The organism is Vibrio sp. CB1-5 (assembly GCF_059412285.1).
In genome coordinates, this window is the sequence record NZ_JBJHPB010000003.1 from 115,344 (window position 1) to 173,014 (window position 57,671).

Below are 57,671 nucleotides of genomic sequence, written 5' to 3' on the forward strand. Positions count from 1 at the left end.
GTCAGCATTCTCATGAATATGATCGACTGAACGATATGGGAATAACGCGTTCTCAGGACGAATGCGACCTGCAGATAGGCTTCCCGTTGAAGAGATAAATAGCCAATGGTTGCTGGCAGAGACGACACTGATAAAAAACGGTGCCATCTGATCGACGTTAGAAATCTGATAAAAACGTTCGTCGTTGATAGTGATAAATTTTCCGTGTACTTCAAACGCTTGATTAGCTTGTAATTGTTCCGTCATATTGGTCACTTCTGATTTTTGTAAGCGCTTTCTTAAAAGCGCAAAATTTTTGGGATTCTTTAAATTACATGTTGTGGCAACGAACAAAGTGTTGCTCAGAGATCTGTGTCGTCTCAGGCATCTCTTTGGTGCAAATATCGGTCGCGTTCGGGCAGCGTGTCGCGAATGGACAGCCTACGCTTGATGGTTTCCAAAGCGGGATCTCACCTTTCTTCACAGCGAGGTCACGGCGACCAGCCTTACCCACCTCTGGTACCGCTGACAGTAGCAGTTTCGAATATGGGTGCTGAGGGTTCTGAGTCACGCTGTCGCTCTCGCCCCACTCCACCATATGGCCGACATACATCACCGCTGTTTTCTCAGCAAAGTAACGTGCTGTCGCGATATCGTGAGTGATATACATGAACGAAATACCATGCTTATCTTTTAGATCCGCCATCAGGTTCAAGATACCAAGACGTACGGACACATCGAGCATTGAAATCGGCTCATCCGCCAAGATCACTTCTGGATCAACGGCAATGGCACGCGCAATCGCAACACGCTGTCTTTGACCGCCGCTTAGCTCGTGAGGGAATTTCTCTGCGGTTTCTTTTACTGGCGTTAGACCCACCAGCTCAAGCAAGTCATACACCAATTGTGGGATAGCTTTTTTATCTGCACGGTTGTGAATCATCAGCGGACGTGCAATGTGGTGATAAATCGTGTGCACTGGGTTGAGTGAGCCAAATGGGTCTTGGAAAATCATCTGCACCTGACGTGCGTATTCCAACTGACCATTTTTTTCAATGTACTCATTGATAGGCTCACCCTTAAAGTGAATATCGCCAGCCGTCTTGTCGTAAATTTGGGTTAGGATTCGGGCACCAGTACTCTTACCTGACCCTGATTCACCTACGATCGCCAGTGCTTCACCTTTACGAAGTTCAAACGACACATCGTTGACCGCTCGCATTAGGTTTGATTTAGCCGATTGGCCTAGAGGGAAATCTTTAACCAAGTTTTTTACCGATAGGATGACTTCGTTACTTTGCATCATTACTTCCTTAAACCAAATGACAAGAGACTTGACGGCCGTTCGCTAGCGTTGAAAGCGCCGGTTCTACTTTCTGACACTTATCAAAACACTCACCACAGCGAGCTTGGAAATTACAACCTGTTGGAATATCCAAGAGGTTCACTGGGTTGCCTGGAATACCAAACAGTCTTTCTTTAGGACCATGAATCGTCGGGAAAGACGCCACTAAACCTTTAGTGTATGGATGCTCCGGAGCACCAAATACTTGCTGAGCTTCACCTAGTTCAATCAGGTTTCCGGCGTACATAACACCAATACGGTCTGCAATCTCACCCATTAGGCTCAAATCGTGACTGATGAACAGAATCGAGAAGCCAAATTTGGTTTTTAAGTCGTACAGTTCGTTAAGAATTTCACGCTCAACTACAACGTCCAGCGCCGTTGTTGGCTCATCCATGATGATGAGCTTTGGCTCAAGCGCTAACGCTACCGCAATGACCACACGCTGACGCATACCACCACTTAATTGGTGTGGGAAGCTCCCCATACGGTCACCGTGAATACCAACGATAGACAGCAGCTCCACCGCCTTTTCATGAGCTTGCTTATACGGAATTTTCTTGTGTGCCAAGATAACGTCTGTCAGCTGCTCACCAATGGTAATCACTGGGTTTAACGAGTTCATTGCACTTTGAAATACCACAGACACGTCGTTCCAACGGAACTGGCGCAACTTACGGTCGTTCATTTTTAGTACATCTTCACCCTTGTATAGGATCTCACCTTCTGAGATAAGCGCTGGCGCTTTGTGCAAACGAGAGATAGCAAACGCAAGCGTACTTTTGCCACAACCTGATTCACCCGCAATGCCTAACGTTTCACCTTCATTGATGGTCAAACTCACATTGTTTACCGCACGAGCGACACCGTTTGGCGATACGTAATCGACACAAAGGTTATTGATTTCAAGTAAAGCGCTCATCGTAGGCCTCTCTTTTTATCTGCTTCTTTTTTCAGTTTGTGCCACAGCTTGATGTGTGGGCCAGTACGAAGTTTCGGGTTACTCACTTGGTCAATCGACATGTTAATCAGTGCCAGTGCACCACCAGTAATCGCCAGTGCCATTGCTGGAACCATCATTTCCCACCATGCGCCGGTGTAGAGTGAAGACGAAGTTTGTGCCCAGTAAAGCATTGAGCCCCAGCTCACTTCCGTTGCATCACCTAGACCTAGAATACCAAGACCGGCTTCTGCACCCATTGCGTAGATAACGGTACCAAGGAAGCCACCAAATACGATTGAGATAAGGTTTGGCAGAATCTCTACCAGGATAATGCGAATTTTTGATTCACCCATTACTTCAGCAGAAATAATGAACTCTTTGTTACGGATTGCCATTGTTTGAGAACGTATCACCCTCGCGCCCCACGGCCAGGAGGTGATACCGAGCAACACGGTAATAACGAGGGACCCCACCTGCCCTAAGAATGCTGCGAGTACAATCAATAATGGTAACTGCGGGAATACCAAAAATACGTTAGTTAAGAAGTTCAAGCGTTCATCAATCTTGCCACCAAAGTAGCCAGACGATACGCCTACTAGCACAGCAATACTCATCGCAATCACACCAGCAGTCAGCGCCACTGTGAGTGATTTACGCGCTCCGTAAAGAACTTGGCTGTAGACATCACGACCACTACGAGTAGAACCAAGCACATGCTCTGCGTTCGGTGCCACATGGGGGCGAGCAACGCGGCGCTCTGGATCGTGTGTTGCCAATGCTGGAGCAAAAACCGCACCAGCTAGAACGATAGTCAGAAGAAAACCACCAATGATAGCCGGCGGGTTGCCGTAGAAAAAGGCGTACACCTTACCCAGTTTTGATTTGATATTCTTCCACGAGAAAGCAGATTCTCTCACCGCTAATTTGCTCTCGCGGTCATATTTATGAGCGTCAATTAACTTATCCATAATACAGCCTAGTTGGAAATTCGTGGGTCAAGCCAAACGTAAAGAAGATCGGCAATAAAGTTAGCAGTCAGAACTGCGGTCACTAAGATAAGCAGAATGGCCTGGATAAGCGGGTAGTCACGAGCAACAATGCCTTTTAGTAGGATGTTACCAAGACCTTGGTAGTTAAATACCACTTCCGTCATAATCGAGCCTGCGAACGAGAAACCAATCGCCATCGCAATCGCGGTTGCAACTGGCAAGATAGCGTTACGACCTGCGTAGCGGTACATCACTCGGAAGCTGCTAAGACCTTTGGCTTCCGCCATAGTGACGTAATCCTCACCTAACACGTTAATCATCGCGTTACGCATGTTGAACACCCAAGTCGCAATACCAACCACAACCATTGAACCCACAGGTAACACAGCATGCTTGGCAACGCTTGCAATGAACTCCCAAGTCCAACCCGGTTCTAGAGAAGGATCGTAAGTGTATGCGAGCGGTAGCAGCTCCATTTTCAAACCGAAGAAGTAGAACAAAAGCAGAGCGGTTACGATGTATGGGAAGTTACTGATGAAAGCCAATACTGGCGGCACGACCTGACCAAAGAGCCCTTCTCGGCGGTAAGATGCATAAGTACCGATGCTCACACCAATGATCAGAGCCACAATCAGTGAGCCCAGCGCTAGGAACATAGTCCAAGGCAGCGCCATAGCAATAACCTCAGATACGTTGATTGGGAACATCAACACTGAAGGACCAAGATCAAGAGTGAACACACTTTTGATGTAGTGAATGTATTGAACAAATACGTTGCCATCAACGAAGCCGTACATTTCACGAACCGCATCCATTTGCGCAGGATCCATACGGCCCTGAGCGGCAGCAAACAGTGCGTCGACTGGGTCACCTGGCATCAGACGTGGCAACATAAAGTTGAATGAGATTGCGATTAAAAACGCAGTAAAATAAAAGCCAAAGCGGCGAGCTAAAAACGACATAGCAATACCTTTTAATGTGGGGCCTCAGGCGAGACCCCAAATGTTACGAGTTACTTAAGGTGCAAGTTATTTAGGATAATGACTCGCTTACCACCATCGTAAAATACAGGTTGAATGTATGGGTTTTCTTCACTTGGCCAACCAACAATTTTCTTAGTGTTGTACTGGAACCAAGTCGCGTTAGAGAACAGCGGGATAAACGGTAGGTTTTGCGCTGTAAACTCTTGCAATTCAGAGATGATCTCTTGCTGCTTCACTTTGTCACCCGTCTTACCGAAGCTGTTAATTAGTGCATCGATTTCTGGGCTATTTACACCGTGGCCAGCATGCCAAATCTTACCTACATACGCAGATGAGAAGTAAGCTTGATACGCTAGGATTGGGTTAGTCGATACCATCGACCAGTTGATAGACATCTTGTAGTTGCTGTCTTTTAGGTTCTTATCGTAAACCGCCCAGTCGACCGTTTTAACGTTCGCTTTTACGCCAACTTCGTCGAAGAACTCAGTCGCCATTTGAACTACTTGGATCCAGTCTGTCCAACCGTTAACCACTTCAATGTCAAATGTGAACTTGTCGCCATTTGGCATATCACGGTAACCGTCACCATCTACGTCTTTCAGACCCGCTTCATCAAGCAGCTTTTTCGCTTCTTCTGGGCTGTATGTCGTTAGGTTACGATACTTTTCGGTGACACCTTGGTCGATGTTTGCTTTGTAAAGCTCAGCAATACCGCCCGCATTGTAGTTCACTGTTGGGTAACCGTAAGCCGCAATATCAACGATCATTTCACGGTCAAGTGACATAGAAAGAGCCTGACGAACACGGATGTCATCAAATGGTGCTTCTTTTGTGTTCACATATAGGTGAATCGCATCGTTCGCAGGGTACCAGAAGTGGTGGTTCTCAGGGTTTTGCTGTACAAATGTGCTTTCGATATCAGCGATAAAGTTAGAACCCCAGTCGATTTCACCTTTGATAAGTGCTGGTTGAATTTGCGAGTTATCGTTGTATGAACGGAACGTCATACAATCTAGGTAAGGACGGTTATCCAGGTAGTAATTCTCGTTGCGGCAAAGCTCCATTTGTTGAGGCTTCAGATACTTCACCGTTGTCATTGGACCGCTACCAATTGGATTTGGGTTAGTAAAGGTGGTTAGGTCTTCTGCCTTGCTCCAAACTTTCTTAGGAACAATATGGTAGTCCGCAAGGTTCCATAGGAACGTAGAGTCTGCTTCTGCTAGGTTTAGCTTAACTGTACGAGCATCAACAACGTCGATACCTTGTAGGTTACCGCCAGACCAAATACCTTTAAGGTCGAATGCTGGCGCTTTCTTAGTCATTTCGAAACTAAATGCCACGTCTTCAGCCGTTAGCGGACTGCCGTCTGACCATTTAAGGCCATCACGCAGTTTAATAGTGATGGTTTTTAGATCGTCTGAGTAGTCTGCCGACTCAGCCAAACGCCAGTGCGTCTCACCAGTCATGTTGTTGAAAACCATCAACGGCTCAAACATCGTGCCGTTATAAATGTCTTTCACTGTGTATGGGTTAAAGTTATCAACGAAGCCAGTGTTGATGATTGGCACCGTTAGTGTGCCCCCTTGTTTAATCTCTTCCGCTTGTGCAGTCACTGCACTACCAGCAAACAATGCACCACAAATCACTGAGGCGATAAATGTTTTCTTTTGCATCACTTTGTCCTTTAGTTTTGTTTTTGGGTCGAGCGATTTTCAATTTAAGTGGAACTGAATCAGTTCGGGGGTAACACTTCATGAAAGCGCTTTCTCAAGATGCTAAGCAATCCATTGCTCGATAACAAAAACGTTCCCCAAAAAGCCCGCGCCGATCACAATAAATAAAACCCTTATAAAACAATGGCTTAAAATAAAACATCAATAATACACCGAACGCGAGACAAAGATATTATTCTTAAAATTCAATGAATTAGCGCACATCAAGCTGTTAAAATAGTCTCTTTCGAGAAATGTGATCTCAGCAACTTTGTAACTCAGATTAACATGCGGCTCACGACATTATCGCTAGCAAACGCCATGCATAAGTGAGTGAATTTTAAACTCATAATGATTCATTATTATTTTAATAACAGCAACTTATGGTACTAAAACAAACTATTAATCCGTTATGTGATCTGCTCACTATCACCATTTTTCCAAACTGATATCATTCAAAAGAAACCGCTTACTTTTTGGTGATCAATGTGACAACGATTAATTCAGTACGTTTTTGGAACGGAAACAAGTCTGCGTATCGTCAACAATTTGAGCTTGATGTGCTCAATCTACTGCTCTCTGTGACCGCAGAAAGCCATGGCGACGTCAGTATCATTGACGATCGCACCGACTTACCTTCAGCTAAAGATGAAGGCGCTGTTCTCGATAACGGTAGCGATGTACTCGTCACAGTAAAAGGCAATGCTAAATTTGCTGGCAAACGCTTTATCGAGCTTGCGCTGTCAGTCACCAAGCAGCTTTTGGGGCAGCGTATTTTATTTGCACGTGATGATAAGCTCAATGAATTCTCATCTGTAGAAACTATTAAAAATAAAAGCGTTGGCGTACCCGAAACATGGGTTGATGCCGAACTATTTCGACGCAACGGCTTTACTGTTGTAGAACGCGGCAACTTTGATGGCTTATTTCAGCGCTTAACCGAAGGCGAGTTCGACTTTGTTTGTTTTGGCGCTAATGAAGCACTTGAAGTATTTGAGAGTCGCGTCGCCAGCCAATATCCAGTAAGCCTAGTGGGTGGGGTGATGATCGAATATCCCTTCCCTTTAGTGTTCTACGTGAATGCAGACAACCCGGAGCTTGCTAAACGTCTCCAGCTTGGCTGTGAAATTGTACTTGAAACGGGCGACTATGAAGCGCTCTATCAGCGATACTTTTCAGACATCGAGAGCACCTTGAAGATTGAGCAGCGAGAACGGCTTGAATTGAACAACCCATTTATCTAATTCTTAGTAATCTAAGCTCCCAAAAACGATAGAAAATAACAGAAACTGGAACCCCATTATGCCTTTCACAAGCATTGAATTAGCAAGGCAAGCCCTTGCGCCTGTCAGCCGCCAAGCCGCCGCTGAAGGCATTGTTTTATTGGAAAACATCGACAACACGCTACCCCTGCATACAGGCAGTCGTGTCTCGCTTTTTGGCCGTTGCCAAATCGATACCGTACGCAGCGGTACAGGCTCAGGTGGAGCGGTAAACGTCCCGTACTCCGTCAATGCGCTTGAAGGGCTAAACGCTCACCCAAGTATTGAAGTGAACCACAAGTTGGTGAGCGTCTATCAAAACTGGCTAGAGCAGCACCCATTTGATGATGGTGGTGGCGGTTGGGCGGCTGAACCTTGGTTCCAACAAGAAATGCCGCTAGACGATGAAACAGTGAAACAAGCCAGTCAGAAAAGCGACCATGCGCTTGTGTTTATCGGCCGCACGGCAGGTGAAGACCAAGATAATGCAGATGAGGCAGGCAGCTATCGACTCACAGATACTGAGCATCGAATGCTTTGCCAAGTTTGTGAGCAGTTCGACTCCGTGGTTGTGATCCTCAATGTGACTAACATTGTTGACATGTCTTGGATGGAGTCTGTTACCAAACCAGAATCCATAAAAGCCGTTCTATACAGCTGGGCTGCGGGCATGGAAGGCGGTCACGCCCTTGCCGATGTTCTTTCTGGCGACCTGTCACCAAGCGGAAAGCTGGCAGACACTATCGCTTATCAGCTAAGTGATTACCCGTCTCATGCTAACTTTGGCAACAAAGACAAAAACCTCTACCAAGAAGATATTTACTCAGGTTATCGCTACTTCGCCACTTTCAAGCCAGAAGCGGTTCGTTATGCGTTTGGTGAAGGTTTGAGCTACACCCAGTTTGAGCGCAAACTCATTTCTCATTCTATCGAAGGCCGCGGCAACACGCGTGCCATGCACTTCCACATAGAAGTCACCAACACTGGCAAACAATACAGTGGCAAAGAAGTTGTGCAGTTGTATGTGGAAGCGCCGCAAGGCGAACTAGGCAAACCTGCCCGTAGTCTTGCAGGTTTTGGTAAAACCCGCATGCTTGCGCCAAACGAGTCTGAACTGGTTCGTATCGTCGTACCACTCGAGGTGCTGGCTTCTTATGATGACTCTGGTGTTACTGGTCATAAGTCTTGCTATGTGCTTGAAGCTGGCCGTTATGATTTCTATCTCGGCGGCAGTGTTAGAGAAGCAACAGTCGTTGATGCCCCATTCAACGTAGATACACTACAGGTCATTGAGCAGCTCTCTGAATCAGCTGCGCCTGTTGAGTCATTCCAGCGTATAAAGCCTGCCCAAACTTCACAAGGTGGTCGTTTCTGTATTGAGCACGAATCGGTACCAACTCGAAGCGTCGATATGCTAGCGCGCATTGAATCTCGCCTACCAGAGAGCATTGAGCTTACCGGTGATAAAGGGATTAAATTGCAGAACGTGGCAAACGGCGAAGCCTCTCTGAGCGAATTTGTTGCTCAGTTTAGTCCATCTATGCTGGCAACTATCGTTCGTGGCGAGGGTATGTGTAGTCCCAAAGTGACTCCAGGTACCGCAGCGGCATTTGGTGGTGTGAGTGATGCTTTGTTTGATCTAGGTATTCCTGTTGCCGCCGCAGCGGATGGCCCGTCGGGTATTCGCATGGACAGTGGCCATAAAGCGACACAGGTGCCTATTGGTACACTACTTGGTTGTACGTGGAACACTGAGCTCAATGAGCATTTGTTCTATCTAGTCGGGGGAGAGCTGCAAAGTTACCAAATTGATACGTTGCTTGGTCCGGGGATCAATATTCACCGCCATCCCCTTAACGGTCGCAACTTCGAATATTTCTCGGAAGATCCTCTACTGACCGGATACATGGCCGCTGCGCAAGTGGGTGGCCTGAAGAGCGCTGGAGTATCAGGCACGATTAAGCACTTTGCGGCCAACGATCAGGAAACCTCACGCTTCTTTGTCGATGCCGTTATGTCTGAACGTGCTCTCCGTGAAGTACACATTAAGCCATTTGAGCTTGCGGTGAAAAAAGGTGGCGCGACCACAATAATGACCTCTTACAACCCAATCAATGGGCACTGGGGCGCATCACATTATGATCTTAATACCACTATTCTTCGCGGCGAATGGGGATTCGATGGCATTGTCATGTCTGACTGGTGGGCGAAAATGAACCACCCGGTCACTGGTGGTGAAGAGTCTAAAACCTATACTTCCTACATGGTTCGTGCTCAGAACGACTTGTATATGGTGGTCGACAATGATGGTGCCGAACGTAACACAATGGATGATGACACACTTAGCGCATTGGAGGCGGGTCAGCTGACGCTTGGTGAATTACAGCGCAGCGCCATGAACATCTGCCGATTTATTTTGAATACACCGGCGATGCAGCGTCCGCTAGTTCGCTATAACCCTATTAAGCCGTTCAACGCGCGTGAAGAGCAACCAATGGGTTCTGCTCTTGCCATTGAGGAACCAGTGGTCCTTGATACAGAGGTTGATTCTAATGTCACCCTTCACGTCACAAAAGCTGGCCAATACCAAGTCAGTATGAACGCCAGTTATGATCGTAATGAGCTCGCTCAATCATCCTGTAGCTTGCACCTCAATGGCGACTACAGTATGTCACTGTCTACGAATGGTACAGAAGGCAACGCTGTCGACGTTGAAGGCCTCATAGTCGAGCTGCAAACAGGCTGGTATGAGTTGGACGTGTCATTTGTGAAGCCAGGACTCACCTTACATCACCTAAACTTCAAGCAGGTTTAGGCCTTAAGATCGACAATGGTTAGTTGCAAATAAACAAGGGTAGACGATAGCGTCTGCCCATTTTAATTGTTTTTATCAACTCAATCTTTATTACGCTGCTGCCTGACGCTGGCTCACCACCCAAACTCGAACATGGTCGTAAGTCAGATTGTAGACAAACGCATATACGGTCACGAAGATCGTCACGCCGATATCCATAATAAAGGCTTGCCATAAATTCACACCAAGCATCACTGCCATCACAGGCACCGTTGCCAATAACAGCCCTGCTTCGAACAGTAGCACGTGAACCACACGAACCATCACGGTTCGTTGTACTCGTTCACCTTTGACAAAATAATCGAAAATCAAATTGAAAAGATAATTCCAACACATTGCCATTGTCGCTATGACTATCATTGTTCCTGACAGCTTCGAAACATCATGGTCGGTAAATATTGCTAACCCCGCGATTGATAGGCTCACGGCTAATACTTCAAACAATACTGAATGAAAGACTCTCTCAAGCACTCCCATTGTTAACTCCTCACTGGTTTTTATTTAGTTTGTTGATAATTCGCCTCTGATTATCCTCATCCAGCAATAGATAGAAAGTTAACAACCATCACACTTCGTGATACCTTGAGTGAAATTTTGTGACTAAGGATTGACGATGTACAGTTTCGAACAACTCAAGGTTTTTGTCGCAGTCTGTGAGTACGGCTCATTTTCGGCTGCTGCGCGCAAACTCAATCGCGCCCAATCTGGCGTAAGCCAAGCAATCTCAAATCTTGAAATTGCCATCAATCAAACCTTATTCAGCCGTGAGAAAAACACGCCAGAGTTGACGAAGAGTGGTGAAGCTTTGTTGCCTATTGCTCGGTCTATTCTTCATCAGCAGCAGTATTTCGATCAGAAAGTAGATTCATTGGCTAATGACTATGAACACGAACTTGTCATCGCCGTGGACGAAAGCCTGATGAGCGCCGCTCTATTGTCGATTCTTGCACCGCTCGCTACCCAGTACCCCATCACTAACTTCGAGATCATTACAGCTTCTACTTTTGATGTGGAAAAATTGGTGAGAGAAGAGGTGGCGCAGATAGGCATTGTCTATGCCGATGGAGAACTACGTGTCGATATGGATTTTTTTGTCATGGGGCAAGCCCGTTTTCTGACCGTTGTCGCACCCGATCACGCCCTCGCGACGCTTCCCATCGTTAAAGACTCGGATCTCAAAGCGTATCGCCAATGTGTGCATCGTAGCTCTGACAAACAAGAACTGTGGTTTACCTATGGAATAAGTACCAATGTTTGGTACGCGAATACTCATCAGAATTTAGTCGATATGGTATTGCAGGGTATCGGCTGGTCAAACTTACCAGAAATGTTGGTCAAACAACCCATACAGGAACAACGCATGGTTGCCCTTCCTGTCGCACATGAAAAAAGTGGCTGGGTGACTACCGTGGGCTGCTTAGTCTCTCGGCGTCATGCCAACGGGCCGGTGCTTAGCGAGCTGGTCAATGTTTTACAAAAGCACCAGTTTGTCAATGACCACTGGCAATAGCACAAGATGACAGCGTCACCACTAGTTATGTAAAAACTGTGACCGTAGATCGAAGTGAAGGTTACTGAAGTATCTATAATTTACAAAGTGTTATACCCAAACTTATTTCAATAAAAGGTCCAAACTATGCAAATACCCTCCCAATCAAAACAACAACGAAAAAACTTGGGGATTTTAGTTGAGCTTTTGGCCTTTATCCGTCCTTATCGAATGAAAGTGTTCACCGCACTGCTGGCTCTCATTGTCACGGCTGGATTAACCCTCTCAGTTGGCCACGGCGTACGCATTCTCATTGATCAAGGCTTTACTCAGCAGTCACTGGCCGATCTACAGAGCGCGATACAATTCATTCTCCTCATTACTTTGTGTATCTCTATCGGCACGTTCTTCCGTTTCTACTTAGTCTCTTCTGTTGGTGAGCGTGTCAGCGCCGACATTCGACAAGCGGTGTTTGACCACATCATTACTCTGCACCCTAGCTATTTTGAAACCAATGGCAGCGGCGACATCATGTCCCGCATTACAACAGACACCACTTTGCTGCAAAGCATCATTGGGTCTTCCTTTTCCATGGCGATGCGCAGCGCATTAATGTGCGTCGGTGCTATCGTTATGCTTTTTGCTACCAATATTAAACTGACGCTAATCGTGCTCGCATCGGTGCCATTTATTCTAGTACCGATCCTATTTTACGGTAGACGCGTCAGGGCGCTATCGAGACAGAGCCAAGACTCAATGGCAGATGTAGGTAGCTATGCTGGCGAAGCCATTGAGCACATCAAGACGGTGCAAAGCTATAGTTTCGAAGCGGAAGAACGCGCTTCATTTTCTCGCGAAGTTGAGCGAGCTTATGATATTGGCCGCCGCCGAGTTAAACAGCGCGCAATCTTAATCTCGGGCGTGATTGTCATTGTATTTAGCGCTATCGCAGGCATGCTCTGGGTGGGCGGCAGTGATGTGATTAACGGTGTGATGTCGGCAGGCGATCTTGGTGCGTTTGTGTTTTACGCCATTATGGTGGCTTCATCCCTTGCCACCATTTCAGAAGTCATGGGCGAGTTGCAACGTGCAGCGGGAGCCACGGAAAGATTGGTCGAGATTTTACAAGTCGAAAGCCATATTACCGCCCCAACAAGCGACATACTTTCACCAAACAAACTAAAACCAGAAGTCGCGTTTCACAACGTGATATTCCACTACCCATCTAGACCTACACTGGCAGCAGTGGAGTCACTGGATTTGGTCGCCGAAGAAGGCAAGGTTTTGGCATTGGTGGGGCCTTCTGGCGCCGGAAAAACCACCTTGTTTGAGCTAATGCAGCGGTTTTACGATCCTGAAGCAGGGCAAATCACCTTAGGTGGCATCGATATTCGACGCTTTGATCCTCATGAACTTCGCAAGCAAATGGCATTGGTTCCTCAGCAGCCCGCTCTTTTCAGTAATGATGTGTTCCACAATATTCGCTACGGCAATCCGAACGCCGGTGATGCTGAAGTGATTGAAGCGGCAAAGAAAGCCCATGCTCACGAATTTATTATGAATTTGCCCGAGGGTTATCAAAGCTTTTTAGGAGAGCGCGGTGTACGCCTTTCTGGCGGCCAGCGACAGCGCATTGCCATTGCGAGAGCGATACTTAAAGATCCTAAGATTTTATTACTCGATGAAGCCACCAGCGCCCTAGACAGTGAAAGCGAACACCATGTCCAACAAGCGCTAGAAGAACTCATGCAAGGTAGAACAACCATCATCATCGCCCATCGCCTTTCTACCATCCAACACGCCGATCAAATCGCTGTGTTGGATCACGGCCGTTTGGTAGACAAAGGTAATCATCATGCGTTGCTGAAAACTTGTGAGCTTTATCGACGCTTGGTTGACTTACAGTTTAAACATCTGGCGAGTTAGTTACGTTCTTTGACCATGTATCTCGTGACAATCCATAGATGGCATGGTCAACCACAGGTCCATTTAAGTTCTCGGCGCGGGTGATAACCCCTTCTAAAGAAAAGCCCAGCCTCTCACAGACAGCACGACTTGGTTTATTCTGGGTCGCTGCTGATATCTGAACTTTTTCCATCTCTAACTCAACAAAAGCCATCTCCACCAGTGTTGCCACTGCCCGTGTTACGATCCCCTTCCCTTGTTTTCTCTGGCGTAGCGCCTGTTTTTCACCTACCAGCTATTGATTCGAATTCGCTCCGACCTCGAGCGTAAATATTCGATGGTAAACAGCAATAAAGCCGACAGCACCACTAACAGCGTCGCAACCGCCAATATCGTTGGGTTAATCTGCTCTCTGAGTCCAGAGAACATCTGCCTAGGTATCGTCTTTTGCTCAGGACCTGCCAAAAACAACGCGACCACGACTTCATCAAACGAGGTTACAAACGCAAATAAAGCGCCTGAAATGACACCAGGTCTGATTAGCGGCATGATAATCTTAACAAAGGTATATACTGGCTTAGCGCCCATACCTAGCGAAGCCTGTACAAGGGAGTAGTCAAACCCTGCTAATGCAGCATTAACGGTAATGATCACAAAGGGTGTACCTAATGCTGCATGTGCAATCACTACTCCCCAAAAAGTACCTGCAAGATTCAACTGGGTGTAAAAGAAAAACATACCAGCTGCAGTGATGATCAAAGGTACGATCATTGGAGACAGCAAAATTGCCATGATAATACGTTGCATTGGCATGGCAGAGTTACTCAAACCAATAGCAGCCAACGTCCCTAATACCGTCGCGAGCACCGTTGCACAAATACCAATTAGAAAGCTGTTTTTAATGGCAAGTAGCCAGTTGTCATCGTGCCAAATTTCTGCATACCACTCTAGGGAGTATGCCTCCTTTTCAAACGCCAACATGCCAGGCGTAAAGCTAAAATAGGGCTCTGCATTAAACGATAACGGAATAATCACCAATATCGGCATCATCAAAAAAAGCAATGTCAGGTACGCACTGGCCGACAGAGACAACGAGCCTAACTTCTGCAAAGGTGTAAAGTAACTTGGAAATCTCTTCATACCATTACCCTAACTTAATGTTGTTCACGCCCACCCAACGGTCATATAACCAATAGAGAGCCAAAATTAATACCAGCAGTAAGCTACCTAGGGCGGCGGCTAGTTCCCAGTTGTTGGAAGACTGCATATGGAACGCGATGATGTTACTGATCATTTGCCCATCGGTCCCGCCAACTAACGCAGGTGTGATGTAATAACCAATCGAGATAATAAACACCAACAACGCACCTGCACTTAAGCCTGGCAAGGTCATTGGAAAATAGATTTTAAAGAAGGCTGGCATCGGTTTTGAACCCAGTGATAGCGCGGCTCGATAGTAGCTTGGGTCAATATTTTTCATAACGCTATATAAAGGCAAAATCATAAATGGCAGGAGAATGTGCGTCATAGAAATGATGGTCGAGAACTCGGTATACAGTAGATCCAATGGTTGGTCGATAATACCAATAGCTTTAAGAGTGCTGTTCACAACCCCATTCGTTTGCAGCAAAGCAATCCAGGAAGTCGTACGTACCAACAACGAGGTCCAAAAAGGCAGTAACACAAACACCAAAAGCTTGTTCGCTTTGCTCGCAGAAGCCGTCGATAAATAGTAGGACAACGGAAAAGCAATAATCGCAGTCAATAAGGTAATGTAGAGCGCGATTTTTAAACTCTTCCAGTAGAGCTTGATGTAGATTTTGGTGTCTCTCGCTTCGATGTCGCCTTGCAGCGTTTTCTTAAGATCCAGCGCCGTTAAGTAATAACGCTCGGTCCACTTATTACCTGATAGCTTGATCGCTACCCACACTTCTGGAGAGCGCCATTTCTTGTGTTTGTCTAACAGGACATTTGCCCCTTCTGTATTCAGCTCATCGGCCGGCATTCTTTTGATTTTTCGGGCAGTCGATTTAATTAAGCTAGATGAACCCGGTAACGAGCGATTGATCTCTTCCGCCAGCTTTCCTGAGCGGCGCTCTTTCGCAAGCCCATACAGCTCAACAGTAAAGACTTGAACAATGTCGTCAGATGGCATAGCTCCTGAGGATTCATCCCATGACTTCATCGCCTCAAGAGTATTTGGCACCAACTGAGCGACAGTTGGATGATAGACACTGCGATACAACATCGTAGTAATCGGGGCCAAAAATGAAATAAACACAAACAGAAGCAACGGCAGAGTGAACAAAAACAGCATCAATTGTTTGCTGCGATGTTTCTTCTTACTCTGTGCTAGCTCAGTCAAAGTTAGCGTATTGTCACTCACCATACCGTTTTCATCCTTGAAGGTGTGTCAGATATCAAAGGGATGCCATCACCGATGGCACCCCTCTTCTTAGCAGCAGTTAACTGCAATTATTGAAGTAACCACTCGTTGAATTTCTCACCCAATGTCTCGCCGTAATCAGCCCAGAAATCACCCGATGCTTTCACGCCTTCGTCTAAGTGAGAGGATGGCAGCTTAGGAATTACAGCAGGATCAACATACTGATACGCCGACTTACGAGTTGGGCCATACGCTACCTCAGGCATGCCACTCAGTGGTTTAGAACCTGTCGCAAAGCGAATGAACTCTTCCGCTAATGCTTTCTTCTTGGTCCCTTTCACAATGGCCCAAACATCTAAGTCATACACATGCGAGTCCCACACCATTTCAAAAGGCTTACCTTCACGCTGAATCGCATCAAAGAAACGCCCATTCGCTGATTGCACCATCACAGCGCCACCATCATTAAGCAACTGAGGAGCTTGCGACCAACTGTCGAACCACACAATGTCATCCTTGATGGTGTCGAGCTTGGCAAAGGCACGCTTTTGTCCTTCATCGGTACTTAACACGTCATAAACGTCTTCTTTGGCGACACCATCTGCCAATAACGCCCACTCCAAGTTCACTTGAGGGCGTTTCCTAAAGGCGCGTTTACCTGGGTAGGTTTTGGTATCGAACAGATCTTGAATAGAGCTTGGTTTTCCACCTTGAATGGTGTCATGGTTATAGGCAAACAGTACTGTCCAAACGATGTTACCAACACCACACTCATTGGCTAAAGCTTCTGAGCTAAAGTCATCTTTCGCAGGCGTACCATCATCACCCGGCGGTAGTGTGTCCATTGGGAAAACTTCAAGTAGGCCTTCAGAACACGCGCGCTCTAGGTCAATAACTTCCACATCAATGACGTCCCAGAGCACGTTGCCACTTTCGACTTGTGCCTTGAGCTCGGCAATACCACCAGAGTAGTTTTCTGATAACACTTTGTGTCCGGTACTCGCAGTAAATGGGTCCAGCATATGTTTTTTCTGGGCATCGCCATACGCACCACCAAACGACACTGCCGTCAGTTGATCCGCAACTGCTGCATTGCTCAATCCAAACGCAAGAGCAATAGGAAGCCACTTTTTCATGTTTGTCATCATATTTCCTTTCTTTCCTTGACTAAGGGTGGTCAAGCGCTAACCCATCTGAAATGGACCACGTTAGGCTGGCTTTATCACCGGCCTTGAAGGTCGGTGCTTGTTGATCATTGAGAAGCTTCACCATGACATCTCTTCCGTCTTGCAACTTGAAGAAATAGCGGATGAAATCCCCCACATATAAACGGGTAACAAATGTGGCGAAAACCTGATTCGTGTTGGTCTCATCCTTGTCACCAATAAAGAAGTTTTCCGGGCGAACGGCCAACATGCAGCGCTCACCAATATCTGGACAATTGATAGCTGTTGCCACCACTTGAGTACCATCCGTCAATTCAACATAGGCATGCTCCCCTTCGACTTTTAGGAGAGTGCCAGGAAGATGATTGTTCTCCCCTAGGAAGTCGGCAACAAACGCATTAGCAGGACGCTCATATAAGGTTGAAGGGTCTGCACACTGCTGCACAACGCCATCCTCAAAAACGGCGATCCTGTCTGACATCGTCAAAGCTTCGGTTTGATCGTGCGTGACATAAATGGCAGTAAACCCCAACTGTTCGTGAAGGCGTTTTATCTCAAACTGCATTTGCTCACGTAGATTCTTATCTAGCGCGCCTAGAGGTTCATCCATTAACACAATCGACGGTTCAAAGATCAAAGACCTCGCGAGGGCCACTCGTTGTTTCTGACCTCCAGAGAGCTGCCCTGGATAACGATCACCAAAATGCTCTAGCTCCACGAGCTTTAGAAACTCATGTACTTTTTGCTTTATTTGCTCTTTGGACAGTTTGCGGACTTGTAACGGATAAGCGAGATTTTCAACCACTGTCATATGAGGGAACAGAGCATAATGTTGGAAAACCATGCCAATATTGCGATGGTAAGGCGCGACGTTAGTAATCAGCTCACCATTGACTTCAATACCGCCGCTGGTAACGTCTTCAAAACCAGCTAACATCATCAAACAGGTGGTTTTACCTGAGCCTGATGGCCCTAATAGCGTGACAAATTCCCCTTTAGCAATATCGAGGCTAAAATCTTTCACTACAAAATTGTGCCGGTCATAGCTCTTTTTTACATTCTTAAATTGTACGTAACGACTATCCATGTTTAGTGCCTATCCCTCCGCTCCAAACTCAACCTCAGAAAATTGAGCGCTACTCAAAAAACTAGTTACAATTAACAAGTGAGCAATATTTACTTTAAAAAAGTGTGACTTACACTTTATTTCTTAGGGAAAAGGGGAAGGCGTAAAGTGTGGGATTCTAGATATATCTCGCCTATTATCGGAATCAAATCACACCCACCCGACAAAACTAGAGATATATATCAAAATTAAACATCAAGGCAACATAAAATACTTATTTATAATTCAATCGTTAGACTAAGATCTACAGCTCGTTCTACAAGAACAAACCATACAATATCAACGTGCTACATAAATATTTATGGAAGCGGCTAGCAGCAAAAAGCCAAAGCTTAGCTTTGGCTTTAGTTTAAGCTTTTCTATAACATTCGGTTACCAATGCACATCCAAATCCTGATCAATGCCATTTTGTATGGCCTGCCATTGTTCCATTAGCGAACTGGCTTTTTCAGCGCTGATCGGTTTTTCGAGTGACGCGTTTTTATGGTCATTTACCGAAAGCATATACGATTGTGCACTTAGGTCAGCCTGGATGTTGTGATAGTCCTTGATGCATTGAGCTGTCGTTTGGTTAGGTCCCCAGGCAAGAACCAGTTTGCTACCGTTTATATCCATTGTGATGGCTAGTGAGCTGCAGTCCATGTCATTCTCCTTATCGCTTTTAGAGCTGTTACACCAAAAGCATAGTAGAGCTATTGAAATGGGGCGATATTAATACTCATTCCGTGATCGCCACCGGCATCAACTGACTTTGCATGTACCAAGCTTGCAGTACACTGGATGGTTTCTTGCTCGTGCCTTTATTTTACTGGCTCGCTTCTAGGTTCTTAGCCATTTTTTCAGCGGTGGTATTGAAGCTATCTAGCTCTTCTTTGCTTAGCCCCCGGGCCATCGTTGCGAGTACCTGTTTATCAATAGCTGCCAAACTGGCCATGACCTTCTGCCCTGCTTCTGTAAGCTCCAAGAAATGACTTCGCTTGTCACTTGGGTTTGGTGCTTTAACCAATAGAGACTGCGCTATCAGCGTATTGATCAACCTTGTAACCTGCGCCTTGTCCCTGTCTAAATAATGCGCAATATCGATAGACGTACAGGGTGATTTTTTGGTGATGATCTTCATGACTCGCATATGCATGGGAGCAATATCGTAGTCGAGGCTCTCTATCTGCTCCGCCATCTGACGCTTAAGCGAGTGAACTAAACGAAAGACAGATTCCAAAGACGTGTTTTCAGGCATGATCGATCCTTTCCAAAATATAGTTGACACTATCAACTACTGAGTTTATAGTTGACATTATCAACTTAAATCGAAATTATTTCAAGACTGGAGAAACGAAATGACGACACAAGCAACACTGAGTCCATTAGAGTCAAACGCCTCTCTAGAGACCAACAAGAAAACACCTATCCTTCTTAAAATACTCGTCATGGTAAGTATCATGAGTCTAATTGGAGGAACACTCACCGCAGTTATGACATACATGAATGTCGGACTAGGTAACACATTCATTCAGCAATGGCTATCTTCATTTGCTCTTGCCGCCACAGTAATGACGCCCGTAGGCATGGGAATGATGGCACTGATGACCAAAGTCGTAAGCACACTCCTTCCAGAAAAAAGCGACCATGTTCGCAACTTAGTGACAGGCCTAATTATGGCCGTGTTTATGGAGTCTCTTATGGCGTTTATAACCGCAGCAAACACTGTTGGATTTTCTGATGCTTCCGATTTTACCGTTGGATGGTTTAACGGCTTTATCGCCGCGCTCCCAATCGGCTTAGCAATCATGGTCGTTATGTCGATGACCATAAAACCTAAAATAGAAAAGTTTCTTAAAAGCTAATCCAGTAATCTTTTTTGGAGAACCCTATGAGCAGCAAACACAACCAATACCGTATTACCATTGAAGAAGTAAGCACCAAAGCAGACCGCGAGCTTCAAACGCTAACATTCGAGATTGAAGATCGAGAAGACATGTTCGAAATCATTGAGAGAATGAAGCAAGGCAGCGGGCTAGATGAACAGTCAGCAACTCGCCTAGGGCTTAGCATTCGTCTACTTGGGCCAATGATGATGCAAGATAGAAAGCACCCATTGTTCACAGACTTGATGCCTCATTTCAAAGAGTTCATGCAAAACCTTAAGAAGACAATCAAAGATCAAATTAAGAGTCACTAAACCTATCTAGCCTCGCATCCACGAGGCTTTTCATTTTTCTCTTCCCTCACCCGACATACCTCGAGTTTTTACAAACAGTAACGTCATTTCTATCAAAAAGTGAATGACTTAACGGTGAACACGACACTTAACTGCTAGGGTTTAAGCTCACCCACAGATGAATCTAGGCGATGTATGTCAAAGACAGCGAAATTAGAAAACGAAGACAAGTTGTTCAAAAAGGCACTTGAGGTAGGGTGTAAAATGGCGGCCATGCAGGGTTACCCGATTCATGATCCTTCTGCGAGTCAATCAATGAAAGCCAGGGCGCTGTATCTCTTTTTAGTCGAAGTTCGCCAAATCGTTCCACTACCGGAAGATAAAGTAGATGGACAAAACATCAAAAAACGGCTGGCACTTTGGCTCCATAGCGCGCTGCCGGATAACGATCCTCTCAAATAACAATCACGCGTCGTAACACCACATCTGAGCATAACCAACGGAAAACGGATACAGGAAGGTTGTCATCGACAAAAACGGGGAAATCCAAGATGACTACCGTATCGCCTATTTGAACGATCACTTAGTGCAAGCGCGTGAAGCCGTAGACGATGGCACTGGTACTCTAGAAAGAAAGCGTAAGAAGAGTTTTTATTGGTATCAAGGAGTTATTTCGAGTAACGGGCAGTCACTGTCAGACTAGTTCCCACTCTTTTTTGAATTGGTAAAGAAATCATCAGTCGCGCCCAAACATTCAATAAAACTCTAGTTTCGGCGCGTCTTCAGTGTTAAATTTGTGAAAAAATTAACAGGGAGTTCACGATGAATTCGAAAATCGCAGTGGTAATGGGCTTAGCGTTGGCGACTGTGCTAGCGGGCTGTGCCCCATCAAACGAATATCGTAATAACCAAGAAATTGGTACTAAGATGGAAGACGACGCGAAGCGCGAAAAAGAAATTTGTACGGCGCTTGGAGATATTAACTGCGCACAGCAGCTTTAGTCCAAATGAATCAATAGTAAAAAGGGAGCTGCGGCTCCCTTTTTAGTTAATTTCTTAGCTTAATTTTTCTTGGAATCAACTCTACACCGGGGTTGTAGCGTTTGGCGGACGCATTGAGTGCTAGCTCGAGCGCACTATCGCAGATAAGTTCAAACTGCTGCGGAAGCGAATTGACGCGTAGTGGGAGAAAATCGAGTAGACGATTGTCACCAAAGGTTCCAATCTTCACTCTGCCCATCAGTTCAGGTTTATCAATCAAAACATCGAGTACACCTTCAAGTAGGGTGTAAGAAGTGGTTACCAATGCATCTGGTATATTGCCCTGCTCTATCCACTCCATAAAGACTCGCTTGCCTTCATCACTATTAAAGTGGTCACCATAGGCAACAACAGATTTCAGCTGCTTTTCTTTTATCGCAGTTTCAAATCCCAATTGACGCTCTCGAGAGATGTTTAGTTCTGGCAGGGCACCAATCAAGCCAACTGTATTAACCTTGTTATCTAACACTGATTGAGTCAACTCGTAAGCTGCCCCATGATCTTCACTAATCACGCAGCTAAAGTGCTCATCATCCAAGCTTCGGTCAATCGCAATGACTGGCGTACCGCGCTGCTGAATAGGCAGATAGTAGTCGCTGGCATCGGTAATGGCACTTGCGACAAACAATGCATCAATACGACGAGAAATCAACGCATCGACCACCAGTTTCTCGGTTTGTGGGTCGTCATCGGAGCAGCCAATCAATATTTGAAATCCAGCCTTGCGAGAGTTCTGTTCAAGCAACTTAGCAATACGGGCGTAACTGGTGTTCTCTAGGTCTGGAATGATCAAACCAAAAGAACGACTCTGTCCCGCACGCAGTGATGATGCTGCGTGATCTGGTCGGTAGTTGTGTTCCTCTACCACGGCCATAACTTTGCGCTGAGTCTTTTCTGAAATTCTGTATTTTTGCGCTTTGCCATTGATAACGTAACTAGCGGTGGTTTTCGATACCCCTGCCAGTTTAGCGATCTCGTCGAGTGTCATGTTTCGATCCTTTTCTGTGCGATGGATCATATAAATGAATCCCAAGCTAACTGATGAATTGAATTATATGCTGAATCGGTTCAGTATCAAAGCTGAAAGGATTCAGCAAAGTTCACAGTTTTAAAACTTAGTCCATACTGATAATGGAAAGACAGTGAACATAGGCAATTGAACATAGGCTAAAGTGGCGCCAAGTCTGATGCTATGAATCACGCATCATTACGAGCAATAACGTAATAAAGTCCACCAAAACAACAGCAAAGGACTTGCTGACTTTTTTTTGAGATTTTTGCTGAATCGATTCAGTTGCGCTTAAAGCAGTAAGCATCAAGCCAACATGAATCGGTTCTTTAATAGAATTAAACAGGTGAGCAACTATGCTTCAACTCGACACGAACACGATTACACTGAATCAATCCTCCGACAATAAACTAAGCGCTATCAAAGCGATCGCCGCAGACCTTACCGCTAAGGGTTTGGTGCAAAACGGTTACGTTGACGGCATGCTAAATCGCGAAGGTCAAAACTCAACGTTTCTTGGCAATGGCATTGCAATCCCACACGGCACAACCGATACCCGTGATCTGGTTAAGCAAACGGGCGTTGCCGTTCATCACTTCCCTAACGGCGTAGATTGGGGCGATGGCAATGTGGCGTACGTCGCCATTGGTATCGCAGCTAAGTCTGACGAGCACTTAGGTATCCTAAAGCAGCTAACGAAGATCCTTTCGGCTGACGGTGTAGAACAAAAGCTAAAGCAGGCTAAGAGCGAGAAAGACATCATTGCCCTGCTTAACGGTGACGTGCAGCTTGAAGCGGACTTTGATGCATCACTAATCCAACTTAACTTCCCAGCAAGCGACATGGTTCAGATGGCAGCGGTTGCTGGTGGCCTACTTAAAAACACCGGTGGCGCAGGCGCTGAATTCGTTGCTGATCTCGTTACTAAGTCCCCTACTCACCTTGGTAAAGGTCTATGGCTAGTAAGCAGTGATAAGGCGGTCACACGAACTGGTATGGCGTTTGTTTCTACCATCAATCAGTGCGAACTAGACGGCAAGCCAGTGCAGGCGCTAATCGCTTTTGCCGCTTGCAACAATGCTCACCAACCAATGCTGGACAAAATTACTGAACTGGTATTCAAGCAAGAACAGGACAAGCTGATCTCACTTTCTACCGAACAAGTGCTTGGTTTCTTCACTGGCGAAGACGTTCAAGCGGCAGGCGCTGAAGAAGGCAACGTTGCTGTATTCAAGATCAAGAATGCTCACGGCCTTCATGCTCGTCCAGGTGCTATGTTAGTGGCTGAAGCGAAGAAATTCGAATCGTCTATCAAGGTGTCTAACCTAAATGGCGATGGCAAAGCGGTTAATGCGAAAAGCCTGATGAAAGTTATCGCTCTTGGCGTGAAACACGGTCATGAGCTTCAGTTTAGCGCTGAAGGTGCAGATGCTGCAGAAGCATTGGAAGCGATTGGTAAAGCTATCGCATCGGGTCTAGGTGAAGGCTAAGGAATCTGTTATGACCACTACAAATAAAGTCGTCACCATCACACTCAATCCAGCACTGGATCTCACTGGCAGTCTAGAGACTTTGAACAAAGGTTCCGTCAGCCTAGTGAACCAAGGATCGTTGCACGCAGCAGGGAAAGGCGTAAACGTAGCCAAAGTGCTTAGCGACTTAGGCGCTAAAGTCACAGTGACTGGCTTTCTTGGTACCGATAACCAAGAGCTGTTCTGCCAGCTGTTTGCTGAGATGGGCGCGCAAGACAAATTTGTTCGCGTAGCAGGCTCTACTCGCATCAACGTCAAACTGGTTGAGCAAAGCGGCGACGTTAGTGACATCAATTTCCCTGGTGTTGAAGTTAACGCGGAGGCTATCGCCGCATTTGAACAAACTCTCAACGAGCTCATGGCAGAGCACGATTACTTTGTCTTCGCGGGCAGTTTGCCACGCGGTATCACGCCGGAGCAATGTGCAAGTTGGATTGCGCATCTGCAGCAAAACGGTAAGCGCGTCCTATTCGACAGCAGCCGCGACGCATTAGCTAAAGGACTCGATTCAAAACCTTGGCTAATCAAGCCCAATGATGAAGAGTTGTCACAGTTTGTTGGTCGTCACCTCACCACGCAGGCGCAGTGTTTAGAGGCGGCCGAGTCACTTTCTGACAAGGGCATTGCCAACATCGTGGTTTCGATGGGTGCTGAAGGTGTGCTGTGGTTAGAAAACGGTGAATGGCTACAAGCAAAGCCACCAAGAATGTCAGTCGTAAGCACGGTTGGTGCTGGTGACACGCTCGTTGCAGGCCTATGTTGGGGTCATATGCAATCTAAGCCAAAAACAGAGTTACTTTCTTTTGCAACCGCCTTATCTGCGCTAGCAGTGAGCCAAGTAGGCGTCGGTGTTGCGAGTGTGGAAGAAGTTTTATCCCTACAACAAAAAATAGAGTTACAAAAGCTTAGCCACTAATTTACCTAAGCCTTTGGCTTAGATTCTTGTGGCAAATGGACACGAAGGTCGAACCTATGAAAATTTCAATTATTACCGCTTGCCCTAGTGGCGTAGCAAACAGCATTATCGCGGCAGGTCTTTTAGACCAAGCTGCAAAAGCACTCGGACACGAAGCGAATGTCGAGTGTCATTCTAGTGTGGTGGAAACACAAACTCTGACAGAGGCTCAAATTAACGAGTCTGACGTCATTGTTGTGGCCGCTAACGCACCAGTAGATACTCAGCGCTTCGTAGGCAAAAAAGTCTATCAAGCGAGCATCTCCGAATGCACATCGGATCCAAAAGCATTCCTTGCTGATGCTATCGAAAAAGCGACCAAACTAGAGCAAGGTGTGGCAGTTGCTAAGGCAGCAGACACATCAAGCAGCGCGAAAAAAATCGTGGCTATCACAGCCTGCCCTACTGGCGTGGCGCACACCTTCATGGCAGCAGAAGCGCTTGAAGACGAAGCTAAGCGCATGGGTCACACCATTAAAGTGGAGACTCGTGGCTCTGTCGGTGCGAAGAACCAACTGACGGCCCAAGAAATTGCCGATGCGGATCTAGTGATTATCGCAGCGGATATTGAAGTTCCACTGGATCGTTTTGACGGCAAACCGATGTACAAAACCAGTACTGGCCTTGCTCTTAAAAAGGCGGAACAAGAAATCAATAAAGCACTGGTTGACGCTTCTCCTTACAAGCATACCGCTGGTGCAAGCCAGTCTGGTGCAGCCGAAGAGAAGAAAGGCGTGTATAAGCACCTTATGACCGGTGTATCTCACATGCTTCCTGTCGTTGTTGCTGGTGGTCTTATCATTGCGCTATCGTTTGTATTCGGTATCGAAGCGTTTAAAGAAGAGGGGACGCTTGCAGCAGCACTTATGACCATTGGTGGCGGCAGTGCATTTGCTCTGATGATCCCAGTACTCGCTGGCTACATTGCGTTCTCTATTGCTGACCGCCCAGGTCTAGCTCCAGGCCTTATTGGCGGCATGTTGGCAAGCTCTACAGGCGCGGGCTTCCTCGGTGGTATTGTGGCTGGTTTCCTAGCAGGTTATTCAGCGAAACTGATTGCCGATAAAGTCAGTCTTCCACAATCAATGGAAGCGTTGAAACCTATCTTAATCATTCCGTTTGTGGCGAGCTTGTTCACAGGCCTTGTGATGATTTACATCGTTGGCGGTCCAGTATCTGGCATTATGGCGGGCTTAACTGACTTCCTAAACAACATGGGTAGCGCTAATGCGGTTCTACTAGGTGTACTTCTAGGCGCAATGATGTGTTTCGATTTGGGTGGTCCAGTAAACAAAGCCGCTTACACCTTTGGTGTTGGTCTTCTGGCTTCTCAAACATACGCTCCTATGGCTGCTATCATGGCAGCGGGTATGGTCCCTGCGCTTGGTATGGGTCTAGCAACATTCCTAGCGAAAGATAAGTTTGAAGCAGGTGAGCGTGAAGCAGGCAAAGCATCATTCGTACTCGGTATGTGCTTTATTTCTGAAGGTGCGATTCCATTTGCAGCGAAGGATCCTGTACGCGTTATCCCTTCATGCATGATTGGCGGTGCGTTAACAGGTGCACTATCTATGCTAATCGGTGCGAAACTAATGGCACCTCACGGCGGTCTATTCGTTCTGCTTATTCCTGGTGCAATCTCACCAGTACTGATGTACCTAGTAGCGATTGCGGCTGGTACTGCAGTAACAGGCTTTACCTATGCGTTCCTAAAACGTCGCTCTGATGAGAAAACGCTGGCTGCGGCTTAATGGAACAACAAATTTAAACGATGCCGCCCCCTATACAAGGCATTTTGAATAGCGCTGCACTCGCAGCGCTTTTTTTATCTTAAGCAAACACTCGTCTGCGTAGCCAACTCAGGCTTATCAGGCTCAACGACAGCAACCAAGACCAAGCACCTCCACCGCCTCCGTCACCGCCACCAGAGGTAACTGTTCCACCCTGAAAAATAACGCGGCCGTTCGCTTCTAAATATTCGATGCGATCTTGCTCAGTCACTGTCACAGTGGGTAGTTGCTGACCACTCAGCACACTATCAATCCAGCCTGCGTAATCCGCAATTTCAGTATATGCTGCGGTCACTGCTGAAGTCGCATCACCGCACTCGGCAGGGCCAAAACTGGTTATTCCGACTTGCTTGAACACGCCATTATCATTCCAGTAGATAGGCCCTCCAGAATCACCTTGGCATGTGCCTGCTTTCAGACCATTAACAATAGAAGTCGCACCACTAAAACAAATTTGCTTATCTGTTAGGAAGTTACCGTTGGTAAAGTTGTTAGCGCAGGTAGCATTGGAGACCCAAAATAGATCCGCACGTTGCAAAATATTGGTGCCAGCCACTCCCGATTCCACGTCACCATGCCCTAGCGCAACGAATGAGGCGAGCCGACTTCTATATTGACTCGACTCTGTAGATCTGGCGCGTGAAACCGCGCTTCCCCCCGACACAGAGTTCTCTAGACGAATAATTGCAATGTCATTGGGAAGCAGTTTGGTAATGTTGTTTTCAAAGCTCGGGTGGAAGAACACCGCTTCAGCGCGCTGTTTTTCGGCGTTAAGAAATTGGTTCTCGTTCTCCAGACCGACAACAGCACTGGTGAACAATACGGCGCCTTCGTCATAACTATTAAAACTCGATAAACAATGTCCTGCAGTCAGAACATGGCGGCTATCAAGTAGCGTGCCGGCACAATAGGCGCCTGAGGAATAACGTCCGTCGTACTCCAACGAATCAATAAAAAGGCTAACGAAAGATGGAAAGTCTAAGATCGACGCATTAGTGCCATTCACTATCATTGGGGCGATGTCAACCTTTGGGGCTCCCTCGCCTTCAGGAGAAACATTACTTTCGGCATGCACTAAACCCGCCACCAAACCTAGCGGCAGCACCAATCTTGTAAGCAACCCTAGTTTCACGTTTAGATTCATTCGGAATCTCCTTTTCTGAATAATCTGTGGGTGTTAACGTGATTTAGCTCTCAGTTTCAGTATAGGGTGTTACGAACGATATAGTAGGTTCGATTAGGCATGTCTTAACAATGAGTCAAAGAAGATCAAAAACGCCGAGCAAATAGCTCGGCGTTATCACCAAATATAACTTCTGAAAAATCTATCCAGCGACCAGCTTTCGTCTTGACCAACCGACATAAGCAAGCAGCGCTGAGAATATCCAAGGTAAGCTTCCGCCACCACCGTCACCATTCCCGTCTACCGTGTTGGGCTTTGGTGATACTTTTTCACCAAACTCAACGCGCTCTTGCTCTGTAGGGTGATAAGTTGGCACCTCGTGCCCGGCTAACACACTTTCAATCCAATCATAATGCTGTGCTACTTCAGTAAACACAGAAGTTACAGGGAGTTCAGGGTCACCACATGTTGAAGGGCCAAAGCTGGTGATACCAATTTGCACCAAATGTCCGTTATCATTCCAGTACACAGGTCCACCGGAATCTCCTTGGCAAGTGCCACCATTCAAGTTAGTTACGTCACTGTAACTGCCAGAAAAACAAATATAGTCATCACGTACGCCGTTCAAACCAAAAATTTGGCATTGGCTATTGCTAACATAGTTGAGTGCCACCTTAAGTAGCTGCGTAGAATCATCTTCGTGAGAACGAGTATCACCATGCCCTACAGCCACAAAGCTTGCTGGCTGGTAGCGATAATCTCTTTGAGAACCGTAACTGACAGGCTCGCCAAGTGAGGCAGGCGTTTCCAGTTTCAAAATCGCAATGTCATTGCGCCAAAGATAATCTTCCCCATCTCTGTAATCCGGGTGAAGATAGATTTCAGCAATGCGCAATCGCTCGGCACTGTTGGCATTATCAGTATTCTGTAGCTTGGTTACCGCAACAGTAAACAATTGGTTCCAGCGAGCGGCATTATCACTGCCGTAAAAACAGTGCGCAGCGGTTAATACATAGTCTTGATTGAGTAAAGTGCCACCACAAAGAGGCCCTTCAAGCAAGTAATCTGTATAGGCAACGGGATCCGAAAATAAAGACACAAATGAACGATAGTCATCGATATCGGCTACATTTCCATTAACGATGTATGGTGCAACCGACGTACTATTTTCAGCAGCAATTATTGGGTCTGCATTAGAATGAAGTGCGAAAAAGCTAGTCGATAAAACCGCAGCGGCAATTGCACCACGGGTAGAAAAACGTCGCAACACGAAACGGTACTCCTTGTCATGTGTGTCATGATGCTGCATATAGAGCAGCATTCTTTATCTAGGTGCAATAGTAACGTCCTTATTAATCACGTTTTTTTGCACTTCTCACAGCATGACAAAATTCATACAAAAAAGCACCACTGGATGACAGTGGTGCTTTTGGGTGACGCTCAGATTAAGAAATTAACCCTAGTAGTCAATCTACGCTGAAGCTCAATTAGCCTCGGTAATAACGCTGCGGCACAAACGGCATTTTCTCAACTGTCATAGCAAGCTTTTTACCTCGTACTTCTGCAAACACTTCTGTACCAATTGCCGAAAACTCAGTCCTCACGTAACCCATAGACACTGGTTTTCCAGCCGTTGGACCTGCTGTGCCGCTGGTTACGATACCAATTTCGTTGTCGTCAGCATCAAACAGCTTCGCACCTTCACGCACTGGCGCTTTAGTTTGACCAATCAAACCTATACGCTTACGAGCCACATCTTTGGTTTCAATTTGGTTCAGAATAATATCCGCGCCTGGGAAGCCACCCGCACGCTCACCGTCATTACGACGCACTTTCTGAATGCCCCACAGCAGACTTGCTTCTACAGGCGTGGTCGTTGTGTCTAGATCATGACCGTACAAGCACAGACCACACTCAAGGCGAAGCGAGTCACGCGCACCAAGACCAATCCATTCTACTTCTTCATATTCTGTTAGCGCTTGTGCAAGAGCTTCCGCATTCTCAGACGGTACTGAGATTTCGTAGCCATCTTCGCCCGTGTAACCAGAGCGGCTAACAATGCACTCAACGCCATTAATATCCAATTTACGAACATCCATAAACAGCATATCAGCCACTTCAGGCTGAATACGAGCCAAAACCTCAGCCGCTTTAGGACCTTGCAGTGCAAGCAGAGCGCGATCTTCGATCACTTCCATCTCAACACCTTCATCAAGGTGTGCTTGAAGGTGAGCAATATCTTGCTCTTTACATGCCGCATTGACGACAACAAACAGATGATCGCCTAGGTTTGCCACCATAAGATCATCCATGATGCCGCCTTGCTCATTAGTAAAGAACGCATAACGCTGCTTACCCGCTGGCAGGTCAATAATATCGACAGGAACCAATGTTTCGAGGATTTTAGCGGCGTTTGCACCGTGCAGACGAATTTGTCCCATGTGCGACACGTCAAACAATCCAGCAGCATCACGACAGTGAAGGTGCTCCTTCTTAACACCCAATGGGTATTGTACTGGCATATCGTAGCCAGCAAATGGCACCATCTTAGCGCCAACACTTACGTGTAATGCATGCAAAGGTGTTTTCAATAGATCTTGGGTTGCTTGTTCTTGAGCCATTGTAATCTCCATTGGGTTGGACCACATTTCAGTGAGTCCTGCTCCTGTTGTAAGGTGAGTGGTTCACTATCTTTATCTGCGCAAGTTTGCTGACTTACACACGCTCGATGGATTCAATCGGTATCCATAAAATGAGTAACCTGAATGGTGAAGAGTTCACCACCAGGAAACCATGTTTCCTATAGTGAACAAGAATGCGGGTATTTTTCTCATTTAACAAGATACAAACACCGCAAAATGTGACACTTAACATCCTATTCACAGAATTAAAGTCAATAAAAAAGCGCCATTTCGACGACCTTACCGTCAAAACCGCGCTAGTTCAGAGCATTTTCGCAACAAAGCAAACGTTTGCTTTCATTATACGAAACTCAATCAATTGATGATTATTTCGCCGTCACCCAAAGAATATGGGCGTCTTCTTCACTGGTTGAGATGAGCATGTGGCCCATGTTTGCATCGTAGTAAACACTGTCCCCTTCGCTCATGGTCATCGGTTCATAAAACTCGGAAAAGAAGGTGACTTGACCCGACAGAATCAGCAAAAACTCTTCACCATCATGCCTTACCCAATCACTATATTCTTCAAAAGCGCGCGCTCTCACTGTGCTTTTGAATGGCATCATCTTCTTGTTTGATAATTGCGTTGCCAAAAGCTCGTGTTCGTAGGTTGGTGTTGGGTGGGGTTTCCCCTCACCTCGCCTAGTAAAGTCACGACGACCCGCTGCGACCTTTTTCTTTGGTGGTTCAAAGAGTTGCGGCATGTCTATATGCAGACCTGATGCCAGTTTTTGCATCGCCTGAAAGGTTGGAGAGATCTGCTCGTTTTCAATCTTACTCAGTGTCGAGCGCGCAAGCCCTGTTCGCTGGCTCGCTTCCTCAAGCGTGAGTCCCATCTTAGAACGAATGTCCTTGATGCGTTCACCCAGTTTGAGAGGCTCTATATTTTCGTCCACTGACTCACGAGCCAGCGTTAAGGACGGATACTCATCATAGATGTCTTCTGACATGCGATCCTTCTTTTTCATGACTTCCTGTTTTGCAAATTCATTGTTGCATGAAGCGACTTCTATATTAAAGACCAAGTATAAAAATAAAGCGTGCTCTCGGTAACATTTTCGGAAACTGTGTTTCCTATAGGAAATTTCTGATTGATTGTTTGAGCCGACAGAGGTATGTTATCGGCTTGTTAGATGAAGAGATGCACTTACGCGCTGGTGAGTCAACGGAAGTCCTTTACTCGACAGCACGTTTACTGAATGATTTTTGTCCTACTTATTGGGACTAATTCGCGCCGCTGTTTTGAACAGTTTGCCTGTTCTTACAGTACTAAGACACGACGCAATCGACACCATGAAAAACACAAACGTCGATTGAACAATGGAAGGTTTACCGCCATGAATGCTCAGTACTCAAAAAGCTATCCAAATCACAGCCTAGAAAACTTCTTCTCAACCAACTTGTCTGCGACAGACGATGCTGTGTTCACCGGAATCCAAGCAGAGTTCGCTCGCCAGAATGACCAAATCGAGCTAATTGCTTCTGAAAACATCGTTTCCAAAGCAGTTATGCAAGCACAAGGCACTTGCCTAACCAATAAATACGCAGAAGGCTATCCAAACCGTCGCTATTACGGTGGTTGTGAGCATGTTGATACTGTAGAAGCTATTGCTATCGAACGTGCAAAGTCTCTTTTTAAGTGCGAATACGCAAACGTTCAACCGCACTCTGGTGCTCAAGCCAACGGCGCAGTAAAACTGGCGCTACTTCAACCTGGCGACACCATCATGGGCATGTCTCTTGATGCCGGTGGTCACCTTACTCACGGAGCGCGCCCTGCACTTTCTGGTAAATGGTTTAATGCCGTTCAATACGGTGTGGACAAAGAAACCCTAGAGATTAACTACGACGACGTACGTGCTCTAGCTGTTGAACACAAGCCAAAAATGATCATCGCTGGCGGCAGTGCGATTCCACGCGTTATCGACTTCGCTAAGTTCCGTGAAATCGCGGATGAAGTTGACGCAATCCTAATGGTCGATATGGCACACATCGCAGGTCTGATTGCGACAGGTGCGCACCCAAGTCCATTACCGCACGCACACGTTGTCACCACGACAACGCACAAAACACTGCGTGGCCCGCGTGGTGGCATGATTCTTACTAACCACGAAGACATCATTAAGAAAATAAACTCAGCGGTATTCCCGGGTCTTCAAGGCGGTCCGCTGATGCACGTGATTGCGGCAAAAGCAGTTGCGTTCGGTGAGGCGCTAGGCCCACAATTTTCAACTTATATCGATTCAGTGATCGCGAACGCAAAAGTACTTTCTGAAGTATTGCAAACTCGCGGTTGCGACATCGTGACTGGCGGCACTGATACTCATCTTATGCTGGTTGACCTACGTCCGAAAGGACTCAAAGGTAACAAAGCTGAAGAAGCCTTAGAGCGTGCCGGTATCACATGTAACAAAAACGGCATCCCGTTCGACACAGAAAAACCTATGATTACATCGGGTATTCGTTTAGGGACGCCAGCGGGAACCACCCGTGGTTTCGGCACTGAAGAATTTAAACTCATTGGTGAGTGGATTGGTGACGTGTTAGACGGCCTAGTAGAAAGCCCAGAGGGCAATCCAGAGGTCGAGAAACGCGTACGTAAAGAAGTGAAGGCGCTGTGCGCTCGCTTCCCGCTCTACACTTAAAGAACAAAACATCCTTAATTTTGGAGATAAAGCAATGGACAACACTTTGAAGTTTTCTGACAGCCACGAATGGGTACGCGACAACGGTGACGGTACTGTGACTATCGGTATTTCAGAGCACGCTCAAGAAATGCTAGGTGACGTAGTATTCGTTGACCTACCAGAAGTAGAAGACGAAATCGAAGCAGGTGAAAGCTTCTCTCTCGTTGAGTCTGTAAAAGCAGCATCTGACATCTACGCACCAGTAACAGGTGAAATCGTTGAAATCAACGAAGAGCTAGAAGACAGCCCAGAGCTTATCAACGAAGAGTCTTACGAAGGTGGCTGGATCGTTAAAGTGAAAATGTCTGATGCTTCTGAGCTAGACAATCTTAAGAGCGCTGAAGAATACCTAGCGTCTATCGAAGACGAATAAGCAACACTCACAATAAGCTGCCTGCGGTTGGGCAGCTTATTTTTTTAAAGATCTCGCAGAGGATCTTTGAGAAGGTAAAGGAACCATGACTGAATTACTCAACAGCCTAAGCACACAAAACGAATTTGTTGCTCGCCACAATGGGCCAAACAAATCTGACCAACAGAAAATGCTGGACGCGATTAACGTTCTAAACCTAGACACGCTTATCGACGAGACTGTCCCAGCGCAAATCCGCCTAGAACAACCAATGACGCTCGACGCTCCAATGAGCGAAGCGGACATGCTGGTAGAAATGAAAAAGTTCGCGGATTTGAATCAAGTAAAACGCACATTCATCGGTCAGGGTTACTACAACACCTTCACACCAAATGTGATTCTGCGAAACGTTCTAGAGAATCCAGGTTGGTACACGGCGTACACGCCATATCAGCCTGAGATCTCACAAGGTCGCCTTGAGTCGTTGCTTAACTACCAGCAAATGGTCATGGACCTTACGGGTATGGAGATTGCGAACGCATCTTTGCTTGACGAAGCGACGGCAGCAGCAGAAGCGATGACGCTTTGTAAGCGTGCTGGTAAGAGCAAGAGCAAAGTCTTTTTCGTGGCCGATGACGTTCACCCACAAACACTAGAAGTTGTGAAAACTCGTGCTGAGTTCATCGGCTTTGAAGTACAAGTAGGTTCCTTAGAATCTCTTCCAGAACAAGACGTATTTGGCGCGCTCGTTCAATACCCAGGCACAACAGGTGAAGTTCGCGACCTAACCGACATCATCGCTGCTGCGCAAGCGAACAAAACACTTGTTACCGTTGCAACTGACCTACTTGCTTCAGCACTGCTTAAGCCAGCTGGTGAGATGGGCGCAGACGTAGTTATCGGCTCCGCACAACGCTTTGGCGTACCAATGGGCTACGGTGGTCCACACGCAGCGTTCATGGCAACCAAAGATAAGCACAAGCGTACTATGCCAGGTCGTGTCATCGGTGTATCTATCGATACCAACGGTAATCAAGCACTGCGCATGGCAATGCAGACTCGTGAGCAGCACATCCGCCGCGAGAAAGCGACATCGAATATCTGTACTGCGCAAGCATTGCTAGCCAATATGGCAGCATTCTACGCGGTATACCATGGTGAAGAAGGTCTTAAGACTATCGCTCGCCGTACGCACCACATGACAGCAATTCTAGCGGCTGGTCTAACGAAAGCAGGCTATGAATTAGCTCACAACAGCTTCTTCGATACCATTGCCGTTAACACTGGTGACAACACAGACAAGCTGGTTCAAAAAGCGCTAGCCTCTGACATCAACCTTCGTCAGCTAGAAGGCCAAATTGGTATCAGCTTCGATGAAACAACGACTATCGAAGACATCAATGTTCTATTTGCTGTATTTGAAGTAAAAGAGAGCGTTGAAGCTCTATCTACAGAAATTGCTGGCAACGAGTTTGCAGCGATTCCTGAAAACTGTCGTCGTACCTCTCGCTACCTAACCCACCCTGTGTTTAACACTCACCACAGTGAAACACAGATGATGCGTTACCTAAAACAGCTAGAGAACAAAGACTTCTCACTGACGCACGGCATGATCCCACTAGGCAGCTGCACCATGAAGCTAAACGCAGCCGCAGAAATGATTCCGGTAACGTGGCCTGAGTTTGGCTCTATCCACCCATTCGCACCACTTGATCAAGCAGCAGGCTACACAGCCCTAGCGGATGACCTTAAGAAGAAGCTTTGTGAAATTACAGGCTACGATGAGTTCTCACTTCAGCCTAACTCAGGCGCATCGGGTGAGTACGCAGGTCTAATCGCGATCCAGCGCTACCACGAGAGCCGTGGTGAAGGTCATCGTAACGTGTGTCTGATCCCAAGCTCTGCGCACGGTACTAACCCTGCAACGGCGTCTATGGTGTCAATGAAAGTAGTTGTCGTTAAGTGTGACGACAACGGCAACATCGATACTGACGACCTAGCAGCGAAGATCGAGAAGCACCGTGATAATCTATCAAGCATCATGATCACCTACCCTTCTACGCACGGCGTATACGAAGAGCATGTGAAAGAAGTATGCGAGATGGTTCACGAAGCTGGCGGTCAGGTTTACCTAGATGGTGCGAACATGAACGCTCAGGTTGGTCTAACGAACCCAGGCTTCATCGGTTCAGACGTATCGCACCTAAACCTACACAAAACCTTCTGCATCCCGCACGGTGGTGGCGGTCCAGGTATGGGTCCTATCGGTGTTAAATCACATCTAGCACCATTCCTACCAGGTCACATCGAAAACGGTGTTGAAGGCGAAGACTACGCAGTGTCTGCAGCCGATCTTGGCAGCGCTTCAATTCTACCAATCTCGTGGGCATACATCGCGATGATGGGTGAAACTGGTCTAACGGATGCAACGAAAGTCGCTATCTTAAATGCAAACTACGTGATGGAGCGTCTACTTCCACACTATCCTGTTCTTTACCGTGGCACCAACGGCCGCGTAGCACACGAATGTATTATCGACATTCGTCCGCTGAAAGAAGAAACTGGCATCAGCGAAGAAGACATCGCTAAGCGTCTAATGGACTACGGCTTCCACGCGCCAACTATGTCGTTCCCTGTTGCGGGCACACTCATGGTTGAGCCTACCGAGTCAGAAGATCTTGAAGAGCTAGACCGTTTCTGCGAAGCGATGATCGCTATCCGCGAAGAAATGACACAAGTGAAAGACGGCGTATGGCCACTAGACAACAACCCACTAGTGAACGCACCACACACCCAAGTTGACCTTTCAAAAGAGGAATGGAACCGCCCATACTCTCGCGAACTAGGCTGCTTCCCGTCTGCTCACCAGAGAGCTTGGAAGTACTGGCCAACGGTGAACCGTGTCGACAACGTATACGGTGACCGTAATCTGATTTGTTCTTGTCCTTCGATTGAGAACTATGAAGATTAATGAAGTTGGTTAACTTCTAGAAATTGAAAAGCGAACCTTTGTGGTTCGCTTTTTGGTTTTGAGAGCAAGGAATAATAGAGTCATAACCCCAACCTACTTACAAACCACCCTTGGACAAAAATAGTTTACGTCCGTTCGTATTTAACATACCCCAAGTAGCCGTCATCCTCACGAAAGTGAGGATCTCCTACTGCGTGTAGGTAACTGAAAATATTTGACTAAGTCACGTAAGTTAGCTTCTCGACGCGCTGAGTGAGATCCCCTTTTTCAAGGGGATGACGGTAATCTTGCAGATGGCTTTAAGCACTATATGGTGCAGAAACGGTTTAGACCCACTTAACTAAACCGTTTCTATAAAGCTAGAAAGAACCCTCCAGCCATAATCTAGGGTTATCAACCCTACTAACGAAAACTAGGAATAATCGCTGGGATCCCAGGAAGCAAGCCCACCAACGCCATCACACTACTTAGCACAATAAACATGATTCCAGGCAGCACCCAACGGCTCATTTTACTGAGTTCACCGCTACGTTCTTTACACCCGACCAAGCCTAAGTTGTCCAACAGCATGGTGAGAGACCAACCAAATGCGGGGTTAACTAGCACCGATGAAAACACGACGATTGCTGCTGATTGTGTGGTTTTCCCTTCACGCGTCATTTCCATTCCTGCCTCTAGCAACGGGACAAATACCCCAACAATGAGCGCCACACACAGGACAGGTTGCCATATCGCTAGATCCATTGGGTACCCCCAAACCGCGGCGATGATACAGAACAGTGCCGTTAGCAATGCGCCTGCTGGTATAGGTCGTTTAGCAATTGCTGCTGGCACGATATAAGTGCCCCACGAAGAAGTAAAGTTAGTGCCACCGAGCAGAGAGCCGAACGTTTGACGAATTGATGCCGTGGTCATGGTATCGTCGATGTTCATGTGCACTTTTTCTGTACGCTCTGGATAGCTGATTTTCTGAAACACTTGATGGCCTAAAAAATCCGGTGACCACATCGCCACTGCCAAAATAGCAAACGGCAATACCACCATGAAGTGCTCAAGCGTTGGTAGGCCTAGCATCCAGCCAGTATCTTCTCCCCACCAATACATAGGGTTCATGTTGGGTAAACCAGGCTCGGTTTGAAAAGAGAACGGAGCACCCATAGCAAACGCTAATGTCCCACCTAGCAAGCAACTAAGCGGAACGGCAAGCCAGCGCTTACGAAAATGTTCCAACAAGGCATATAAAATAATGGTGCAGAAGATCACGACAAAAGCGATGTGGCTCATTCCGATTCCCTCAGCCCAAGCGAACAGCTTTTTAACTTGAGAAGCGGTTCCAACAAAACCTAAGTAGAGCAATAGCCCGCCACAGACCCCTTTACTGGTGAGGTTGGCCAACATACTGCCACCTTTACTGATGGCTAAGACTAAGCCAAAGGCGCCAATCAACAAACCAAACGCCATAGGATGCCCCCCGGCTGCTACAACAATGGGGATTAGGGGGATAAGCGGGCCGTGTGTACCGGCGAGGTTAGCAGTCGGTAAGAGAAAACCGGAGAAAAGAATTATAAAAACAGAAGCTATGAGTAGTTCATAACGCACGTTTTCTAAAACAAAGCCCTCATTAAGCCCTAGCGCGCCAGCAAACGTTGCGGCAATAGCTCCCACCATAACCACTTTACCAATGGTCGCCGCCATCGCAGGGATAGTGTCCTCGACCTCAAGTCGATAGTCTTTAAAAGGCAAATTGGGACGCCAGCGTTTAGGCGCCATGATTTGTAACTCGTGCTCTAAATACTGTTCTCGGGATGAAAATTCTGATCTTGGTTTATGTTGTTGTTCGTAGGTGAGCTCACCCTCATTGGCTTGAGGCTTATCTGTTCGTATATGTTTGGACTCTAAAATACTGCTCATTGTGATTCCTTTCGTTCACACTCTATGGTGTGTTGTACCAGCAAACGTTATGGTTCACTGCACAAAGGTTAAGCGAATCGTTTCTCACTCTTTTCTACTTTAAAGAGTTGGCTGACTCTTCGTCATGAAACCTTGAAATACAGTCGCTAGTACCATATACCAAACGAAAAAAAACAAATAGCCTCAGATAGTTAGACATTAGTCGTAGAGTACAACAGCTAGCATGATCTTTATGCAATTAGATGTCCCTAAATCAAGAAGTGACAATCCGCTCTGGCTATTGATGCCATATCTCTCTTTCCAAATACCTAGCTACCATTTCCTTTGTTTACTACTGGGATTAAAGGAGGGAGGTCCTGAGGGGGATTGGAGGTAGGTGTCGGGATGCAAGGCCTATCGCACAGTTTTTGTTGCGGAATGTTGTTCGACCATAAAAGCAAGCATGTCATCACTTAAGCAAGATTTGCTGACGTATTGGCGCTGTTTACCCATGTGAAGGATAAGCCCTAAATCACTTTGCTGCAGTTGGTCGATATCACTCCATGCAATGGTATTATTAACGTTACCACTTTTATAAGTTACGCCTTTGGCATCGGCCTTAAGTTCCACTTTACTTCCGGCAGTCGAGCCAATGTTCTGACGCCACACCCACCAGCCTCTTTTAAAGTAAACGCTTAAAGCCTCAACAAAACTCAACACAATAAAGAACCAACCTACATAGCCATTAGGCAGTAGCTCAAACTTAACCAATACCGAACCAAAGAGAAGAAATAGCGCGGCTTTGTAGTAAGATTTAGGGAACTCAGTTGGGTTACTGGTTTGCTCGTAACACTCAGCAAAAAACGCTTTGTTGAGTGTATATTCTGCGGTGAATTCTTGGTTGTTGGACATATGCGGCTTCTTTGAGGCTTCTTTGAGGCTTCTGTGAATGACTATCCGATGTTGCGACATCGTAACTCAACTATTGTATCTCTTCTATCGACGTTTCTTTAGCTGTTTCAATGCATTTTTGTAAATTAATAGTACCTAGAACAAAGAGAGTCACGCCTTTAATTAAGCGACTTAGTTGAAATACCAACACTCAAACATAGAATTTTCACCCCATTAGATCCATAATCCCCTCCCCTAAGGGTTACTCCCCCCAACCACCAAACAAAGTAAGTAGTACAACAGCAATGACAATAAAGTCTAAAGTCGTTATCGGCCTACATAACCCGAAGAGCCCAACCAATGTCGGCGCAGTAATGCGCGCGGCGGGGTGTTATGAAGCTAGCGAAGTGCGTTATAACGGCACGCGTTATAACCGAGCCGTTAAGTTTCAAACCGATACCCAAAACATTCAAAAACAAATTGCTTTGGTAGAGAAGGAAAATCTCACCGCGGACTTGGCCAATGACGTAGAAATCGTTTGTATTGAGTTTGCTGTAGGTGCGAGCTCTTTGCCTCACTTTGAACACCCTGAGAAAGCCATTTATGTATTTGGCCCCGAGGATGGTTCACTACCACAAGAGATCGTCGATACAGCCCATCACGTGGTTTATGTGCCGACGAATGGCTGCATGAATCTCGCTGCGACAGTGAATGTGGTTTTGTATGACCGCCTAGCGAAAACCATGGGCACGATCGATGACCACGAAAAGGTCATCGCAAATCGAGACAATAAGAACCGTTTAACAGTGAAAACGATTTAAGCCACTATACTGGTTATAGCTACCCTATCCTTCTTATAGATATCTCTGCGCGGCACAGTTTGCTACACTCCGCCCATTGATAAGTGAGACCCTTAAAATGATGACTGACGAAGAAAGAATTGAACTGCAACAAAACAACCCACTGCACGGGCTAAAGCTTGAAACCATGTTGCAAGAGTTGGTGGATTTTTATGGATGGGACATTCTAGATACGGCAATGCGCTTCAACTGTTTTAATACTAAGCCTACGATTGCGAGTAGCGTGAAGTACCTAAAGAAAACTGAGTGGGCGAGAGAAAAGTTAGAGAACTTTTATCTATACCGATTTAAGCGGATGCCAAGAGCGAGCGCGGAAGAATACAACATTCCGCCAAGAGCACGTACCTTCCCACACGGCCTTGAACCAAAAGAGCCAATGGCACTCACTGTTGAATCGATTCTTAAATCACAAGCAAAAGCGGCCACTGCATTTAAAAAGCGCTCAGGGCGCGGGCGTCCACCACGTAGATAACACTAGACAATTTACTCTCTACTTGAAACACAAAAGAGCTCAACTGCCTAAGAGCGTGCTTTTTCAAGCATTAGATTGATTTGGAAACACCATCAATGTCACCCCGCGAGACGCGGGGTGAACATCAAAAAGTGCTTTTCGCATTAGAACATAGCTTCAACACAATCACTTGGATGACTACCCACTAAGCCATGACTCGCACCTTTGATTTGAGTGCACCGAGCGTTAGGGAGTAAGTTATTTAGATGGCCCGCGATAGCATGCGCCACGGTATTGGATTGACTTCCGAACACAATGTCTGTCGGAACGTTCATGGACACAAGGTCGAAACCTTCTTCAGGGAAAGTGGTGCATATATCCCAATGGCGAACGTTGTTTTTCACCAGCGTTGCCATCATCTTTTTTACTTGGTCTGGAAAATGAGCAAATTCACTCCTGCCACTCCAAAAATCAATAACCTTGCTACACGCTTCATCTTGATTTTTCTCTACTGACGATAGGTAATCGTGCAAAAAATCATCAACAACCTTCATCATAGGCCGATCATTTTCTAGCTCCAGAACCCATGTTGCTACAGGTTCAAACAAACTGAGTTTTGAAATTCTTACATGTTTCTTTAGCGCCAGAGCTAACGCTACGACACCACCATAAGAGTGTCCGACCAAATGGATTGGCTCCTTGCACTCTTTCGCAATAATCGCTTCGATGATGCTAAGTTCAGTTTCCACCATAGCGCAATCAAAATCATTCGGCTGCAAAGCACCACCGTGTCCAGGTAGTTTGATGAGAATACAGCGGTGTCCTTTGGGAATAAGCGGTAACATTCGCTTCCAAGTAGACGTCGTTGCATAAGAACCATGGATCATTACCATCGGGCACCCTTCACCGTATGATTCATAGTACTGTTCTAGATCTATGTTGCTTCCCATACCACCACTCACCCTTACTGAGTCACATTTATTTAACGATATAGAAACAATGTTAATCTGATTAGAACGATGTCCCTATTCCCCAATCTGGGGATAAGGCGATTGCTAGATACTCTTTGTAAGATCAAAGAAACGCTAGAATTGATTTGGCTATTTGAAAGCCTATTGAACTACAAAAAAGCCTTACTTGATGCATCAAATAAGGCCTAAAAACTGCGTTTGAAATTCTGATAAAGGCGGCAGATTAGAAAGTGAACTCACAACCAGCCACTGTCTTCATTCTATTGACTGCGTTTTGTCTTCTTTTTGCCAGTGCCAGCGGGCTTCGCTCGTGGCTTCATTGGCGCAAAGTACGCTTCACTTTGATCGTCTTCTACTTCAAATCCAGCGACTTGCTCCCTTTCTAGGCGAAGCTTGTTTTTCTTCTCGATCACTTTGAAGTGATGATAGTCATCATAATCAATAAGCGATAACCCTAAACCAACTTCACCAGCACGGCCGCTTCGGCCGATACGGTGCATATAGTCAGCAGGACTGCGTGGAAGATCGAAGTTAATGACCACAGGCAATTTTTCGATATCTAAACCACGTGCAGCAATATCGGTTGCAATAAGCACTTGGATCTCGCCCGACTTGAAGCCTTCCAGTACGCGAGTACGAGCACCTTGTCCTTTGTCACCATGGAAAACCTCCGCTGTAATACCGCGCTTTGATAGCTTTTGAGCCAAGTGGTTACAGGCATTTTTCGCATTCACAAATATCAGTGTCTGGCGCCATTGGTGTTCCTTAATCAAATGAGCAAGTACTGCCGTCTTCTGACCTTTGTTCACGCTAAATACGCGTTGTACCAAGGTGCTGGCTTCAGCACTTTGCAATTGAACTTCAACCGGATCGTTCAATAAACCTTGAGCCAGAGTGGTCACTTTTTCAGGGAAAGTGGCAGAGAACAGCAAGGTCTGCTTTTGCTCTGGCAGCAGCGCTAGGATCTTGTTGAGCTCTTCGGTAAAACCTAGGCTTAGCATACGATCCGCTTCATCCAGAACCAGTGTTTTTACTTGGTCTAACTTAATCGCATTGCTGGAAACGAGATCCAAGAGACGACCCGGCGTGGCTACAATCACATCCGCGCCACCACGAAGAGCGAGCATTTGAGGATTAACCGATACACCACCAAAGACCGCAACCGTTTTGATCTTATCTCTTAGATGGTAAGAGTAAGATTTCACATTGTAAGCCACCTGTGAGGCCAGCTCGCGAGTTGGCACTAAAATCAGATGCGACACATAGTTGCCACGACGACTCGCTGAACTTTCTTGTTGATAGACCTTTTGAAGGATCGGCAACGCAAAAGCAGCAGTTTTACCAGAACCTGTATTAGCACCACCAACAATATCTCGTCCTTCAAGTACTTGAGGAATAGTATGAGATTGAATTGGGGTCGGTTGGCTGTACTCTAACGCTTCTAGGCGCTCAACGAGGGTTGGAATCAGTCCAAGGTCGGTAAATGTGGCTTGCTTTGTGGTTTCAGTCATTACAATTGGTGGCTCAATGCTAGATAAAGGCCGTGTATCTTATGCTATTTGCCGCGATGGTGTTAGTAAAAATGAGTTTAACCTCCGACTAACTAACGCAGCAATCACGACAAGAGCGACTATGAGGATTATCCCAACAACAAACATCTTGTGAAAAAGCACTTTCTCACGACGCATTGTAAGAAAGCAGATCTCGCACGAGATCTGTGATGTAGAGCCTACCCGAAGGTAGGCTTAAAAACCTAATTAACCACCCTACTACACACGACATAAGTAATGAGTGTTTTCGAACTCACTACGCTGTCAGAGCGAACACCTGCAAGCCATCCGTTTCCATAAGGTCGACTTTGTCTTATGTGGCCCACACCTAAAGAGCCACTGACATAAAAACCACCGCCCGTGGCCTTGTAACCACTTCCACTGCAATAGCGGCTAAGATTGACATACTGTACAGTCCAGAAGCTGGCAGGTATCGTTCGTTGTCCTGATCTTCCTGGCTATCTACCAACTCATCTATCTGATTTTGCAGTATCACAATCGCTTCATCCAAATTCATTTGGACGACGTCTATACGCTCTTGCAACGCCTTAAAAGGTTGACCGTTGGTGCTTCCCTGTTCCTTAGAGGCTGCCATTGCAGCCGTACTTGTTCCAATAAGCATCGTTGTCAGCAGAAACGCTGCTATCGTCTTATATTTCATGTGTCATTCTCCAGTCTAGCCAAATTCCAATTTAGGCAATTCGTTCCTAACTCATAACATCGACTACGTAAGAATATTGCCTTCGGTTATTTTTAATCACACGGTTTGCGTGCAGATTTATTCGAATGGTGCAACAAAATATAAGCTAGTGGATTAGGGATCTAAGCCCATCTCCACTTTCATTTTTGGAACCAACATCACCACAATTGATAGATTGGTCACTAGTAAGGGCTATTCTCGTACGGTAGATCTAGTCATTCGCCTGCTTTTCAAATGCAAACACGGTTTCTCCATCTTTAATGGTTTCCAGCACAGTAATATGTTTGATGTCGTCAGCGTTAACCTCAAGTGGGCTAGCATCAAGAATCACAAAATCTGCACGTTTGTCCACTTCAATAGAGCCCTTGCTGTCTTCTTCAAAGTTCTGATATGCAGCATGAATGGTAATGGCCTCTAATGCTTGATATGGCGTAATTCTATGATAGTCACCTAGAACTCTACCGCTACGAGTCTGCCGATTTACGGCGCTCCAGATATTGGTCATCATATCTGGGAATAACACCGGGGCGTCCACCCCATTTCTCATTAAATAAATCAGTCCATAAAAACCAAATAAACTAATATAGATTAATAACTTACATAAAATAAAGAGGCTTACTCATACTACTTTTAGCCTTTATAAAATCTCACTTCATTTGTTAACTTAATTATTATGGTTAAGTAAAAATTGGAATCAGAGCACAGCAAACCATCAATGACATCATAATTTCTTTCATACAATTTCCTCAGTTAAACACAAAAGAGGAAAAATATGTCTGAAATCACAATGCCTAGTCTTCATTCTCATAAATTATATAGTCAAACTGGGCAAACCAAAGAAAATAAAAAGGATACATTTTTAAAAGAAGTCCACAATTATATTGTGACAAATAATGACCACACTATTTTTGAGAAAATCATCAAAAAACGTCTCGAACAACTCATTAGTATAGATGAGCATCATCAATCGAATGGAAACCTAGATTCCCAATACTCCTCAGAGACTATGTCTATGCTGATTAACAGTACGACTTTATTTGGCGTTCCAAATTTCTATCATTATGTCGAGCTAAAATCACAGTCACTCTTTGGCGGTTTATTACAGTTCTGGTCTGAATATAAACGCTTTGCTCTGCTATTGGATTCTAATTTTCATTTATGGGACTACGGCTCAAATGGCAGTTCAATCATACAAAAAATTGAACTAGAGCATGGCTATTATGCAGAGCTTATTCTGAATATTGAAAAAGATGAGCGACGATTTCTCACCCATTTTTCAAGTCGAGAATTGCGACTATCCAATGCTAATACACTGTTAAATCTAGAAACTTTTGTTAAACAGCAACATTGGTATGAAATGTTGTTTGAGCTAAACCTATCGGCAAAAGGCGAACACTTTATACTTTATCAACAAAATGACGATGATAGCTGTACATTAGTCGCATCTGCGAAGATTCAACGCTGGAATGAGAAAAGCAACTGGCTTTCTTTCACGCCGTTCTTTCAGTCCGAAAGCTGGACTGTGTCATTGGGGGATCACAACGTAAACGCACTGGAAGCTTCTGGTATGTTTAACGATAGATTAGACATAAACCTGAACCTTTCGGCACCTCGAGGCTTAGATCAGTCCTTCACAAAGAGCCTAAAGCATGGCCAAGACTGCTGTGAACTAATTCGAATGGCAATCAGTGGGCCAACGAGTAAACTTAATACTGTTTTGTTTCTGACAATAAAACACATTGCCATTTTTATGGAAAATGTTGGCATAAAGGGGGTATACGTTGTTACCGAGCAACCTGCGTTACTGTATTTTTTTCAATATGTTAACCTGTATAGTGACATGAGTGACTGCTACGTCCCTATGGCCTATCAGCAGATCAACCCGTCCTCCCCCTATACTTATAAAGGTTTAATTTTGAGCGACCCAATGGTTAAAGCTATTGGAGAATGCAATTATAAGCAGTACTATAAGCAAGTGTTGTCAGCAAGGAAGAAGAGCACGACTCATTTTGCATCATGCCTGAAATTCTAAAATTAGCTTGCTCTGATACACCAGGACTTATCATGTTTTTGATCGGTACTGGTGTATTTGTTTGGGCGATTTACATGTCATACAAGATGGTGAAGAACCAGTTTAAGGTAGATCAATCGATCTACCTTCCTTACTGTCTTTATGCATTTTTCATCGCATGTTGGATTTACACCAATGCTTATTTCCAATCTGACTTAATCACTTATTATGATCCTGATATCGCCCTAGTAATGGCCATCGGGGCAAATATTTTCTGTGCCCTTGCTATTTTGGCGGCATATTGGTTCTCTTGTAAGCTCATATCCAAAGCTAAAAATAAAAATATCTCCAGATTACAGTCCATTATATTAATAGGATTATCAATCCACTCTCTGGTCGTCAACTTAATTCCTGACATGACGGTCATCGATGTCGAAGTGTATTCTTCTGGTAAATTTTTAATTCGCTTTGGAGAGTACAACAAAATATTCTTCCTCACTGCTCCGTTTATCATCGCCCTGACATTTCTCAACTTTGTTCGCGCATGGAAAAGTGAGCTCAGACTTACACAGCTCAAGTCAGGCTATATGATGGCTGGTGTGATTGTCTTTATGGCATCCACCTTAGTTGTGATGATTGTCATTCCGTATTTCTTAAATGACTTTTCACTGGTATGGGTAGCGCCCACGCTATCGGTACTTGAACTGATGATAATTGGGTATGCCCTGCTATTTAACCGCTTTTACAGTGGCCGGTATATTACTCTAGTAGGCATTAGTTCACTGGCTAATATCGTTATTTTCATCGTTCCCGCTGTATTTCTCGCATCCACAGGTAGTTATCAAAACATGGCCTTACTAGGTTGGATTGTTATCACTGGCCTTTTTTATCAAAAGTCACTCAAAAAGATCTATTGGTTCTTCAATCAATCGTTGTATGGGAGCGCCGGTAACAGTATCGACCAAATCTGCAGTCTTGAGTCAGAGTTTCGGTTTTCATGCAAAGAGGCGATAGAACGACTCAATCACATATTAGGCGTCTCAAACGGTTATGTGCGTCAAACCATTACCGATAAGGATGCTCAGGTATTGGAATTTCTACAGAAAGGCGAGCGCATTCTTGTGAAAGATGAGCTTGTCTATATCCTCAATCATCATATTGACGCTAAAGAAAGCATGGGCGATATCATCGACTATATGGTCGCTAACAAAGTGTCACTTATCGTGCCCATTTTTGATAATAGAAAGCGAATATCCCACTTATACCTTGCCAACCAATCCGAACAGCATCCGCTAATCAGCGCGGATCAAGTGGTAGGGCTGCGTTTACTGTTTAAAGAGGCTAGCCGCTGGATCATTGCAGAAGATAAAGTTCGAAAAAGCCAAATTCTGGCGGGCTCCATTGCCCACGAAATACGTAATCCGTTTAGCAAACTCAAATATCAGTTCGAGCAGATTGACACCAAAGTCTTAGGTAATGACCCAACAGATTTGGGTAATCACAACTCAGAAGAAATCAAACAACTGCACCAAGCGCTGCATGAGAGTAAGCGTGCAATTCAGTCTGGCACGCGGTTTATCGACGCGATGTTGTCGGAGTTAAGAGGTGAGTCGCTCAAAACCGATCGCTTCTCATCCCATTCCGCTGGCGAGTTAACGTTAGCCGCGATCAATGACTTTAGCTTTAATAAACCTGAGGATCGTCAACGGGTAAATGTGAATATTGAAGACTTCGCATTCTGGGGAGACGACACCCTATTCAGCTTTGTTATTTACAACCTACTAAAAAATGCGACTTACTATTTTGAGCAGTATCCACAGAGCAAAATAGACATCGGTTTTCAGCAACGAGAGAACAACAATACGATATCATTTACCGATTTTGGCCCAGGTATCGCAGAGGCTCATCTGGATCAAATCTTCGATGACCTGTTTACGATAGGCAAAGGAACCGGCACCGGACTTGGACTTTCGTATTGTAAACGAGTAATGGCCGCCTTTGGTGGTGATATACATTGTCATTCGCAGATCGGTAAATATACGACGTTTGAGCTCACTTTTCCTGTCATCGATGAATCCGCATACGAAGTCAAACTGCACACACAGCTACACCCAATTTTAGCGAACAAAAAGACGTTAGTGATCGCCCCATACACCTCACAGGCTTGGCTACAACAATGCCTCGATGACGAGTTTGCGCTTGCGGTTCACTATGTTAATGCGAAGCAACAAGCACTGGACTACTTGGCTGATATTGACGTCGATTTTGTGCTGGTAGCCGACCTCGAGCCTTCCGCTGCCAGTGAAACTGCAAATGCTATCCATGCTGCCAATCAGCACGGCACTATCCCGACACTTTTCTGTACCACCCGCACAGAAGAAGAGCTGAGCTATGTTGATGCCTTTCAAGCAACATTGCTGACATTCAGCAAGTACAGCTTTTGGAGCACTTTCGTTAAAGCCGAACAAGCGGGCGCGTTGAAGAAAAAAGAATCCCTCATGGGTAAGAGAGTGTTGGTTGTCGATGACACCCACGTTAATCGTCTTCTGGTGCAAAGCTATCTAGTAGCGGAGGGTGTAAAGGTTGAGCAAGCGGCGTCCGGCATTGAAGCCATTGAAAAGGCGAAACGAACAAAGTTCGATCTCATTTTCATGGACATCCGTATGCCCAACATGAATGGTTTTGAAGCATGTGAAGAAATTCGAAAGCTCACGACATCGACGCCCATCGTGTCACTATCTGGCGAATGCGGGCCGGATGCTCGCCAGTCCATTGCGACGCTTATGGATGACTACATCCATAAGCCTGCGGATAAAGCCAAGCTCGTAAACATGCTGCAAAAGTGGTGCAACGGCACCACATCGAATAAAGTAAATAAGGTAAAACAGCTAGAAGCTTGATTTGGGAAGGGTCAGTGCCAGTCTCACCTTATCTAGCTTTCCTGCTTCCAAGTGGATAACAGCGCGATATGCCTCGGTTCAATACCGCAGCAACCACCAATAATAGTCGCGCCTAATTCATGCCAATGTTTAGCAAAATCAAGATACTCTTCTGGAGAAAAGTGACGAACGGTTTGAATCGCCTCGTTAGCTTGATGTCCCGATTTAATCGGCGTAAAGCTGTTAGCAAACACGCCAATTTCCAAACTCTTGTGCTCACGTTGGGTGACGCTATTCACGACTTCAATGGCCTGTGCAATCACTTCTGGAATGGAGCAGTTGAAGAATAGCCCTTTCCCACCAGCCTCTAATAATTGCTCGACGGCCTCTTCCACTGTCTCTCCGGAACGAAGCAATGCAGGCTGTTCCAATTCATCTTGTAGGGTAAAGCAAAGGTAGGCATTTTTTTGAGTTGCATTAAACAGCTCTAGATACATTTTAGCTTCAGCAATGCTGGCAACCGTTTCTGCTAGCCACAAATCAACGTACTCATCTTGCGCTTGCATCAGCTCTGTGGTGATCGCTTTCGCTCGCTCATATTGAAACAGCTCTGGTCGATAAGAGCCAAATACCGGCGGCAGCGACCCTGCGACAAGCACGTTATGCGTCGATTCAGAAACCGCCTCACGAGCCAGTTTTGCGGCTTTATTGGCAAGCGCTGCACCTTGCTGAGCATATCCCTCATCGCCTAGGTGAAATGGCACGCATGCGTAGCTATTCACTGTAATGATCTCGGAGCCCGCATCGATAAAAGCGTGATGCGCCTGTTTAACCAATTGTGGCGATTCAATCAGCGCTTGAGCACTCCACAAAGGCTGAGAAAACGGCGCACCGATGCGCTCCAGTTCTCGCCCCATACCACCATCTAAAATAGTGACTGCTTTCATATCTACCTACTGCTGTTAAAAGCGTGACTAAGAGAGGCTATTAAACCACAATAAGACAAAAGATGAATCGCGTAAATTAGCTGTGATGCGGTCATCTAATGTATTAAAAAGGCTTAGCCACTTTGTAGCTGGCGACGGTGACCTGTTAGTACAATCAGGGCAATAAACGTCAGCGACAAAACAATACCCACTAGAGAAAGCGTAAATACCGACGCGTAACCAAAAACGTCAATGCAAATACCGGCCAATAACGTACCTCCGCCAAATCCCCCAGCCATCGCAAACATCAACATGCCCTGAGTTAATGCAGGAGAAGTAGGGCTCAGTCGCACTGCGATTGCTGGAACCGCTAGATCGTTCCAAGACATTGCTTGAATTAAAATAACCAGCAAAGCAACCGGCAGTATTTCGGGCACTGTCATGCCGACCGTTGACCAAAATATCAACCCTAGCACTAAGAAAATGCCTTGTGCCGTAAGCCAAACTTTGAACGGGCCACTTTTTTGCATCCACCTTCCAGCCGGCTCAAGCAAGAAGATACAAATGGCTGCAGAAGTCGCCATGCCTAAGGCTGAATTGCCAATTTCGACGTTATAGACTTCTTTGACAAGCAGCGGCCCAAGCTCCATCAAATTAGCGGACAAGAACATTGAACAAAACGCCGACAACAAAAAAAGAGCCCACGGCAGAAATGCTCTTTTTAACGGAGCTTGAGTTTTCTCGCTTTCCGTCAACTCTGTTGACTTCGCGCTAATAGGAGCAGGAGGTGCGATGAAAACAGTAATAATGATGATAACCAGTAGCACCATGAGCAGCTGCAGTTTCACCTCTGTTGTGAGCTGATAGTGATCGGCAAGTGCAATAAGCACACCAGAAACGACAACACCTAGAAATTGAAACTGAAACAACTTGGCTAAGCTTCGACCTTCTTCCTGTTGGTTATCACTGTGCGCGATAACAAAAGTAGGGTTTAAAACTAAGAGTGTGACAATAGCGATCCCCATCAAAGCTCCAACCAACCAGTACGTCACCGCGGACGACTGGGCGAAATAGAGCACAACGAGTGCAGCAAGATTAATAAGTAAGGCACAGCGTTGCAGCAAACGATGACAAGCGTATTTGTCGGCAACAGCACCAATTACCGGAGCTAACACTCCCGCTCCACCAATAAGAGCCATAACTTGGCCAAGCAGCATACCGCTTTCAGTGCGTTCAATAATAATAGGGTTTAGGAGGATGGCCACACCTATCCAGCCTACGATACCAATCGAAGATTGTGCTAAGTACCAAAGTCGAAATTGAGTCATAAGTAAACGCCATAGTATGTGACAAGAATAAATGTACGTAGAACTTCACGTGACAAGGCACGCACGTGAACTAGGCATAGTGGACTAATTTAGAGAGCTCCTAAAGGAATGTATTTAACGTCAATATTAGCAACAGCTAAAACAACACCAATAAATACTTAATTAGAAATCATCATCCATACAAATCAATAACTTAACCTTTCCTATAAGATAGCAAAACTCACTCCATCATCACAAATTAAATCTATCACTTGCATTCGAGATTATTCTGCAATTAACTGATTTTAAAGTAAGAAGCTTTAACCAACGATAGAAACAGGCTATACCTATATCCATATCGCATTCAGATTCCAACTTCACAGCGGAAGACTCAATGACAGTCAAAGAAATACTCCAGATTAAAAATGTTCGCTACTTTTTAATGTTTCGTAGCAGCTATTTTGCACGCTTCTACTACCCCGTTTTTACTCTCCTCTATCTGGACTACGGCCTTACCCTGTCTCAATTTGCCATGCTTAATGTGGTGTGGGCAGCGACTATCGTTATTTCTGAAGTACCTTCCGGTGCGTTCGCAGATACGTTAGGTCGCAAAAAACTCGTGGTGCTGTCATCGATCGTCATGTTCGTAGAGATCGCCATGATTGCCTTTGTTCCCACCGGGAACGCTAACTTAGTCTTCGGGGTCTTTTTGGTCAATCGAATGTTGAGTGGATTGGCGATGTCGCTAGCCAGCGGCGCCGATGAAGCGCTCGCCTACGACACACTAAAAGATCAGGGCAAGGAAGAAATATGGCCGCAGGTTCTGCAAATACAGCTGCGTATTGCATCCAGTGTTGGCATCGTTATCACCTTGCTTGGCGCTGCCATGTACGATGTCAACGTGATGGGTAATATCGCTGAATGGTTTGGTCTAGCTAGACCAGAAAGCACCCAGGACATCATGCGCATTCCTGTCTATGCTACCTTGCTCGTTGCGCTCGTTGCCATTTATGCCGCCACCAGCATGCAGGAAGAGCGTAAAGCCGCACCACATGCCGATGGAAAAGTGGCTTCGACGATGGCGAGCCTGAGGCTGACCATGGATACGGCTAAGTGGGTAATAGCGACGCCATACGTGATGTTCATCTTGCTCTATTACAGTTTGTTTGAGCACACCTCACGTATGTTTTTGACCATGAACAGTCAGTACTACCGCGCCATTGAGATCCCGATTATCTATATCGGTTTTATTGGCGCTGGCGTGAGTGTATTCCAAATCTTATTGGCAGGGCAAAGCCGCAGACTGGCCGAGCGTATGGAACCAAAGTCTTTCATTGCGTTAATGGGCCTTGCCGCTACGGCAATCTACTTCTGGATAAGTCGCGGCTGGCCGATTTATGGCGTGATTCCCGCTCTGTTATTGGTGTTCATTACCATGACGGTGAATATCTTCATTAGCTATCACCTCAACAGAAAGACCGAGTCACACAACAGAGCCACCGTTCTCAGCTTCAAAGGTCTAATGTTCAACCTTGGATACGGCATGATAGGTATGCTCTATGCGTACTACTACAAGATAGTTTCTCAGCAGTATAGCGAACAAGAAATTGCTCGACACCTCGACTTTTTAGCGTCACTGTCGTCGTTTTTCTATTACTTCGCCGCGTTGTTCATCGGGCTCAGCACGTTCTTTTACTTCAGCAACAAAAAACGTCCCGTGTTCGACCAATCATAAATGAGGTGTTTATGCAGTCGATGTCTCTTACTCAGGCTCAAGAATGAACTGAGCCACTACTAATGCTTACACTAGATAAGAGGCATTCACGACTTCGGGGCATCGCCACCTTGGCACTTACTGTTGACCAACTGAGATTGTTCAGCTTTGATGCGTTTTACAATTCGCTCGTCGCGAGCTTCTATCTCTGCCAGATTCAGTTGTGAGATATCGGCGACTGCCTCATGCTTCATTGCCGTCATATCATGACGCAAATACTCACTCCACTCCTGTTGATCAAGCGTGTTAGCGGCAGCAAAAGCCGAATACGTGATAGCAATAATACCAAGAGTAGATACGAGTAAGCTTTTCATAATGTGCCCCTTTGGGATTGGTTAATACTAAACGTGCAGACTACCTTACTTGCCCATTCCCAGTTGCACATGTGGTGCCAACTTTTAACTTATTAAAAATCAATACCTTGAAAGAACCATTCTTGGAGCTGGTTTGTGATCTGGCGAATTTAACGCACATAGTGCGAAATTCACCAACTGTTTCACCACCCTAAGCTCTAGCATGCGCCTTCGAACACGTTGGTGCTTCAATATACGGATTAAGACCATTAACTCAGCTCAAGCACTACCCTCTTACTTTTTCAAAGACGCCAAAAAATCGCTCTGGCGCTTTCTCTTTTCCGTTTTCAATCACAAATTCAAGTTCATCAGCCAATGGCGACTTGAGTGCGCGCAACTTAGCAAGATCGTCATTGGCAAGTGATGCATTACCCATTTGCACATGGAGCACACCTCGGTACATGTATGGCTCAGGGAGCGACGGTGCGATAGAAATCGCTTTGTTGTAATGAAATAGCGCAGTGTTGTAATGATCTGCCCCCTGTTTACGTAGGGTATAAGCGAGGTTGTTGTGTGCTTGCGCCCACTTTTTATCTCGTTTGAGGGCAGCTCGAAACTTTTTCTCAGCATCGAGAAATTGTTTGTCTTTCATCAGTTCCACGCCTTGATTGTAAGTGCGCTCGGCTTTGTTCAACGAGTTATAACTAGAGCTGGAACCCGCGGACCACGCTCCAAACGAAGATAGAGCGAACACAAATAGTAAAATTGGTAGACGCATGATGTTCTCCTTTTCAGTCACTTGCTCTGTTATCTACGCAATAAGAGCCATTCTGTTCACCCAGCCTGCTTTATCATTGCTGTGAGACCAACAAGAACCCCCCTTTGCTTAACATGCACCAAAACCGATCTTGTTATCAATCTGATACGAATGGTTTTTATCTCTAACAACAACACTTCCAAAGGAGTAAAATCTCGACAAATATAGTAATACCAACAAGTTTCAACCTATCATTCTTAAAACCATAAAAATCCACCAGTAGATAGTTGCACGCTTTGTGACCTACTACTCTCATCCTTGAGTCTCATCCCCTTCTCTTCAATCAAAAGGATGAGCTGCTTAGATATTGCGCACATTAAATTGGTGATGCCCTAACCAAAAATAAAAAAGGACAACCCATGACATCAATAAAATCTGCTCTGTCTATGGCAGTGATGAGTGCACTTATGTTTGGCTGTGCGTCAGATCCAGCGACTTCTTCAGCGAATGAGACGGCAACCGCAACAACGGCAGCAGTGGCTGCAGCTCCAGCAGGTGTTGACACAGCCATGATGGCTGCCTGTGACAACCCGACAGTTTCGGAAGCAGGCCCTGTACGTAAAAAGCTTTATGTCGTTGGCACCTTTCCTGGTGCAAGCTGGAAACACATCGACGCTCGCGCATTTGAACACAAAGGCGATGGCCTATATCAAGCCGTAGTCGAAGAGAAACCGGGGAAATACTCAATGCAGTACGCAGCATCAGACTGGAAACCGCAGTTCACCGCAGACGGTCGAGTTCTCAAAGTTGGCGAAACGAAAGTATTGAAATGGGGTGGCTACGGGAAAGACACCAAATCAACCATTGAAGCCGCTGGTAAATACGTTTGGTCGGTGAAATTTGACGAAAAAGCGAACCCAATTGCTGTAAGTCTTAACCAATGCCAATAAATCTCTAGGGCCAAGCGAGCATTGCTCGCTTGGCATCCAGCCTTTATGCTAAAACGTCGATCTCGTCCCGCGAATACGTTTGCCAACGTAGCCCCTTCATCGCTATCATTAACCTTATCTGTTGCAACTGTTGCCCTTCTCGATGAAAAAGCACGAACAGCTAGTTCAAGATCTAATCAGCAAAATCTGCCAAGGTGTGATCACCCAAAAACTCCCTTCAGAAAGGGAGCTAGCCGACAAGTATCAGTTATCGAGGTTTTCAATTAGAAAGGCCTTAGCAAAACTTGAAGCGATTGGTGTGGTAAAACCGAAAACAGGATCCGGTTATTTTGTTAATACCGCAATTATCGGTACACCACTGATTTATAACTCCATCACTGAAAACAGCTTTGAGCATATTTCTTATAAGAAAGTTCAGCTCAATAAACGCATCCCCACACATCATGAGATGCAAGTATTTTCTATAGGTGAGGATGATTACCTGTGGCATATCAAACGCTTAAGATTAGTGCAAGATAAGATCACTCAAATTGAAGAGACTATTTTACCCGTACATTTATTCCCCAAGATGAATGATACTCTGGTGGAGAGTTCGCTACAAAAATTAGCACTTTCACTTGGATTAGAAATAGATAGCTATCTCACCAGTTACAAAGCCGTTAGCGTATCATCAGAAGATGCAAAGATATTACAGTGTAAACGTTCAACCTCTGCAATGAATATTACCAACCGAGGTTTTTTAACCTCTGGTGAAGCTTTTATTGTTAGTGACATTATAGATATTAACTACCAGTGCACTTATCACACCAAATTTAATAACGAAAGTTTACAGTACCGAGATCAAAACGACCGCTAAATTAGCGGTCGTTTTCATTTATTTCTTATTTGCCAACTATTAAGGCGTATGAATTGAACCGTCCGGCAGTCGGCTTTGAGTCCATTCATGAGCGCGATACTCCACCGGGAAGTCCGCTGCTGCCTCAACATCCATTTCCACGCCGATACCCGGCTTTTCGCTGGCATACAAGAAACCTTGTCGCGGCTCTGCTGCATTCGGGAATACGCGGCGAGTATTCTCTTTGTAATGCACGTGCTCTTGAATAGCGGCATTATGCAGATGCACATTCAGGTGCGTGTTCACCGCTGCGCCAATCGGTGTCATATCTGGTGGACAGTGCCACGCAATGCGCACGCCAAAGCTTTCACATAAGTGACCCAGCTTAAGTGCTGGTGTAATGCCACCAATTTGCGACACGTGACAACGAATGAAGTCAATCTGGCGATTAATGATCACCGACTTCCACTCTTCTGGATTATTGAACAGCTCACCAAGTGCTAGCGACACTGATGTTTGGCTACGCAGGTTCGTCAACCACTCAGTTTGATTGGGTGGCAGAATATCTTCGATAAAGTACGGATAGTACTGCTCAACTTGCTTGGCAAACTGCAATGCTTGATTCGGAAACAGTCTTTCATGCACATCGTGAAGAATGTGGAATTGATTACCATATTTCTCACGTAGCTTTTTAAACATGTCGATGGTGTTCGCCATGTACTGGTCTTGATCGTAATACGATCCAGCCGTTGGCTGCTTTGTGGTGTGCATGTTTTCTGGAACACCACCATAGAAACCTAGCTGGCAGCGAATGTGCTTGTAGCCTTGCTCCAAAAATTCATCGACTTGCTGGTATAAACCTTCCATCGTGTCACTGGTCGCGTGAGTGTATACCTGAATAGCATCGCGGGATTTACCGCCAAACAATTGATGTAAAGGCATATTTGCTAGCTTAGCTTTAATATCCCAAAGTGCCATATCAACACCAGAGATTGCATTATTTATAACCGGACCATTACGCCAATATGAATTCACCATCATCATTTGCCATAGGTCTTCAATATTATTTGCATTGCGACCAACAACTAAAGGCTTAATATATTCGTCAACCATGGTTTTTACAGCAAGTGGACGCTGCTGAAAGGTTGCACAGCCATAGCCAGTAACGCCTGATTCAGTTTCAACGATGACAGCAATAAGATTATGTCTGTCCGGTTTCGTAATGATGCACTGGACATTTGTAATGATGTTTTCTTTCACGATATGGGCTCTTAGTATGAAATCTCATTCTATCTAACAGCGAAAAATAGTGAAATTCAAGCGCTAATTTATGTCCAATTTTAACTGGTTCGTTATCGATGTAATTTTTTAAAGAAAAACGAACCAATCGCCAAAAATAGCTTAAAATTAGTAAATTCACGCATTTAATGTGATGAATCTCTCTGTTTTTTCGATTGGGACAAATCTTATCGCTGGATATGATAGCCCCATCGAATAACGGTAGAAGATAGGAAATCCTACTATGCAACTAACCGAAACGCTAAACGACGTGAACTCAAAAACTAATACCAATAGCGAGCAAAGCCGTTTCAACGACAGCCTACAGTCGCTTGTCGCTGCGCTGGGTGGGGATGACAATATCATCAACATCACGCACTGTATGACTCGCCTTCGCTTTAAGCTTGCCGATGAATCTCTAGCCAACAAGGACGTACTAGAAGCCATCCCAGGAGTCAAAGGTGTGGTGCTTGCTCAAGGTCAAACTCAAATCGTCATCGGTGTCGATGTCGAGAAGTGGTACAACGCGCTTTCCGGCGTAAGCACGACCACTGACGAGCCTATTTCAGAAGCAGAGAAAGGCAAACTGTTCCAAAATGCCATGCGAGTCGTCGCGGGTATCTTTGGCCCTGTCGTTCCAGCGATTGCAGGCGCAGGTATGTTGATGGGCCTGCTTTCAGGCCTTATTGCAACCAATGTGATTTCAGAGTCGTCGGACACGGTATTCTTCTTCCGCTCGATTTCAGTCGCGGTGTTCTTCTTCCTTCCTATGTTGGTGTCTTTCTCGGCCGCTAAAGTATTTAAAGTGAACGAGTACATTGCGCTTGCGGTTTCATCTGCGATGCTAGCTCCAAAGCTTGTTGATAAAGCGGCAATGTTAAAAGAAGTGGGCAGCGCTCCTGAGCTTACC

General features: G+C 45.7%; 51 protein-coding genes and 2 pseudogenes (2 of these 53 cut by a window edge). 23 read left to right on the forward strand and 30 right to left on the reverse strand.

What is annotated here, in order from left to right; all coding sequences use genetic code 11:
- The 6 genes from ACJB0T_RS03190 to ACJB0T_RS03215 all read right to left on the reverse strand — a co-directional run.
- On the reverse strand, positions 1 to 246 hold the 5' portion of the coding sequence (locus tag ACJB0T_RS03190; RefSeq protein WP_479292939.1) for a 1,3-beta-D-glucan phosphorylase, GH149 family. The gene continues 3,210 nt to the left of window position 1, outside the view; 246 of the gene's 3,456 nt are visible here — the first part of the coding sequence; the start codon lies at positions 244 to 246; its stop codon lies beyond the left edge, outside the window.
- Positions 247 to 310: 64 nt separating this feature from the next.
- Positions 311 to 1,285 carry an ABC transporter ATP-binding protein gene (locus ACJB0T_RS03195; protein ID WP_479292937.1) on the reverse strand — a complete coding sequence of 325 codons (975 nt, stop codon included), beginning with the start codon at positions 1,283 to 1,285 and terminating at the stop codon, positions 311 to 313.
- A gap of 7 nt (positions 1,286 to 1,292) precedes the next feature.
- Positions 1,293 to 2,246: an ABC transporter ATP-binding protein gene (locus ACJB0T_RS03200; protein ID WP_479292935.1), complete on the reverse strand. Its 954-nt coding sequence runs from the start codon at positions 2,244 to 2,246 to the stop codon at positions 1,293 to 1,295.
- Positions 2,243 to 3,235 carry an ABC transporter permease gene (locus tag ACJB0T_RS03205; protein ID WP_479292933.1) on the reverse strand — a complete coding sequence of 331 codons (993 nt, stop codon included), beginning with the start codon at positions 3,233 to 3,235 and terminating at the stop codon, positions 2,243 to 2,245. Before ACJB0T_RS03205 ends, ACJB0T_RS03200 begins: the two co-directional genes overlap by 4 nt.
- Positions 3,236 to 3,243: 8 nt before the next feature.
- On the reverse strand, positions 3,244 to 4,218 hold the full coding sequence (locus ACJB0T_RS03210; protein WP_353499073.1) for an ABC transporter permease: 975 nt from the start codon (positions 4,216 to 4,218) through the stop codon (positions 3,244 to 3,246).
- A gap of 50 nt (positions 4,219 to 4,268) precedes the next feature.
- Entirely contained in the window at positions 4,269 to 5,912 is a 1,644-nt protein-coding gene (locus tag ACJB0T_RS03215) for an ABC transporter substrate-binding protein (protein ID WP_479292931.1), read from the reverse strand.
- A 527-nt stretch (positions 5,913 to 6,439) separates the two neighbouring features.
- Here ACJB0T_RS03215 and ACJB0T_RS03220 point away from each other — a divergent pair.
- Both ACJB0T_RS03220 and ACJB0T_RS03225 read left to right on the forward strand, forming a co-directional pair.
- Positions 6,440 to 7,195 (forward strand): hypothetical protein, encoded by a 756-nt coding sequence (locus ACJB0T_RS03220; RefSeq protein WP_479292929.1) that lies wholly within the window; start codon positions 6,440 to 6,442, stop codon positions 7,193 to 7,195.
- A 58-nt stretch (positions 7,196 to 7,253) separates the two neighbouring features.
- Positions 7,254 to 10,028, forward strand: coding sequence for a glycoside hydrolase family 3 protein (locus ACJB0T_RS03225; protein WP_479292927.1), 2,775 nt, complete (start codon positions 7,254 to 7,256; stop codon positions 10,026 to 10,028).
- A gap of 90 nt (positions 10,029 to 10,118) precedes the next feature.
- Here the strand turns inward: ACJB0T_RS03225 and ACJB0T_RS03230 are convergent, their stop codons facing one another.
- A complete protein-coding gene (locus ACJB0T_RS03230) occupies positions 10,119 to 10,544 on the reverse strand; it encodes a PACE efflux transporter (protein WP_479292925.1) in 426 nt (141 codons plus the stop codon).
- Between the two features lie 136 nt (positions 10,545 to 10,680).
- Between ACJB0T_RS03230 and ACJB0T_RS03235 the strand changes: the two genes are divergently transcribed.
- Together ACJB0T_RS03235 and ACJB0T_RS03240 are read left to right on the forward strand one after the other, a co-directional pair.
- Positions 10,681 to 11,577: a LysR family transcriptional regulator gene (locus tag ACJB0T_RS03235; RefSeq protein WP_479292923.1), complete on the forward strand. Its 897-nt coding sequence runs from the start codon at positions 10,681 to 10,683 to the stop codon at positions 11,575 to 11,577.
- 126 nt (positions 11,578 to 11,703) lie between these two features.
- Positions 11,704 to 13,482, forward strand: a complete 1,779-nt coding sequence (locus ACJB0T_RS03240; RefSeq protein ID WP_479292921.1) for an ABC transporter ATP-binding protein/permease — start codon at positions 11,704 to 11,706, stop codon at positions 13,480 to 13,482.
- Here the strand turns inward: ACJB0T_RS03240 and ACJB0T_RS03245 are convergent.
- The 7 genes and pseudogenes from ACJB0T_RS03245 to ACJB0T_RS03275 form a co-directional block, all read right to left on the reverse strand.
- Positions 13,463 to 13,735, reverse strand: a pseudogene (locus ACJB0T_RS03245) (GNAT family N-acetyltransferase); the annotation flags it as partial. The gene ACJB0T_RS03240 and the pseudogene ACJB0T_RS03245 overlap by 20 nt on opposite strands.
- A gap of 14 nt (positions 13,736 to 13,749) precedes the next feature.
- Positions 13,750 to 14,601: an ABC transporter permease gene (locus tag ACJB0T_RS03250; RefSeq protein WP_446646880.1), complete on the reverse strand. Its 852-nt coding sequence runs from the start codon at positions 14,599 to 14,601 to the stop codon at positions 13,750 to 13,752.
- 4 nt (positions 14,602 to 14,605) lie between these two features.
- Positions 14,606 to 15,850, reverse strand: a complete 1,245-nt coding sequence (locus ACJB0T_RS03255) for an ABC transporter permease (protein ID WP_479292919.1) — start codon at positions 15,848 to 15,850, stop codon at positions 14,606 to 14,608.
- Positions 15,851 to 15,936: 86 nt separating this feature from the next.
- Positions 15,937 to 16,983 (reverse strand): ABC transporter substrate-binding protein, encoded by a 1,047-nt coding sequence (locus ACJB0T_RS03260; protein ID WP_479292917.1) that lies wholly within the window; start codon positions 16,981 to 16,983, stop codon positions 15,937 to 15,939.
- Between the two features lie 31 nt (positions 16,984 to 17,014).
- Positions 17,015 to 18,100 carry an ABC transporter ATP-binding protein gene (locus ACJB0T_RS03265; RefSeq protein ID WP_479292915.1) on the reverse strand — a complete coding sequence of 362 codons (1,086 nt, stop codon included), beginning with the start codon at positions 18,098 to 18,100 and terminating at the stop codon, positions 17,015 to 17,017.
- A gap of 411 nt (positions 18,101 to 18,511) precedes the next feature.
- The gene (locus ACJB0T_RS03270) at positions 18,512 to 18,781 is read right to left on the reverse strand and encodes a hypothetical protein (protein WP_479292914.1); all 270 of its coding nucleotides are present in this window, start codon (positions 18,779 to 18,781) and stop codon (positions 18,512 to 18,514) included.
- Positions 18,782 to 18,944: 163 nt separating this feature from the next.
- Positions 18,945 to 19,376, reverse strand: coding sequence for a MarR family winged helix-turn-helix transcriptional regulator (locus ACJB0T_RS03275; RefSeq protein ID WP_479292912.1), 432 nt, complete (start codon positions 19,374 to 19,376; stop codon positions 18,945 to 18,947).
- 100 nt (positions 19,377 to 19,476) lie between these two features.
- Between ACJB0T_RS03275 and ACJB0T_RS03280 the strand changes: the two genes are divergently transcribed.
- From ACJB0T_RS03280 to ACJB0T_RS03300, 5 genes and pseudogenes are all read left to right on the forward strand, one after another.
- A complete protein-coding gene (locus ACJB0T_RS03280) occupies positions 19,477 to 19,983 on the forward strand; it encodes a DUF2798 domain-containing protein (protein ID WP_479292910.1) in 507 nt (168 codons plus the stop codon).
- Between the two features lie 26 nt (positions 19,984 to 20,009).
- Positions 20,010 to 20,318, forward strand: coding sequence for a DUF3861 domain-containing protein (locus tag ACJB0T_RS03285; RefSeq protein WP_479292908.1), 309 nt, complete (start codon positions 20,010 to 20,012; stop codon positions 20,316 to 20,318).
- Between the two features lie 174 nt (positions 20,319 to 20,492).
- The gene (locus ACJB0T_RS03290; protein ID WP_479292906.1) at positions 20,493 to 20,759 is read left to right on the forward strand and encodes a DUF5062 family protein; all 267 of its coding nucleotides are present in this window, start codon (positions 20,493 to 20,495) and stop codon (positions 20,757 to 20,759) included.
- 40 nt (positions 20,760 to 20,799) lie between these two features.
- Positions 20,800 to 21,000, forward strand: a pseudogene (locus tag ACJB0T_RS03295) (family 1 glycosylhydrolase); the annotation flags it as partial.
- 119 nt (positions 21,001 to 21,119) lie between these two features.
- The gene (locus ACJB0T_RS03300; RefSeq protein ID WP_479292904.1) at positions 21,120 to 21,299 is read left to right on the forward strand and encodes a hypothetical protein; all 180 of its coding nucleotides are present in this window, start codon (positions 21,120 to 21,122) and stop codon (positions 21,297 to 21,299) included.
- 46 nt (positions 21,300 to 21,345) lie between these two features.
- Here ACJB0T_RS03300 and cra read toward each other — a convergent pair whose 3' ends face one another.
- Positions 21,346 to 22,326: a catabolite repressor/activator gene (gene cra / locus ACJB0T_RS03305; RefSeq protein ID WP_479292902.1), complete on the reverse strand. Its 981-nt coding sequence runs from the start codon at positions 22,324 to 22,326 to the stop codon at positions 21,346 to 21,348.
- A gap of 377 nt (positions 22,327 to 22,703) precedes the next feature.
- On the opposite strand from cra, the gene fruB reads away from it, so the two are divergent.
- Genes fruB through fruA form a run of 3 tightly spaced genes read left to right on the forward strand, consistent with a single transcriptional unit; the run spans position 22,704 to position 26,585 of the window.
- A complete protein-coding gene (fruB, locus tag ACJB0T_RS03310; RefSeq protein WP_479292900.1) occupies positions 22,704 to 23,837 on the forward strand; it encodes a fused PTS fructose transporter subunit IIA/HPr protein in 1,134 nt (377 codons plus the stop codon).
- Between the two features lie 10 nt (positions 23,838 to 23,847).
- Complete coding sequence (pfkB, locus tag ACJB0T_RS03315) at positions 23,848 to 24,795, forward strand: 1-phosphofructokinase (RefSeq protein ID WP_479292898.1); 948 nt, start codon at positions 23,848 to 23,850, stop codon at positions 24,793 to 24,795.
- A gap of 56 nt (positions 24,796 to 24,851) precedes the next feature.
- The gene (gene fruA / locus ACJB0T_RS03320) at positions 24,852 to 26,585 is read left to right on the forward strand and encodes a PTS fructose transporter subunit IIBC (protein WP_479292897.1); all 1,734 of its coding nucleotides are present in this window, start codon (positions 24,852 to 24,854) and stop codon (positions 26,583 to 26,585) included.
- 79 nt (positions 26,586 to 26,664) lie between these two features.
- On the opposite strand, the gene ACJB0T_RS03325 is transcribed toward fruA, so the two are convergent.
- The 4 genes from ACJB0T_RS03325 to ACJB0T_RS03340 all read right to left on the reverse strand — a co-directional run bounded on the left by ACJB0T_RS03325 (position 26,665) and on the right by ACJB0T_RS03340 (position 31,378).
- Entirely contained in the window at positions 26,665 to 27,768 is a 1,104-nt protein-coding gene (locus tag ACJB0T_RS03325; RefSeq protein WP_479292895.1) for a S1 family peptidase, read from the reverse strand.
- Between the two features lie 181 nt (positions 27,769 to 27,949).
- A complete protein-coding gene (locus ACJB0T_RS03330; RefSeq protein WP_479292893.1) occupies positions 27,950 to 29,017 on the reverse strand; it encodes a S1 family peptidase in 1,068 nt (355 codons plus the stop codon).
- 217 nt (positions 29,018 to 29,234) lie between these two features.
- Positions 29,235 to 30,368, reverse strand: a complete 1,134-nt coding sequence (gcvT, locus tag ACJB0T_RS03335; RefSeq protein ID WP_479292891.1) for a glycine cleavage system aminomethyltransferase GcvT — start codon at positions 30,366 to 30,368, stop codon at positions 29,235 to 29,237.
- A gap of 386 nt (positions 30,369 to 30,754) precedes the next feature.
- Positions 30,755 to 31,378, reverse strand: coding sequence for a helix-turn-helix domain-containing protein (locus ACJB0T_RS03340; RefSeq protein ID WP_479294528.1), 624 nt, complete (start codon positions 31,376 to 31,378; stop codon positions 30,755 to 30,757).
- 387 nt (positions 31,379 to 31,765) lie between these two features.
- Here ACJB0T_RS03340 and ACJB0T_RS03345 point away from each other — a divergent pair, with 387 nt between their 5' ends.
- The 3 genes from ACJB0T_RS03345 to gcvP all read left to right on the forward strand — a co-directional run bounded on the left by ACJB0T_RS03345 (position 31,766) and on the right by gcvP (position 36,438).
- Positions 31,766 to 33,073: a serine hydroxymethyltransferase gene (locus tag ACJB0T_RS03345; RefSeq protein WP_479292890.1), complete on the forward strand. Its 1,308-nt coding sequence runs from the start codon at positions 31,766 to 31,768 to the stop codon at positions 33,071 to 33,073.
- A gap of 34 nt (positions 33,074 to 33,107) precedes the next feature.
- Positions 33,108 to 33,488 carry a glycine cleavage system protein GcvH gene (gcvH, locus tag ACJB0T_RS03350; protein ID WP_042470057.1) on the forward strand — a complete coding sequence of 127 codons (381 nt, stop codon included), beginning with the start codon at positions 33,108 to 33,110 and terminating at the stop codon, positions 33,486 to 33,488.
- An 85-nt stretch (positions 33,489 to 33,573) separates the two neighbouring features.
- Positions 33,574 to 36,438 (forward strand): aminomethyl-transferring glycine dehydrogenase, encoded by a 2,865-nt coding sequence (gcvP, locus tag ACJB0T_RS03355; protein ID WP_479292888.1) that lies wholly within the window; start codon positions 33,574 to 33,576, stop codon positions 36,436 to 36,438.
- 402 nt (positions 36,439 to 36,840) lie between these two features.
- On the opposite strand, the gene ACJB0T_RS03360 is transcribed toward gcvP, so the two are convergent.
- Positions 36,841 to 38,349, reverse strand: a complete 1,509-nt coding sequence (locus tag ACJB0T_RS03360; protein ID WP_479292886.1) for a DUF3360 domain-containing protein — start codon at positions 38,347 to 38,349, stop codon at positions 36,841 to 36,843.
- Between the two features lie 393 nt (positions 38,350 to 38,742).
- Entirely contained in the window at positions 38,743 to 39,240 is a 498-nt protein-coding gene (locus tag ACJB0T_RS03365) for a YcxB family protein (RefSeq protein ID WP_479292884.1), read from the reverse strand.
- A gap of 284 nt (positions 39,241 to 39,524) precedes the next feature.
- Between ACJB0T_RS03365 and ACJB0T_RS03370 the strand changes: the two genes are divergently transcribed.
- Both ACJB0T_RS03370 and ACJB0T_RS03375 read left to right on the forward strand, forming a co-directional pair.
- A complete protein-coding gene (locus ACJB0T_RS03370) occupies positions 39,525 to 40,040 on the forward strand; it encodes an RNA methyltransferase (protein WP_479292883.1) in 516 nt (171 codons plus the stop codon).
- Positions 40,041 to 40,137: 97 nt separating this feature from the next.
- Positions 40,138 to 40,551, forward strand: a complete 414-nt coding sequence (locus ACJB0T_RS03375) for a VF530 family protein (RefSeq protein WP_162631522.1) — start codon at positions 40,138 to 40,140, stop codon at positions 40,549 to 40,551.
- 143 nt (positions 40,552 to 40,694) lie between these two features.
- On the opposite strand, the gene ACJB0T_RS03380 is transcribed toward ACJB0T_RS03375, so the two are convergent.
- The 4 genes from ACJB0T_RS03380 to ACJB0T_RS03395 form a co-directional block, all read right to left on the reverse strand.
- The gene (locus tag ACJB0T_RS03380) at positions 40,695 to 41,480 is read right to left on the reverse strand and encodes an alpha/beta fold hydrolase (RefSeq protein WP_479292881.1); all 786 of its coding nucleotides are present in this window, start codon (positions 41,478 to 41,480) and stop codon (positions 40,695 to 40,697) included.
- 281 nt (positions 41,481 to 41,761) lie between these two features.
- On the reverse strand, positions 41,762 to 43,012 hold the full coding sequence (locus ACJB0T_RS03385; protein ID WP_479292880.1) for a DEAD/DEAH box helicase: 1,251 nt from the start codon (positions 43,010 to 43,012) through the stop codon (positions 41,762 to 41,764).
- Between the two features lie 367 nt (positions 43,013 to 43,379).
- Positions 43,380 to 43,712: a hypothetical protein gene (locus tag ACJB0T_RS03390; protein ID WP_479292878.1), complete on the reverse strand. Its 333-nt coding sequence runs from the start codon at positions 43,710 to 43,712 to the stop codon at positions 43,380 to 43,382.
- Positions 43,713 to 43,962: 250 nt separating this feature from the next.
- Positions 43,963 to 44,298, reverse strand: coding sequence for an amidohydrolase family protein (locus tag ACJB0T_RS03395; protein ID WP_479292876.1), 336 nt, complete (start codon positions 44,296 to 44,298; stop codon positions 43,963 to 43,965).
- 225 nt (positions 44,299 to 44,523) lie between these two features.
- Between ACJB0T_RS03395 and ACJB0T_RS03400 the strand changes: the two genes are divergently transcribed.
- Both ACJB0T_RS03400 and ACJB0T_RS03405 read left to right on the forward strand, forming a co-directional pair.
- Positions 44,524 to 45,783 carry an acyl-homoserine-lactone synthase gene (locus ACJB0T_RS03400; protein WP_479292875.1) on the forward strand — a complete coding sequence of 420 codons (1,260 nt, stop codon included), beginning with the start codon at positions 44,524 to 44,526 and terminating at the stop codon, positions 45,781 to 45,783.
- Positions 45,784 to 45,815: 32 nt separating this feature from the next.
- Positions 45,816 to 48,662 (forward strand): ATP-binding response regulator, encoded by a 2,847-nt coding sequence (locus tag ACJB0T_RS03405; RefSeq protein ID WP_479292873.1) that lies wholly within the window; start codon positions 45,816 to 45,818, stop codon positions 48,660 to 48,662.
- Positions 48,663 to 48,694: 32 nt separating this feature from the next.
- Here the strand turns inward: ACJB0T_RS03405 and ACJB0T_RS03410 are convergent, their stop codons facing one another.
- On the reverse strand, positions 48,695 to 49,588 hold the full coding sequence (locus ACJB0T_RS03410) for a homocysteine S-methyltransferase family protein (RefSeq protein ID WP_479292872.1): 894 nt from the start codon (positions 49,586 to 49,588) through the stop codon (positions 48,695 to 48,697).
- Positions 49,589 to 49,701: 113 nt separating this feature from the next.
- Entirely contained in the window at positions 49,702 to 50,895 is a 1,194-nt protein-coding gene (locus ACJB0T_RS03415) for an MFS transporter (RefSeq protein ID WP_479292870.1), read from the reverse strand.
- Positions 50,896 to 51,268: 373 nt separating this feature from the next.
- Between ACJB0T_RS03415 and ACJB0T_RS03420 the strand changes: the two genes are divergently transcribed.
- A complete protein-coding gene (locus ACJB0T_RS03420; RefSeq protein WP_479292868.1) occupies positions 51,269 to 52,609 on the forward strand; it encodes an MFS transporter in 1,341 nt (446 codons plus the stop codon).
- A gap of 86 nt (positions 52,610 to 52,695) precedes the next feature.
- Here the strand turns inward: ACJB0T_RS03420 and ACJB0T_RS03425 are convergent, their stop codons facing one another.
- Both ACJB0T_RS03425 and ACJB0T_RS03430 read right to left on the reverse strand, forming a co-directional pair.
- Entirely contained in the window at positions 52,696 to 52,962 is a 267-nt protein-coding gene (locus ACJB0T_RS03425; RefSeq protein WP_479292866.1) for a hypothetical protein, read from the reverse strand.
- Between the two features lie 265 nt (positions 52,963 to 53,227).
- Complete coding sequence (locus ACJB0T_RS03430; protein ID WP_479292864.1) at positions 53,228 to 53,719, reverse strand: tetratricopeptide repeat protein; 492 nt, start codon at positions 53,717 to 53,719, stop codon at positions 53,228 to 53,230.
- A gap of 398 nt (positions 53,720 to 54,117) precedes the next feature.
- On the opposite strand from ACJB0T_RS03430, the gene ACJB0T_RS03435 reads away from it, so the two are divergent.
- Both ACJB0T_RS03435 and ACJB0T_RS03440 read left to right on the forward strand, forming a co-directional pair.
- Positions 54,118 to 54,648 (forward strand): early set domain-containing protein, encoded by a 531-nt coding sequence (locus ACJB0T_RS03435; RefSeq protein WP_479292863.1) that lies wholly within the window; start codon positions 54,118 to 54,120, stop codon positions 54,646 to 54,648.
- Positions 54,649 to 54,790: 142 nt separating this feature from the next.
- On the forward strand, positions 54,791 to 55,504 hold the full coding sequence (locus tag ACJB0T_RS03440) for a GntR family transcriptional regulator (RefSeq protein ID WP_112462922.1): 714 nt from the start codon (positions 54,791 to 54,793) through the stop codon (positions 55,502 to 55,504).
- 39 nt (positions 55,505 to 55,543) lie between these two features.
- Here ACJB0T_RS03440 and ACJB0T_RS03445 read toward each other — a convergent pair whose 3' ends face one another.
- Positions 55,544 to 56,743: an enolase C-terminal domain-like protein gene (locus ACJB0T_RS03445; protein WP_479292861.1), complete on the reverse strand. Its 1,200-nt coding sequence runs from the start codon at positions 56,741 to 56,743 to the stop codon at positions 55,544 to 55,546.
- Between the two features lie 262 nt (positions 56,744 to 57,005).
- Between ACJB0T_RS03445 and ACJB0T_RS03450 the strand changes: the two genes are divergently transcribed.
- Positions 57,006 to 57,671, forward strand: partial view of a PTS transporter subunit EIIC gene (locus tag ACJB0T_RS03450; RefSeq protein ID WP_479292860.1) — the 5' portion only. 768 nt of this gene lie beyond the right edge of the window; 666 of the gene's 1,434 nt are visible here — the first part of the coding sequence; its start codon is at positions 57,006 to 57,008; its stop codon lies off the right edge, out of view.

Coding starts and splice junctions, on each gene's coding strand:
- ACJB0T_RS03435 (WP_479292863.1), top strand. CDS start 54,118: ATGACATCAATAAAATCTGCTCTGTCTATGGCAGTGATGAGTGCACTT.
- ACJB0T_RS03205 (WP_479292933.1), bottom strand. CDS start 3,235: ATGGATAAGTTAATTGACGCTCATAAATATGACCGCGAGAGCAAATTA.
- ACJB0T_RS03425 (WP_479292866.1), bottom strand. CDS start 52,962: ATGAAAAGCTTACTCGTATCTACTCTTGGTATTATTGCTATCACGTAT.
- ACJB0T_RS03440 (WP_112462922.1), top strand. CDS start 54,791: ATGAAAAAGCACGAACAGCTAGTTCAAGATCTAATCAGCAAAATCTGC.
- ACJB0T_RS03360 (WP_479292886.1), bottom strand. CDS start 38,349: ATGAGCAGTATTTTAGAGTCCAAACATATACGAACAGATAAGCCTCAA.
- gcvT (WP_479292891.1), bottom strand. CDS start 30,368: ATGGCTCAAGAACAAGCAACCCAAGATCTATTGAAAACACCTTTGCAT.
- ACJB0T_RS03410 (WP_479292872.1), bottom strand. CDS start 49,588: ATGAAAGCAGTCACTATTTTAGATGGTGGTATGGGGCGAGAACTGGAG.
- ACJB0T_RS03415 (WP_479292870.1), bottom strand. CDS start 50,895: ATGACTCAATTTCGACTTTGGTACTTAGCACAATCTTCGATTGGTATC.
- gcvH (WP_042470057.1), top strand. CDS start 33,108: ATGGACAACACTTTGAAGTTTTCTGACAGCCACGAATGGGTACGCGAC.
- ACJB0T_RS03255 (WP_479292919.1), bottom strand. CDS start 15,850: ATGGTGAGTGACAATACGCTAACTTTGACTGAGCTAGCACAGAGTAAG.
- ACJB0T_RS03380 (WP_479292881.1), bottom strand. CDS start 41,480: ATGGGAAGCAACATAGATCTAGAACAGTACTATGAATCATACGGTGAA.
- fruB (WP_479292900.1), top strand. CDS start 22,704: ATGCTTCAACTCGACACGAACACGATTACACTGAATCAATCCTCCGAC.
- ACJB0T_RS03365 (WP_479292884.1), bottom strand. CDS start 39,240: ATGTCCAACAACCAAGAATTCACCGCAGAATATACACTCAACAAAGCG.
- ACJB0T_RS03280 (WP_479292910.1), top strand. CDS start 19,477: ATGACGACACAAGCAACACTGAGTCCATTAGAGTCAAACGCCTCTCTA.
- ACJB0T_RS03340 (WP_479294528.1), bottom strand. CDS start 31,378: ATGTCAGAAGACATCTATGATGAGTATCCGTCCTTAACGCTGGCTCGT.
- ACJB0T_RS03395 (WP_479292876.1), bottom strand. CDS start 44,298: ATGAGAAATGGGGTGGACGCCCCGGTGTTATTCCCAGATATGATGACC.
- ACJB0T_RS03215 (WP_479292931.1), bottom strand. CDS start 5,912: ATGCAAAAGAAAACATTTATCGCCTCAGTGATTTGTGGTGCATTGTTT.
- ACJB0T_RS03285 (WP_479292908.1), top strand. CDS start 20,010: ATGAGCAGCAAACACAACCAATACCGTATTACCATTGAAGAAGTAAGC.
- ACJB0T_RS03375 (WP_162631522.1), top strand. CDS start 40,138: ATGATGACTGACGAAGAAAGAATTGAACTGCAACAAAACAACCCACTG.
- ACJB0T_RS03210 (WP_353499073.1), bottom strand. CDS start 4,218: ATGTCGTTTTTAGCTCGCCGCTTTGGCTTTTATTTTACTGCGTTTTTA.
- ACJB0T_RS03275 (WP_479292912.1), bottom strand. CDS start 19,376: ATGCCTGAAAACACGTCTTTGGAATCTGTCTTTCGTTTAGTTCACTCG.
- ACJB0T_RS03345 (WP_479292890.1), top strand. CDS start 31,766: ATGAATGCTCAGTACTCAAAAAGCTATCCAAATCACAGCCTAGAAAAC.
- ACJB0T_RS03270 (WP_479292914.1), bottom strand. CDS start 18,781: ATGGACTGCAGCTCACTAGCCATCACAATGGATATAAACGGTAGCAAA.
- ACJB0T_RS03385 (WP_479292880.1), bottom strand. CDS start 43,012: ATGACTGAAACCACAAAGCAAGCCACATTTACCGACCTTGGACTGATT.
- ACJB0T_RS03300 (WP_479292904.1), top strand. CDS start 21,120: ATGAATTCGAAAATCGCAGTGGTAATGGGCTTAGCGTTGGCGACTGTG.
- ACJB0T_RS03250 (WP_446646880.1), bottom strand. CDS start 14,601: ATGAAGAGATTTCCAAGTTACTTTACACCTTTGCAGAAGTTAGGCTCG.
- ACJB0T_RS03400 (WP_479292875.1), top strand. CDS start 44,524: ATGTCTGAAATCACAATGCCTAGTCTTCATTCTCATAAATTATATAGT.
- ACJB0T_RS03195 (WP_479292937.1), bottom strand. CDS start 1,285: ATGATGCAAAGTAACGAAGTCATCCTATCGGTAAAAAACTTGGTTAAA.
- fruA (WP_479292897.1), top strand. CDS start 24,852: ATGAAAATTTCAATTATTACCGCTTGCCCTAGTGGCGTAGCAAACAGC.
- ACJB0T_RS03225 (WP_479292927.1), top strand. CDS start 7,254: ATGCCTTTCACAAGCATTGAATTAGCAAGGCAAGCCCTTGCGCCTGTC.
- ACJB0T_RS03430 (WP_479292864.1), bottom strand. CDS start 53,719: ATGCGTCTACCAATTTTACTATTTGTGTTCGCTCTATCTTCGTTTGGA.
- gcvP (WP_479292888.1), top strand. CDS start 33,574: ATGACTGAATTACTCAACAGCCTAAGCACACAAAACGAATTTGTTGCT.
- ACJB0T_RS03230 (WP_479292925.1), bottom strand. CDS start 10,544: ATGGGAGTGCTTGAGAGAGTCTTTCATTCAGTATTGTTTGAAGTATTA.
- ACJB0T_RS03370 (WP_479292883.1), top strand. CDS start 39,525: ATGACAATAAAGTCTAAAGTCGTTATCGGCCTACATAACCCGAAGAGC.
- ACJB0T_RS03390 (WP_479292878.1), bottom strand. CDS start 43,712: ATGAAATATAAGACGATAGCAGCGTTTCTGCTGACAACGATGCTTATT.
- ACJB0T_RS03260 (WP_479292917.1), bottom strand. CDS start 16,983: ATGAAAAAGTGGCTTCCTATTGCTCTTGCGTTTGGATTGAGCAATGCA.
- ACJB0T_RS03325 (WP_479292895.1), bottom strand. CDS start 27,768: ATGAATCTAAACGTGAAACTAGGGTTGCTTACAAGATTGGTGCTGCCG.
- ACJB0T_RS03420 (WP_479292868.1), top strand. CDS start 51,269: ATGACAGTCAAAGAAATACTCCAGATTAAAAATGTTCGCTACTTTTTA.
- ACJB0T_RS03235 (WP_479292923.1), top strand. CDS start 10,681: ATGTACAGTTTCGAACAACTCAAGGTTTTTGTCGCAGTCTGTGAGTAC.
- ACJB0T_RS03405 (WP_479292873.1), top strand. CDS start 45,816: ATGTTTTTGATCGGTACTGGTGTATTTGTTTGGGCGATTTACATGTCA.
- ACJB0T_RS03265 (WP_479292915.1), bottom strand. CDS start 18,100: ATGGATAGTCGTTACGTACAATTTAAGAATGTAAAAAAGAGCTATGAC.
- pfkB (WP_479292898.1), top strand. CDS start 23,848: ATGACCACTACAAATAAAGTCGTCACCATCACACTCAATCCAGCACTG.
- ACJB0T_RS03290 (WP_479292906.1), top strand. CDS start 20,493: ATGTCAAAGACAGCGAAATTAGAAAACGAAGACAAGTTGTTCAAAAAG.
- ACJB0T_RS03200 (WP_479292935.1), bottom strand. CDS start 2,246: ATGAGCGCTTTACTTGAAATCAATAACCTTTGTGTCGATTACGTATCG.
- cra (WP_479292902.1), bottom strand. CDS start 22,326: ATGACACTCGACGAGATCGCTAAACTGGCAGGGGTATCGAAAACCACC.
- ACJB0T_RS03240 (WP_479292921.1), top strand. CDS start 11,704: ATGCAAATACCCTCCCAATCAAAACAACAACGAAAAAACTTGGGGATT.